General features: G+C 66.9%; 54 protein-coding genes (2 of these 54 only partly in view). 39 read left to right on the plus strand and 15 right to left on the minus strand.

Annotation, left to right across the window (positions count from 1 at the left end):
- The 11 genes from folP to U7114_RS15250 form a co-directional block, all read left to right on the plus strand.
- A protein-coding gene (gene folP, locus U7114_RS15200) for a dihydropteroate synthase (protein ID WP_323057832.1) crosses the window boundary here: on the plus strand, positions 1-576 show its 3' portion. It extends 345 nt beyond the left edge of the window; the window shows 576 of its 921 coding nt (coding positions 346-921); its start codon lies beyond the left edge, outside the window; it ends in the stop codon at positions 574-576.
- Between the two features lie 8 nt (positions 577-584).
- Positions 585-977, plus strand: coding sequence for a dihydroneopterin aldolase (folB, locus tag U7114_RS15205; protein WP_321215059.1), 393 nt, complete (start codon positions 585-587; stop codon positions 975-977).
- Complete coding sequence (folK, locus tag U7114_RS15210) at positions 974-1519, plus strand: 2-amino-4-hydroxy-6-hydroxymethyldihydropteridine diphosphokinase (protein ID WP_157239752.1); 546 nt, start codon at positions 974-976, stop codon at positions 1517-1519. Before folB ends, folK begins: the two co-directional genes overlap by 4 nt.
- On the plus strand, positions 1516-2088 hold the full coding sequence (locus U7114_RS15215) for a DUF3180 domain-containing protein (protein ID WP_157239750.1): 573 nt from the start codon (positions 1516-1518) through the stop codon (positions 2086-2088). The genes folK and U7114_RS15215 overlap by 4 nt, the downstream gene beginning before the upstream one ends.
- Entirely contained in the window at positions 2069-2581 is a 513-nt protein-coding gene (locus U7114_RS15220) for a PH domain-containing protein (RefSeq protein ID WP_157239748.1), read from the plus strand. The genes U7114_RS15215 and U7114_RS15220 overlap by 20 nt, the downstream gene beginning before the upstream one ends.
- Positions 2578-4158: a PH domain-containing protein gene (locus tag U7114_RS15225; RefSeq protein ID WP_416235563.1), complete on the plus strand. Its 1581-nt coding sequence runs from the start codon at positions 2578-2580 to the stop codon at positions 4156-4158. The genes U7114_RS15220 and U7114_RS15225 overlap by 4 nt, the downstream gene beginning before the upstream one ends.
- On the plus strand, positions 4151-5044 hold the full coding sequence (locus U7114_RS15230) for a Rossmann-like and DUF2520 domain-containing protein (protein ID WP_321215062.1): 894 nt from the start codon (positions 4151-4153) through the stop codon (positions 5042-5044). The genes U7114_RS15225 and U7114_RS15230 overlap by 8 nt, the downstream gene beginning before the upstream one ends.
- A gap of 2 nt (positions 5045-5046) precedes the next feature.
- Positions 5047-5964 (plus strand): pantoate--beta-alanine ligase, encoded by a 918-nt coding sequence (gene panC, locus U7114_RS15235; protein ID WP_323057833.1) that lies wholly within the window; start codon positions 5047-5049, stop codon positions 5962-5964.
- A 172-nt stretch (positions 5965-6136) separates the two neighbouring features.
- Positions 6137-6403 (plus strand): hypothetical protein, encoded by a 267-nt coding sequence (locus tag U7114_RS15240; protein WP_321215064.1) that lies wholly within the window; start codon positions 6137-6139, stop codon positions 6401-6403.
- A gap of 117 nt (positions 6404-6520) precedes the next feature.
- Positions 6521-7216, plus strand: coding sequence for a GAF and ANTAR domain-containing protein (locus U7114_RS15245; protein ID WP_323057834.1), 696 nt, complete (start codon positions 6521-6523; stop codon positions 7214-7216).
- A gap of 9 nt (positions 7217-7225) precedes the next feature.
- The gene (locus tag U7114_RS15250) at positions 7226-7936 is read left to right on the plus strand and encodes a GAF and ANTAR domain-containing protein (protein ID WP_323057835.1); all 711 of its coding nucleotides are present in this window, start codon (positions 7226-7228) and stop codon (positions 7934-7936) included.
- Between the two features lie 50 nt (positions 7937-7986).
- On the opposite strand, the gene U7114_RS15255 is transcribed toward U7114_RS15250, so the two are convergent.
- Positions 7987-8250 (minus strand): hypothetical protein, encoded by a 264-nt coding sequence (locus U7114_RS15255; protein WP_157239737.1) that lies wholly within the window; start codon positions 8248-8250, stop codon positions 7987-7989.
- Positions 8251-8374: 124 nt separating this feature from the next.
- On the opposite strand from U7114_RS15255, the gene U7114_RS15260 reads away from it, so the two are divergent.
- On the plus strand, positions 8375-8995 hold the full coding sequence (locus U7114_RS15260) for a helix-turn-helix domain-containing protein (protein WP_323057836.1): 621 nt from the start codon (positions 8375-8377) through the stop codon (positions 8993-8995).
- Here the strand turns inward: U7114_RS15260 and U7114_RS15265 are convergent.
- Entirely contained in the window at positions 8992-10020 is a 1029-nt protein-coding gene (locus U7114_RS15265; RefSeq protein ID WP_321215065.1) for a LacI family DNA-binding transcriptional regulator, read from the minus strand. The two genes, U7114_RS15260 and U7114_RS15265, sit on opposite strands and share 4 nt — an antisense overlap.
- On the minus strand, positions 9999-11759 hold the full coding sequence (locus tag U7114_RS15270; RefSeq protein ID WP_323057837.1) for a glycoside hydrolase family 13 protein: 1761 nt from the start codon (positions 11757-11759) through the stop codon (positions 9999-10001). The genes U7114_RS15265 and U7114_RS15270 overlap by 22 nt, the downstream gene beginning before the upstream one ends.
- 233 nt (positions 11760-11992) lie before the next feature.
- On the opposite strand from U7114_RS15270, the gene U7114_RS15275 reads away from it, so the two are divergent.
- From U7114_RS15275 to U7114_RS15300, 6 genes are all read left to right on the plus strand, one after another.
- Entirely contained in the window at positions 11993-13273 is a 1281-nt protein-coding gene (locus tag U7114_RS15275) for a sugar ABC transporter substrate-binding protein (protein ID WP_323057838.1), read from the plus strand.
- Positions 13274-13354: 81 nt separating this feature from the next.
- Complete coding sequence (locus U7114_RS15280; protein WP_321215068.1) at positions 13355-14971, plus strand: ABC transporter permease subunit; 1617 nt, start codon at positions 13355-13357, stop codon at positions 14969-14971.
- Between the two features lie 119 nt (positions 14972-15090).
- Positions 15091-15900: a sugar ABC transporter permease gene (locus tag U7114_RS15285; protein WP_323057839.1), complete on the plus strand. Its 810-nt coding sequence runs from the start codon at positions 15091-15093 to the stop codon at positions 15898-15900.
- The gene (locus U7114_RS15290; protein WP_323057840.1) at positions 15897-17726 is read left to right on the plus strand and encodes a glycoside hydrolase family 13 protein; all 1830 of its coding nucleotides are present in this window, start codon (positions 15897-15899) and stop codon (positions 17724-17726) included. The genes U7114_RS15285 and U7114_RS15290 overlap by 4 nt, the downstream gene beginning before the upstream one ends.
- Positions 17727-17867: 141 nt before the next feature.
- Positions 17868-18434, plus strand: coding sequence for a type 1 glutamine amidotransferase domain-containing protein (locus U7114_RS15295; protein ID WP_157239724.1), 567 nt, complete (start codon positions 17868-17870; stop codon positions 18432-18434).
- A 137-nt stretch (positions 18435-18571) separates the two neighbouring features.
- On the plus strand, positions 18572-20047 hold the full coding sequence (locus tag U7114_RS15300) for a DHA2 family efflux MFS transporter permease subunit (protein ID WP_323057841.1): 1476 nt from the start codon (positions 18572-18574) through the stop codon (positions 20045-20047).
- Positions 20048-20128: 81 nt separating this feature from the next.
- On the opposite strand, the gene U7114_RS15305 is transcribed toward U7114_RS15300, so the two are convergent.
- Both U7114_RS15305 and U7114_RS15310 read right to left on the minus strand, forming a co-directional pair.
- Positions 20129-20965, minus strand: coding sequence for an alpha/beta hydrolase (locus tag U7114_RS15305; RefSeq protein ID WP_321215072.1), 837 nt, complete (start codon positions 20963-20965; stop codon positions 20129-20131).
- A gap of 88 nt (positions 20966-21053) precedes the next feature.
- Positions 21054-21722 (minus strand): TetR/AcrR family transcriptional regulator, encoded by a 669-nt coding sequence (locus U7114_RS15310; protein WP_323057842.1) that lies wholly within the window; start codon positions 21720-21722, stop codon positions 21054-21056.
- Positions 21723-21941: 219 nt separating this feature from the next.
- Here U7114_RS15310 and U7114_RS15315 point away from each other — a divergent pair, with 219 nt between their 5' ends.
- The 5 genes from U7114_RS15315 (at position 21942) to atzF (ending at position 30701) form a co-directional block, all read left to right on the plus strand.
- Positions 21942-23444: an amino acid permease gene (locus tag U7114_RS15315; RefSeq protein ID WP_323057843.1), complete on the plus strand. Its 1503-nt coding sequence runs from the start codon at positions 21942-21944 to the stop codon at positions 23442-23444.
- Between the two features lie 90 nt (positions 23445-23534).
- Positions 23535-24416 carry an urea amidolyase associated protein UAAP1 gene (locus U7114_RS15320; protein ID WP_323057844.1) on the plus strand — a complete coding sequence of 294 codons (882 nt, stop codon included), beginning with the start codon at positions 23535-23537 and terminating at the stop codon, positions 24414-24416.
- A complete protein-coding gene (locus tag U7114_RS15325) occupies positions 24416-25093 on the plus strand; it encodes an urea amidolyase associated protein UAAP2 (RefSeq protein ID WP_321215076.1) in 678 nt (225 codons plus the stop codon). The genes U7114_RS15320 and U7114_RS15325 overlap by 1 nt, the downstream gene beginning before the upstream one ends.
- Positions 25090-28845 carry an urea carboxylase gene (gene uca / locus U7114_RS15330; RefSeq protein ID WP_323057845.1) on the plus strand — a complete coding sequence of 1252 codons (3756 nt, stop codon included), beginning with the start codon at positions 25090-25092 and terminating at the stop codon, positions 28843-28845. The genes U7114_RS15325 and uca overlap by 4 nt, the downstream gene beginning before the upstream one ends.
- On the plus strand, positions 28842-30701 hold the full coding sequence (atzF, locus tag U7114_RS15335) for an allophanate hydrolase (protein ID WP_323057846.1): 1860 nt from the start codon (positions 28842-28844) through the stop codon (positions 30699-30701). The genes uca and atzF overlap by 4 nt, the downstream gene beginning before the upstream one ends.
- Here atzF and U7114_RS15340 read toward each other — a convergent pair.
- Positions 30698-31552: an alpha/beta hydrolase gene (locus U7114_RS15340; RefSeq protein ID WP_323057847.1), complete on the minus strand. Its 855-nt coding sequence runs from the start codon at positions 31550-31552 to the stop codon at positions 30698-30700. The two genes, atzF and U7114_RS15340, sit on opposite strands and share 4 nt — an antisense overlap.
- A gap of 74 nt (positions 31553-31626) precedes the next feature.
- Here U7114_RS15340 and lysS point away from each other — a divergent pair, with 74 nt between their 5' ends.
- The 3 genes from lysS to U7114_RS15355 all read left to right on the plus strand — a co-directional run bounded on the left by lysS (position 31627) and on the right by U7114_RS15355 (position 33804).
- Positions 31627-33159 (plus strand): lysine--tRNA ligase, encoded by a 1533-nt coding sequence (gene lysS / locus U7114_RS15345; protein ID WP_323057848.1) that lies wholly within the window; start codon positions 31627-31629, stop codon positions 33157-33159.
- Between the two features lie 2 nt (positions 33160-33161).
- Positions 33162-33338, plus strand: a complete 177-nt coding sequence (locus U7114_RS15350) for a hypothetical protein (RefSeq protein WP_321215081.1) — start codon at positions 33162-33164, stop codon at positions 33336-33338.
- Between the two features lie 136 nt (positions 33339-33474).
- On the plus strand, positions 33475-33804 hold the full coding sequence (locus U7114_RS15355; protein WP_157239706.1) for a histone-like nucleoid-structuring protein Lsr2: 330 nt from the start codon (positions 33475-33477) through the stop codon (positions 33802-33804).
- 100 nt (positions 33805-33904) lie between these two features.
- Here the strand turns inward: U7114_RS15355 and U7114_RS15360 are convergent, their stop codons facing one another.
- Positions 33905-34522 (minus strand): hypothetical protein, encoded by a 618-nt coding sequence (locus U7114_RS15360; RefSeq protein WP_323057849.1) that lies wholly within the window; start codon positions 34520-34522, stop codon positions 33905-33907.
- Between the two features lie 130 nt (positions 34523-34652).
- On the opposite strand from U7114_RS15360, the gene U7114_RS15365 reads away from it, so the two are divergent.
- The 7 genes from U7114_RS15365 to U7114_RS15395 all read left to right on the plus strand — a co-directional run bounded on the left by U7114_RS15365 (position 34653) and on the right by U7114_RS15395 (position 43465).
- Complete coding sequence (locus U7114_RS15365; protein WP_157239703.1) at positions 34653-37145, plus strand: ATP-dependent Clp protease ATP-binding subunit; 2493 nt, start codon at positions 34653-34655, stop codon at positions 37143-37145.
- 401 nt (positions 37146-37546) lie between these two features.
- Positions 37547-39670, plus strand: a complete 2124-nt coding sequence (locus tag U7114_RS15370; RefSeq protein WP_323057850.1) for a prolyl oligopeptidase family serine peptidase — start codon at positions 37547-37549, stop codon at positions 39668-39670.
- 467 nt (positions 39671-40137) lie between these two features.
- Positions 40138-40647: an amino-acid N-acetyltransferase gene (locus U7114_RS15375; protein WP_104996474.1), complete on the plus strand. Its 510-nt coding sequence runs from the start codon at positions 40138-40140 to the stop codon at positions 40645-40647.
- A gap of 221 nt (positions 40648-40868) precedes the next feature.
- Positions 40869-41870: a dihydroxyacetone kinase subunit DhaK gene (gene dhaK, locus U7114_RS15380; RefSeq protein WP_323057851.1), complete on the plus strand. Its 1002-nt coding sequence runs from the start codon at positions 40869-40871 to the stop codon at positions 41868-41870.
- A 2-nt stretch (positions 41871-41872) separates the two neighbouring features.
- Positions 41873-42505 (plus strand): dihydroxyacetone kinase subunit DhaL, encoded by a 633-nt coding sequence (gene dhaL / locus U7114_RS15385; RefSeq protein WP_323057852.1) that lies wholly within the window; start codon positions 41873-41875, stop codon positions 42503-42505.
- Positions 42502-43194: a dihydroxyacetone kinase phosphoryl donor subunit DhaM gene (gene dhaM, locus U7114_RS15390; protein WP_157239698.1), complete on the plus strand. Its 693-nt coding sequence runs from the start codon at positions 42502-42504 to the stop codon at positions 43192-43194. Before dhaL ends, dhaM begins: the two co-directional genes overlap by 4 nt.
- A 94-nt stretch (positions 43195-43288) precedes the next feature.
- The gene (locus U7114_RS15395) at positions 43289-43465 is read left to right on the plus strand and encodes a hypothetical protein (protein WP_321215087.1); all 177 of its coding nucleotides are present in this window, start codon (positions 43289-43291) and stop codon (positions 43463-43465) included.
- Between the two features lie 44 nt (positions 43466-43509).
- Here U7114_RS15395 and U7114_RS15400 read toward each other — a convergent pair whose 3' ends face one another.
- Positions 43510-43998: a hypothetical protein gene (locus tag U7114_RS15400; RefSeq protein WP_157239696.1), complete on the minus strand. Its 489-nt coding sequence runs from the start codon at positions 43996-43998 to the stop codon at positions 43510-43512.
- Between the two features lie 159 nt (positions 43999-44157).
- Complete coding sequence (locus tag U7114_RS15405) at positions 44158-45075, minus strand: A/G-specific adenine glycosylase (protein WP_323057889.1); 918 nt, start codon at positions 45073-45075, stop codon at positions 44158-44160.
- Positions 45076-45267: 192 nt separating this feature from the next.
- Here U7114_RS15405 and U7114_RS15410 point away from each other — a divergent pair, with 192 nt between their 5' ends.
- A complete protein-coding gene (locus U7114_RS15410; RefSeq protein ID WP_157239694.1) occupies positions 45268-45948 on the plus strand; it encodes a hypothetical protein in 681 nt (226 codons plus the stop codon).
- A 69-nt stretch (positions 45949-46017) separates the two neighbouring features.
- Here U7114_RS15410 and disA read toward each other — a convergent pair whose 3' ends face one another.
- The 3 genes from disA to U7114_RS15425 all read right to left on the minus strand — a co-directional run bounded on the left by disA (position 46018) and on the right by U7114_RS15425 (position 48055).
- Positions 46018-47094: a DNA integrity scanning diadenylate cyclase DisA gene (gene disA, locus U7114_RS15415; RefSeq protein WP_321215090.1), complete on the minus strand. Its 1077-nt coding sequence runs from the start codon at positions 47092-47094 to the stop codon at positions 46018-46020.
- A gap of 251 nt (positions 47095-47345) precedes the next feature.
- The gene (locus U7114_RS15420) at positions 47346-47537 is read right to left on the minus strand and encodes a hypothetical protein (protein WP_157239691.1); all 192 of its coding nucleotides are present in this window, start codon (positions 47535-47537) and stop codon (positions 47346-47348) included.
- 305 nt (positions 47538-47842) lie between these two features.
- Entirely contained in the window at positions 47843-48055 is a 213-nt protein-coding gene (locus tag U7114_RS15425) for a hypothetical protein (RefSeq protein WP_231755145.1), read from the minus strand.
- Positions 48056-48317: 262 nt separating this feature from the next.
- On the opposite strand from U7114_RS15425, the gene U7114_RS15430 reads away from it, so the two are divergent.
- Together U7114_RS15430 and U7114_RS15435 are read left to right on the plus strand one after the other, a co-directional pair.
- Positions 48318-49931: a peptide chain release factor 3 gene (locus U7114_RS15430; RefSeq protein ID WP_323057853.1), complete on the plus strand. Its 1614-nt coding sequence runs from the start codon at positions 48318-48320 to the stop codon at positions 49929-49931.
- A gap of 6 nt (positions 49932-49937) precedes the next feature.
- Positions 49938-51182, plus strand: a complete 1245-nt coding sequence (locus U7114_RS15435; protein ID WP_323057854.1) for a beta-ketoacyl-[acyl-carrier-protein] synthase family protein — start codon at positions 49938-49940, stop codon at positions 51180-51182.
- Between the two features lie 135 nt (positions 51183-51317).
- Here U7114_RS15435 and U7114_RS15440 read toward each other — a convergent pair whose 3' ends face one another.
- Positions 51318-51791: an NUDIX domain-containing protein gene (locus U7114_RS15440; RefSeq protein ID WP_323057855.1), complete on the minus strand. Its 474-nt coding sequence runs from the start codon at positions 51789-51791 to the stop codon at positions 51318-51320.
- A 118-nt stretch (positions 51792-51909) separates the two neighbouring features.
- Between U7114_RS15440 and U7114_RS15445 the strand changes: the two genes are divergently transcribed.
- Positions 51910-52179 carry a hypothetical protein gene (locus U7114_RS15445; protein ID WP_104996487.1) on the plus strand — a complete coding sequence of 90 codons (270 nt, stop codon included), beginning with the start codon at positions 51910-51912 and terminating at the stop codon, positions 52177-52179.
- Here U7114_RS15445 and radA read toward each other — a convergent pair whose 3' ends face one another.
- Entirely contained in the window at positions 52180-53553 is a 1374-nt protein-coding gene (radA, locus tag U7114_RS15450; RefSeq protein ID WP_157239683.1) for a DNA repair protein RadA, read from the minus strand.
- Between the two features lie 107 nt (positions 53554-53660).
- Complete coding sequence (locus U7114_RS15455) at positions 53661-54788, minus strand: FUSC family protein (RefSeq protein ID WP_157239678.1); 1128 nt, start codon at positions 54786-54788, stop codon at positions 53661-53663.
- A gap of 257 nt (positions 54789-55045) precedes the next feature.
- Between U7114_RS15455 and pstS the strand changes: the two genes are divergently transcribed.
- Both pstS and pstC read left to right on the plus strand, forming a co-directional pair.
- Positions 55046-56167: a phosphate ABC transporter substrate-binding protein PstS gene (pstS, locus tag U7114_RS15460; protein ID WP_323057856.1), complete on the plus strand. Its 1122-nt coding sequence runs from the start codon at positions 55046-55048 to the stop codon at positions 56165-56167.
- 106 nt (positions 56168-56273) lie between these two features.
- Positions 56274-56852, plus strand: the 5' portion of a protein-coding gene (pstC, locus tag U7114_RS15465; protein WP_157239674.1) for a phosphate ABC transporter permease subunit PstC. Its footprint extends 354 nt past the window's final position; only the first 579 of its 933 coding nucleotides appear in the window; the start codon lies at positions 56274-56276; its stop codon lies off the right edge, out of view.

Here is a 56852-nt window from a genome sequence, read left to right on the forward strand (position 1 = left end):
ATCGACACCACCCATGCCTCCACGGCCGCCGCCGCCCTGAAGGCCGGCGCCGCCATCATCAACGACGTCTCCGGGCTCACCATCGAACCGGAAATGGCCGAGCTCGCGGCCTCCTCCAAAGCGCCTTACATCCTTACGCACCGCCGCGGCGACGCCCGCACCATGAACTCGCTGGCCGAATACAAGGACGTGGCGGCGGAAGTGGCAGCCGAGCTCGCCGGGGTGCGGGACAAGCTCTACGCCGCAGGCGTCAGCCAGGAACAGATCATCATCGATCCGGGCCTGGGGTTTGCCAAGAACGACGCCCAGAACTGGGAGCTCCTGCAGCACCTGGACCAGCTGGAAGGCCTGGGCCACCGGATCCTCGTTGGTGCGTCCCGCAAGCGGTTCCTCGGCACCCTGCTCACCGTGGCCGGCAAGTCCGCCGCCCCCGAGGAACGTGACGGGGCCACCGCCGCCATCACAGCCATCAGCGCCTACCGCGGCGCCTGGGCCGTCCGCGTGCACGACGTCGGCCCCAGCCTTGACGCCGTCAAGGTGGCCGCGCGCATGGCCGCACCCCGCGCCGGCAGTTAAGCGCACCCATGGACAGGATTACGCTGAGCGGCGTGACCGCCGTCGGCCATCACGGCGTGTTTGATTTTGAGCGCCGCGAGGGCCAGCCTTTTGTTGTGGACGCCGTCTTGTACCTGGACTTCGCCAAGGCGGCCGAGTCGGACGACGTCCGGGACACCGCGCACTACGGCGAGGTGGCGCAGCGTATCACCGAGTGGATCGCGGGCGAGCCGCTGAACCTGATCGAGGCGCTGGCGGTGCGGATCGCGGAGGGCCTGCTGGCCGAATTCCGGCTCCAGGCCGTGGACATCACCGTGCACAAACCGCAGGCTCCCATCGAGGTTCCCTTCGGCGATGTGTCAGTCAGCGTCCACCGCACCCGGAATGCCGCGGAAAGGCAAGCCCAGGGGGAGGGGCCATGAACAGCGGTTATACCAAGGCGGTCCTTGCGCTCGGCAGCAACCTGGGCGAGCGCAACGATACCCTTAGCGCGGCCGTCGCGGACCTCGTAGACCCGCCGGAGGTGCGGCTGCTGGCGGTCTCGCCGGTGGTGCAGACGAAGGCCGTAGGCGGGCCGGCCGGGCAGCCCGACTTCCTGAACATGGTCATCACGGTTGAAACCAGCCTCACCCCGCGGCAGTTGCTGGAGCACTGCCAGGCGGTGGAAAACAAGCACCACCGCGTCCGGGAGGTGCGCTGGGGGCCGCGGACGCTCGACGTCGACATCATCACCTACGGCGACGTCCGCAGCGAGGACCCTGCCCTGACCCTGCCGCATCCCCTCGCGGCCAGCCGGGCGTTCGTCCTCTATCCGTGGTCCCTTATTGAACCCGCCGCCGTCCTGGACGGTGAACGGATCAGCACCCTTGCCGCCAAGGCAGGCGACTTCAACGACCTCGTCCCCTTTGACGGCTTTGGCGACTTCGACGGAATGCCCACGGCCGGGGCGGTGGAGGAACTATGAAGCCCATCAACCCGCTGCGCCTGCTGCTCATCGGCTTCATCCTGGCCGTGGCGGGCTGGTCCGCGACCGTGGTGACCAGCCGCTACGGCATGTCCACCCCCGTCCTCCCGCCCACGGCACTGGCAACCATGGGCGTGATCGTAGCCATCACCCTGATCCTCGGGATCAGGGTCCTCAGGTGGCGCAACAGCATCAGCGCCAACGGCGCCAAGAACGGCGCCAAGGGCGGCGCCGCCCGTAAGCGGCCGGTGCTGGATCCGCTCCTCGCCGCCCGCACCCTGGTACTCGCGCAGGCCTGCGCCTACGCCGGGACGGTGCTGCTGGGCTGGCACGTGGGCATCTTCCTGGACCAGCTGCGCATCTGGAGCCTGCGCAGCGACCAGGCCATCACCTGGCTCGCGCTTGCCATGGCCGGCGGGGGACTGGTGATGATCGTGGTGGGCCTGCTGGTGGAACGGTTCTGCAGGATCCCGCCGGAGGACGGCGAAACCAAAGGCCTCGACGGGAAGCCCGGCCGTGCCGTTGGCGAGGCGTCCGGGGAAGGCGAATATGCATACCGGGGCGATTGATCCTCCCGGCATCACCTGGCAGCGGGTGTCCCCCAAATATGTCACCGTGAGGGTGGTGCAGTGGGCCCTTGGAAACCTGGCCGCCGTGCTGGTCCTCTCCCTGCCGCTGGTCCTCGTCCTCGCGGAGGCGTGGGCCTGGCCGCCGCTGTGGCTTGCCGCCACCGTGCCGGCCGCCATGCTGGTGGTGGCCCTCTGGCGGCTCGCGCTCATCCCGCGGCAGGTCCGCGCCATCGGTTACGCCGAACGGGACGACGACCTCCTGATCCGGACCGGCATCTTCTTCCAGCGGACCATGGCCGTCCCCTACGGCCGGATGCAGTACGTGGACATCGGAGTGGGCCCGGTGGAGCGCTCTCTTGGACTGTGCACGCTCAAGCTCCACACCGCAGCGCCGGGTACCAACGCCCAGATCCCCGGCCTGCCCGCCGCCGAAGGCGCACGGCTCCGCGAGCAGCTGGCGGCGCGCGGGGAAGCCAGGCTGGCAGGACTGTGACGGCAGAGGGACCTCCGCAGTGGCCCGGCGCCCCGGCCACTGCGTCCGGCAACAACGCCCCTGAACCGCTGCCGGGCACCGCGCCCGACGGCGAATGGCTGCGCGTGCACCCGGCGTCGCCGTTTGTCCGCGGCTGGGTTGCCCTGGCCGCCATTGGCTTCTTCCTTGGCCGTGACGTGTTTGAACGCGCGCTGCAGGGCCGGCCCGTTGTTGAGGAAGACCTCGCCGGCCGGGCCCCCTTGCTGCTGGTGGGCGGCGGCGCAGTGCTGCTGGCCTCGGTGCTGGGGTTCATCCTCACCTGGTACTTCACCAAGTACCAGGTGTCCGGCGGCTACGTCCGCGTCAATACCGGGTTCCTGTTCCGGCAGCAGCGCCAGGCACGGCTGGACCGGGTCCAGGCCATCGACATCGTGCAGCCCCTGCTGGCCCGGATCTTCGGCCTGGCAGAACTCAAGTTCGAGGTGGCGGACGCCGGAGAGTCGGCGGTGCGGCTCGCCTACCTGAAGATCGACGACGCCCGGCAGCTGCGTGCCACCATCCTCGCCCGGGCGGCCGGTGTCATCACGGGCCCGGACCGCCCCGGCGAGCCCGCCCCCGAGGCGCCGGAATATCCGGTGCTTTCCGTGCCGCCGTCGCGCCTTGTAGGTTCCCTGCTGCTCAGCGAGCAGAGCTTCTTCGTGGTGCTTGGCGGCATTGTTTCCGTGGTGCTCTCGGCCATCACCGAACACCAGGGGTTCTACTTTTACCTCATTCCGGCCGCCGTGGGCCTCGCCGCGAGCTACTGGGGACTGTTCAACAAGGGCTACAACTTCAGCGCCGCGATCTCACCGGACGGCATCCGCCTGCGCTACGGCCTGCTGGACACCCAGGCGCAGACGCTGCCGCCGGGACGCATCCAGGCGTTGAAAATCACCCAGCCGCCGTTATGGCGGCCGCTCGGCTGGTACCGGATGCAGGTCAACGTGGCCGGTTACGGCATCGTGGAGAACGCCGGCGAGGGCTCGGCCCGGACCACGCTGCTGCCCGTGGGCAGGCTTGGCGACGTGATGGCCATGCTGGCGCTGGTGCTGCCGGACCCCGGCACCGCGCACCCCGCTGCAGTCTTCGGCGCCGGCCTCACCGGCCTGGATTCCGACGGCGGCTTCGTCACCACTCCGCGCAGCGCACGCTGGCTTGCCCCCTTGGGCTGGCGGCGGAACGGGTTCACGGCCACGGACACGGCCCTGCTTCTCCGCTCCGGCCGCTGGTGGCGCCAGCTGGTGGTGGTTCCGCACCAGCGCACCCAGTCCATGGCCCTGCACCAGGGCCCGCTGGCGCGCCGGTTCGGCGTGGCAGACCTGGTGCTGCACACCACGCCCGGTCCCGTTGCGCCCCGGCTCACGCAGGCCGGCTCTGCCCAGGCGCTGGCACTGTTCGATGCACAGTCCGCACGCGCCCGGCTGGCCAGGAAGCGGCAGACTACGGAACAGTGGCTCCGGCAAGTAGTCCCGGATGCTCCGGCGGGGGAGCCCGGCCCGGCGGTGGAACCGGCCGAAACCCGGACGCCCCAACAACAGGAAGGCGGGCAGCATGGCTAAGCCCGGACGCCTCGGCGTCGGAATCATTGGTGCCGGCAAAGTGGGGGCGGTGCTCGGTGCCGCCCTGCGCGCTGCCGAACATGCCGTCGTCGGGGTCTCAGCTGTCTCCGAGGCGAGCCGTGAACGGGCGGAGGCGCTGCTTCCCGGCGTGCCTGTCCTGGAGGTCCAGGACATTGTGGAGCGCGCGGAACTGGTCCTCCTGGCCGTGCCCGACGACGCCCTGCCGGGCCTGGTGGACGGGCTGGCAAAGCTCGGCGCCTGGCAGCCGGGCCAGCTGGTTGCCCACACCTCCGGCCGGTTCGGAGTGGGGGTCCTGCACCCGGTGCGCGCTGCCGGCGCTGTCCCGCTCGCCCTGCATCCGGCCATGACGTTCACGGGGATGAGCCTGGACCTGACCCGGCTGCTGGACTGCACGTTCGGAGTGACCGCAGATGCCGCCATGCTCCCCATCGCCCAGGCGCTGGTGGTGGAGATGGGTGCGGAACCGGTGGCCATCGCCGAGGCGGACCGGACGCTGTACCACGCGGCCCTGGCCCACAGTTCGAACCACCTGGTGACCCTCGTGGCCCAGGCATCCGAGCTGCTGCGCTCGGTGGGAGTGGAGCTGCCGGAACGCATGCTCGGCCCGCTCCTGCGGGCCACGCTGGAGAATGCACTGGCGTCAGGGGAGTCCGCCCTGACCGGGCCGGTAGCCCGCGGCGACGTGGGAACCGTCTCCGCGCACGCGGCCGCGCTGCGGGAGTTCGACGGCGGCGGCCACGGCGACGTGCTCGAGGCCTACCTTGCGATGGCCCGGGCCACAGCCCTGCGCGCCGAAGGGCGCGGGCTGCTGAAAGCCGAACAGCTGGAGGGACTCCGCCAAGCCCTCGAACCGAAGGAGGACTGAAGATGCCCATCAAGCTCGTCACCACGGTGGCAGGCCTCCACGCTGAGGGGGCCCGGCTCCTTGCCTCCAAGCACGGCACCTCGCAGGGTCTGGTGCCCACGATGGGTGCGCTGCACCAGGGCCATGCCGCCCTGGCGCGTACCGCCGTCGAACAGAATGACGTGGTGGTGGCCACGGTCTTCGTCAACCCGCTGCAGTTCGGTGACGCCGTGGACCTGGATCGCTACCCCCGCACCCTGGACGCCGACCTTGCGCTGCTGGAAGCCGAAGGCGTGGACCTGGTGTTTTCGCCATCAGTCGATGAGGTCTACCCCGGCGGCGAACCGCTGGTGCGCGTGACGTCCGGCCGGCTCGGGGAAAAGTGGGAGGGGGCGTCCCGGCCGGGGCATTTCGACGGTGCCCTGACCGTGGTGGCCAAACTGCTCCACTACGGGATGCCGGCCGCAGGGCTGCCGGACGGCGGCGCAGCACGTGCCGGCCTGCCCGCCTACCGTGCCTACTTCGGCCAGAAGGACGCCCAACAGCTGGCGCTGGTCAGGCGCATGGTGGCTGACCTCAATTTTCCGGTGGAGATTGTGGGGGTGCCCACGGTGCGCGCCGTGGACGGGCTGGCGCTGTCCAGCCGCAACCGCTTCCTGTCGGACGAGGAGCGGGAGGCGGCGCTGGTGCTTTCCAGGGCCCTCCGCCTGCTTGAGGAACGGGCGCATGCCCGGCAACCGCTGGACCTGGAGTCCGCGCAGGCGATGGTGGAGTCGCAGCCCCTGGTGGCCTTGGACTACTTCGACGTTGTGGACCCGGGCACCCTGGAGCCGCTGGCCGAGAACTGCCGGGAGACCCCGTTCCGGGGGGAGGCCCTGGCGCTCATTGCGGCCAAGGTCGGGCCGGTCCGGCTGATCGACAACGCGCCGCTACATTCCTGACCCGGCGCCCTGGCCGGTACCCCTGCCGTCGCCGGTGCCAGGCCGGCGTTGATAGGGGGTGTTGATAGGGGAGCGGAGGCCTGTTGGGCCGGCAACTGATCCGATATGCTCAAATTATTGCCCCGGACCCTGGCATCGGCCCATCACGGCTATCCAGGAGGACCAAGTAAAAATGGGCAAAAGTCTCGCTACCCCCATCCGCGGGCTCGTGGACCGGACCCGGTATCCCGCAGCACCTGACGCAAGCCCCCTTGCAGAGCAGTCGCTGGACATCATCTCGTCCATCCTCGAAGACACTTCGCCCGGGCTGGCGGAAATAAAGCTCCGGCTCCGTCGCTGCCTGGCCGCTTATCCGCGGCGCCCGGAGCTGGCGTTGCTCGCCCACCTGATGGAGACATCCAGCCTGGTGAACCCGATGGGCGGCGAAACGCTGCCGTGATCTTGCGGCTGAACTGACCGGCGACGGTGGGTATCCTTAGGTGACCACACCACCGTTCCGGTTCAGCCAGCAGCCAACCCGGCGACAGCGGAATGAATCAGGAAACAGGGGCTCACCATGGACATTGCACCCGGGCTGGCGGGTGAAGAGGACCTGTGTGGCCCCTATCTGGAGAAACTGCCCGTTACCGGCGCCGCCGTATCCCTTTTCGGCGGCGCGACAGCTGAATCCCTGATCTGTGCCAGTGACGCTTTGGCTGCAAGGCTTGATGAACTGCAGTTCAGCCTGGGCGAGGGGCCCCGCTGGCGCGCGGTCCGGACCCGGCTGCCTGTGCTGGTTCCTGACGCACAAGGTGTTCCGCACCCGGAATGGCCGATGTTCCACAGGGCGATTAACGGGACGGACGCGGCTGCCCTGTTTGTCTTCCCGCTGACTATCGGCGCTGCGGACCTGGGCGTTGTTGAGCTTTATCACTCCGCCGCGGGAACGCTGAACAGGTCCCACCAGGCAACGGCGGCCACACTTGCCGGCCAGACGTCCTGGTACCTTTTGCGGAAGATCCTGACGATCGGCTCGCCGGACACGGACCCTGCACTCGATCCACCCCTGATGTCGCGCCGTGAAATCCACCAGGCAACGGGCATGGTCCTTGCCCAGTCCGGCGCAACCGCGGCGGACTCATTGCTGTTGCTGCGCGCCTACGCGTTCGCCCATGACCTCACGCTGAGGGAGACGGCCCAGGCAGTGCTCGAAGGCCGCCTGAAGTTCGAGCCCGGCCATGGCGGCGGTCAGGGTGCCCGGCCCCTGCAGTAAAATAGCGACATGGCAACGACAACCCGCGCTGAGCGCGTCAGTGGGGCGTTCGTGAAGATCGCGGACACGCTGGTTGCGGACTATGACGTCCTTGACCTGCTCCACACCCTGGTCGAGGAATCCGTGGGGCTCCTCGACGTCGCGGCGGCGGGCCTGGTCCTGGCCGACCCCAGCGGGGAACTCCAGGTTTTGGCCTCAACCAGCGAGGAGAGCCAGTTGGTGGAAGTGCTCCAGTTGCGGGCCGGGGAAGGACCGTGCGTAGAGTGCTACGCAACCGGTAACCCGGTGACCGTTGAGGACATTCAGGTCCTTGACCGGTGGCCCCAATTCAAGGCGGCGGCGCTGTCCCAGGGGTTTCGTTCCGTACACGCCGTTCCCATGCGGATACACGGCCGGACTATCGGTGCCATGGGCCTCTTCGGTTCTGCGCCCGGTTCCCTGACTGTGGAGGATTCCGCCATTGGCCAGGCGCTGGCCGACGTCGCCACCATCAGCCTCATGCACGAACGCACCATCAGGGAAGCCGTCCTGGTGAACGAGCAGCTGCAGCGTGCGCTCAACAGCCGAATCTTGATTGAGCAGGCCAAGGGAGTCATCGCCCACACGGCCGGTGTGGACATGAACGAGGCCTTCTCGCTGCTCCGGAACCACGCCCGTGCACATAATGAAGGACTCCACGAGACCGCCAGCCGGATCGTGGACCGCAGCCTCACGCTTTAGACGGGCCTGCTAATCCGAATCGTGCCTGCGCCCGGAACGGTGCCTGGCAGTCAGAGTGGCAGGTGCCCGCGGTACATGAGCTGCTCCAGCAGTGCCTGCTCCGGCTCGCCTGGATGCCGTGCGACGCAGCGGCGGAGCCGGGCCCGTGCCAGCTCTTCGCCGGGTGACTTGCCGCAGAGCACTTCGTCGATGACTTCCTGGGCCTGCCACCGGAGGGACTCGATGGCAAACTGCCGGATCTCATCCGGCGTGTCAACGGCCATCCAGGAGTCCGGATCCGAGGGCACGGCTGGGAACATCCGCTCTGCTGACATTGGGGCCTCCTTGCACCAACCCGAGGGGGCCGGTCAGGGCCTCCGCGGCGTCAAAAAGCATGTTGGAAAAACACTACAACGGGAAAGACCGGTCTGTCTCCCTCCGCAGTAGACTGAAGATCCTATGAGTCCAGAGGCAGAAGTCCCTCCGACCCCCGTGCCGGCACCGGTGGCGTCAACTGAGGGCAATGCAAGTTCCGTGGACCGGATCATGGCGGTGGCCTATGAGCTTTTTTCCCAGCGGGGCGTGCGGGATGTTGGCGTCAATGAGCTTATTGAACGGTCCGGGGTAGCCAAGGCGACCTTCTACCGGCACTTCCCCTCCAAGGATTCGCTGGTCCTGGCCTTCCTGGAGCAGCGGGACAGGCAATGGACAGTGGGCGCCATCGTCTCGGAGGCCCGCCGCCGGGGAAGCACGCCCGCCGATCAGCTGCTGGCCATCTTCGACGTGTTTGGCGACTGGTTCCTCCGGGAGGACTTTGAAGCCTGCTCCTTCATCAACATCCTGCTCGAGATGGGCCCGGCCCATCCACTGGGGCAGGCAAGCATCGACTACCTGGCAAAGATCCGCGGGCACGTGCAGGCCTTGGCCGAAGAAGCGGGGCTGCAGCGGCCGGAGGAGTTTGCCCGGTCCTGGCACATCCTCATGAAGGGCTCGATCATCTCAGCCACCGAAGGGGACATGCAGGCCGCCAAGCGCGCGCAGCAGATGGCCGGCTGGCTGATCCAGCACCACAGGGGCTAGAAGCTGAGCTCCGGCGTCCGGGGAGCGGAAGTGCTGGACCGCACCACTAACCGGGTCTCCATCAGCTCATCGGCCGGCCCGGCAGTCTCCGCATCATCCTGCACCAGCGCCAGCAGGCGCTCCACCGCCCGCATTCCCTGGTCACGGGGAAACTGGTCGATGGTGGTCAGGCCGAGGATTTCGCCCATCTCGTGGCCGTCCACGCCAATGACGGACAGCTCGTCGGGGATCCGCAGCCCGAGGTCGCGGGCCGCCAGCATTGCGCCGAAGGCCATTTCATCGGAGGCGCAGAAGATCGCGGTCGGCCGTTCCTCGGCGTCCGCCAGCAGGTGCTTTGTCTCCTTGTACGCGCCGTTCGCCGAGTAGTCGGAGATCAGGGACCACGCCTCGTGGACCGGCAGTCCTGCCGCGGCCATGGCTTCCTCGTATCCGGCGCGGCGGCCGCTGGAGATCTCGAAATTCCTTCCATACTCCTGCTCGCCGCCGAGGTGGGCCACCCGGGAGTGTCCAAGGCTGATCAGGTGGTTTGTTGCGCGGCGGCCCACCTCGACATCGTCGATCCGAAGGGTGGGAATCCCCGGAAGCGGGCCGCCCACGCCCACCACCGGGATTCCGGCAGCGAGGATCTGTTCGGTCTCGTGGGCGTTGAGCTGCAGCGAGACTGCCAGGACGCCGTCGAGCCGTTTGCGCAGCAGGAAATCCCCCAGCACCGATTCCCGGTACCGGTCGCCCTGGAAGTCGTAAAGGGTGAGATCGTAACCGGCATCCATCAGGGCGGAATTGGCGCCCTCCAACAGCGTGGCGAAGTACCACCGGTTGACGAAGGGCAGCACCACGCCAATGTTGTGGCTGCGGCCGCTCGCCAGGCTTGAGGCGTGGTAGGACATGACGAAGCCAAGCTCGCTGGCTGCCTCGGTCACGGCCTGCCTGGCCCGGCTTGAAACACTGCCCTTGCCGCTCAACGCACGCGACGCCGTCGCCTGTGAAACCCCCGCCAGACGCGCTACGTCCCTAATTCCTGCCACTGACCCTCTGCTGTTCCGCTTGGCGCCATGCGCAGCCAAATGCACTGCGCAGGACCCAGCTTACGCTGGTCAGCAGCGTCCCCATCCGTGCTAAGCAGGATGTCCAAGCGAGGCAGGTCAACCGGCTCTGCGCCCATATTCATCATCACCAGCACGCCGTTGTTGGCAAACATGATGCAGTCTGGCGACGTGAAACCGTCAACCCAGGCCAGGGAGCCGGCGCCGAGCTTCAGGCCACGGCGAAGCCCCAGTGCACGGGTGTACAGGGACAGGGCGGAGGACCCGTCCTGCCGCTGCGCGTCCCGGGACAATGCTGCCCAGCCCTCAGGCTGCGGCAGCCAGGACTCACCTGTGCTGTTGAAGCCGAATGCCGGTGCGGCCTCCTGCCACGGCAGGGGTACCCGGCAGCCGTCGCGGCCGATGCGTTCTCCGGCGGTCCGCCGGAAGGAGGGGTCCTGGCGGAACGTGTGGTCCATGGTGGTGTGGTCCGGCAGGCCCAGTTCCTCACCCTGGTACAGGTAGACGCCGCCGGGCAGCGCGAGCATAAGCATCGACGCCGCCACCGCACGGCGCAGGCCAAGCTCAGCGTCCGGCTGGACGTCTTCCGCGCCCAGGCCGTCACCTGGCCGGGCAGGGGGCTCGACGATGCCGAAGCGCGTGGCGTGGCGGACGACGTCGTGGTTCGAAAGCACCCACGTGGTGGGCGCGCCCACGGAGTCGAACATCCGCAGTGAGCTTTCAATGACCGCACGCAGCCTGGCGGGATCCCACGGTGTGCCAAGGTACGCGAAGTTGAAGGCCTGGTGCATCTGGTCCGGCAGGACCCAGTTGGTCAGCCGGGACAGGGGGTCGATGCTTGCTTCGGCACAGAGGATGCGCTCGCCGTCGAACTCGGCAAGGACCTCGCGCCACCGCCGGTAGATGTCGTGGATTTCCGGCTGGCCGAACATCGGCGCCAGGTGGCCCGGGAAGTCTTCGGTGCTGACGCCGTCTGGCCGTCCATGCCAGTCCGGCAGTCCGTCCGCCTTGACCAGGGCGTGGGCCACGTCCACCCGGAAGCCGGCAACGCCGCGGCTGAGCCAGAAACGCAGGATGCGCTCAAATTCGGCATGCACGGCGGGGTTGTCCCAGTTGAAGTCGGGCTGGGAGGAATCGAAGAGGTGCACGTACCACTGGCCCGGCTCGCCGGACGGCTCCGTAATGCGGGTCCAGGCCGGTCCGCCGAAGTGGGACTGCCAGTTGTTGGGCGGCAGTTCCCCGGTGTCACCGCGGCCGTCCCGGAAGACGAACATGTCCCGTTCGGGGCTTCCCGGACCTGCCGCCAATGCAGCCTGGAACAGCGCGTGGTCCGAGGAGCAATGGTTTGGCACCAGGTCGATGATGACCCGGATGCCCAGGGAATCCGCCCGGGCAACCAGGGCGTCGAAGTCGCCAAGGGTGCCGAACACGGGATCGACGTCGCAGTAATCGGCGACGTCGTAGCCTCCGTCCCGCTGCGGCGAGACATAGAAGGGCGACAGCCAGACGGCGTCGATATCGAGCTCGGCCAACTGGTGAAGCTCGGCTGTGATGCCCGGAAGATCACCTTGTCCATCGCCGTTCAGGTCCCGGAACGAGCGCGGGTAGATCTGGTAAATCACCGAGGACCGCCACCACTCAGAGCCTTCGTCTGCCGGGTGGACGGGTACCAGGCGGGCGGCGGAGAGGTCAGGCTCTACGGGGAGAAGTGTGTTCGTCATCGGGCCATCGTAGCCGCAATGGCCCCAAGAATGGAAAGGCTTCCAAGAAGTTGATACCGATGCTTCCCGTGACAGGGGCACGTCTTAGCCGCCTACCGTGTAGGCAATGGTGCATGTGACGCCATTTTCGTGAAGGGCTGGACAATAAAAAATGGAAGCGCTTACAGTTGGGTGACGCAAATCACCAGCCGGCTCCCTTTCGCGGAGAAACGGCACGCTTTCAAAGGAGAAAAATGAGTAGGATTCAGGGTGCTCTCGCGGTTACCGCTACCGCGGTGCTGCTGCTTACGGGGTGCGGAAACGGTGCCGAACCAAAGCAGGCAGCCTCATCAGCACCGGCCGCGGCGGGGTCCACCGCCGCCCCCGAGCGGGCTGATGCCGACCTGGTGATCTGGACGGACAACCTGAAGGCCGATTCGATCCGCGCATTCGCCGAGGATTTTGCGGCTGACAACGGCATCAGCGTGGCCGTCCAGGTCATCTCGGGCGAGTTCCAGACCGCCCTTGTGACGGCAAATGCTGCAGGCAATGGCCCCGATGTTTTCACCGGAGCACACGACATGATCGGCAATCTCGTCCAGAACGGCTCCATTGATCCGCTGCAGATTGCCCCGGACCAGCTCAAGGGCTACGCCGAGACGGCAGTGAAGGCTGTGACCTATAACGAGTCGGTGTACGCACTGCCGTATGGAATCGAAACCCTCGGCCTGTTCCGCAACACAGACATCGTCCCTGAGGCGCCCCTGACCTTGGAGGATGCCTTCGCCAAGGGACAGGAGGCTGTGGCCGCCAAGAAGGCGGAAGTTCCTTTCAGCTTGCCGCAAGGGAACAGCGGCGACGCCTACCACATGCAGCCGTTGTACACGTCAATGGGCGGTTACCTCTTCGGTTCGACACCACAGGGTGACCCTGATCCGTCTGACCTGGGTGTGGGTGGTGAAGGCTCTGTCGCTGCTGCCAAGAAGATTCACGCCCTTGGGGAAGCGGGCAGCGGCATCCTGAAGCGCTCCATCAGCGTTGACAATTCGATCTCTTTGTTCGCTGACGGCAAGGCGCCGTACCTTGTTGCCGGTCCTTGGGCCCTGAACCAGGTTGAAAAAGCGGGAATCCCCTTCGAGGTGACACCCATTCCCGGTTTCGAGGGACAGGCCGCTGCCCAGCCCTTCGCCGGCGTTCAGGGCTTCTACGTCGCTTCGAAAGGAAAGAACGAAGCCTTCGCCCACGAGTTCGTGGAGAACGCGATGAACACCGAAGCGGGCATGACGCAGATGTTCGAAGGCGCAAAGCTGCCGCCGACCATGACCACGGTCAGGGAAAAAATCGCAGGCCAAAACCCAGCCATTGAGACGTTTGCCTCCGCAGCGGAGTCCGCCCAGCCCATGCCGGCCATTCCTGAAATGGCTGCTGTCTTCGCCCCCCTCGGCCAGGCTTTTGCGGCCCTCGTGGGGGGCGCTGACCCGGAAAGCACGATGCGCTCCGTGCGGGAAACCATCGCTGCTGCAATCGGCAAGTAGCAAACAGGCCCAGGTGGCCGTTGCACAAGTCTTCGGCCCCCTGGGCCCTGCTGCCCAGATTGACCTCCAGGAGAACCCCCCATGATCAAAACACTCACGCGCCTGCAGCGTCCCTCGTCGGCTGCAGCAAACGATCCCGGCACCCGTCGCGACATCACGACCAAACCGGTGTCCCTCTTTGCCAAAATCCTTGCACTGGGTACCGTTGCGGGCTCAGCCGCAGCACTTACCCCGGCCCTTATCGCTACAGGAAAGTGGGGTTTCCTCGCGGCGGTCTGGGGCATCGCCGGCATCCTGCTGCTGACGTATATCACCGGCCGCGGTGTGCCTGCCAAGTACCTTGTGCCCGGCGCGCTCCTCCTGGTGGTCTTCCTGGTGTACCCCATCGTGATGACGTTCCAGATGTCCACAACCAACTTCGGTGACGGAACCAGGACGTCAAAGGAAGAAACCGTCTCGCAAATCATCGGCGCTTCAGTCGTTCAAAGCCCTGATTCGCCGCGCTACAACCTCTCCGTGGCGACTGAAGGAAATCCCGCGACCGGACCGTACGCTTTTCTGCTTGTGGAGCCCAAAAGCGGATCAGTGTTCCTTGGCACCCCCGGAGACGGGCTGCGGGAGCTTGAACCGGCCGACGTCACCGTCAGCGGCGGGTTCGTCACTGCGGCCGAGGGCTACCAGCTCCTGACGCCCCAAGAGGTCAACAGCGCCAGCGACGCGCTGAAAAATCTTGCGGTGCCCACTGACCGTGGCGCCATCCGGCAGCTGGGCATCCGCCAGGCCTTCGAGGGCGCCTCGCCGCTCACATACGACGAAGCCCGCGATGTCATCTCAAACACGGTGACCGGCGTGGACTACGCACCCGTCCTGCAGGGCGACAAGGAGTACTTCGTCGACGGAGAGGGAAAGCGGCTGTCCGACCAGTCCTGGCTGGCAGATGTGGGGTTCGCCAACTATCAGCGCATCTTCACAGACACAAGAATCAGCTCCGATTTCCTGCAGATCTTCGCATGGACCTTCATCTTCGCAACGGTCTCGGTCGCGGGAACTTTCCTGCTTGGGCTCGGCCTCGCTGCCGCGCTCAACGATCCGCGGATCAAAGGCCAGCGCTTCTACCGGGCCATCCTCATCCTGCCCTACGCCATCCCGGGGTTTATCGCCCTGCTGGTCTGGTCCAGCTTCTGGAACAAAGACTTCGGCCTGATCAACAACGCCTTGGGCCTGGACCTGAACTGGCTCGGCGACCCCTTCCTGGCCAAGGCAGCCATCCTCCTGACCAACTTCTGGATGGGATTCCCCTACATGTTCCTGGTGTGCACCGGAGCCCTCCAGGCGATCCCCGCAGACCTGAAGGAAGCATCACGTATTGACGGCGCCAGCGGATTCCTGGGCTTCCGGAAAATCACGTTCCCACTGCTCCTGGTCACTGTCGCCCCCTTGCTGGTATCGACCTTCGCCTTCAATTTCAACAACTTCAACGCCATCTACCTGTTGACCGAAGGCGGGCCCTTCGATCCCGCCAACCCGACGGCGGGAGCAACTGACATCCTGATCAGCTACACCTACCGCCTGGCCTTCGGAGGGCAGGGCGCACAGCTTGGCTTTGCGGCAACCGTGTCAGTGCTGCTGTTCGTCATCACCGGCATCATCGCCGCAATTCAGTTCCGTTTCACGCGCACCCTGGAAGAGGTGAACTGATGTCGTCTGCCCAGACACGTCTCGCTCCGGTACCCCAGCAGGAACCGCAAAAGACTCCGGAGTCCCGCCGCAGGCACCCGGGAAACCGATGGTTCACAGAAGTTGGATGGCGTCACCTTGTGGCAATCGCGGCGGTGTCCGTAGCCCTGTTCCCCGTGCTGTTCATTGTCTCGGCCGCGCTGAACCCGCTGGGCACGGTGGCGTCCACCAGCCTGATTCCCCGTGAAGTGAGCTTCGTGCATTTCGAAGCCCTCTTCACGGACCCCAACCGTCCTTACCTCCGCTGGTTTGCCAACACGCTGATCATCAGTACTGTCGTCACACTTGGCCAGATTCTGTGCAGCGCCCTGGCAGCATACGCCTTTTCGCGCTTCCGCTTCAGCGGCCGGCGAATTGGCTTGCTCAGCCTTCTCCTCATCCAGATGTTCCCCCAGTTCCTCGCCGTAGTGGCGCTGTACCTCATGTTCACTTCCATCGGTGACGTCATTCCCCAGCTGGGCCTCAACACGCTCCTGGGCTACGGACTCCTGCTCATGGGTGGCGCGCTCTCGCAGGTGTGGCTCATCAAGGGATTCTTCGACTCGGTGCCGAAGGAGCTGGACGAGGCAGCAATCATGGACGGAGCGGGCCACGCCACCGTGTTCTTCCGCGTCATCTTCCCCCTGATAACCCCGATCCTGGCAGTCACCGGCCTGCTGTCCTTCATCGGCGTGCTGGGCGAATTTGTCCTGGCATCAATCTTCCTCACCGATAACGACGTCAAGACCCTGGCTGTCGGACTGTACGCCACCATCGACGCTGACCGGTCCGGGAACCTCGGCGTGTTCGCCGCAGGAGCCCTCCTCACCAGCCTGCCCGTGGTCCTGCTCTTCCAGTTCCTGCAAAAGTTCATCACCGGAGGACTCACCGCCGGGGCGGTCAAGGGATGAGCGCCACGCAGCTGTGGGACCATCCACACCATGACGGTTCCGCAATGTACGTTTCCAACCCCACTCCTGAACTGGGGGACGCAGTCACGGTGTTCCTTCGGGTTCCCCGCGCCAGCGGCGTAACGAAGGCACTGCTGCGCGTATGCATAGACGGCGAACAGGCGCTGCTTGAGACGAGCATCGATCGTCAAAACGCGGACGAGTTCTGGCTGAAGGCTGATTTCCCGCTGGAGAACCCGGTGGTGAACTACCGCTGGCTGCTCGACGGATCCCCGAGCGGGTACCAGTGGTTCAACGGGACTGGCCTGCACACCCGCGACGTAACGGACGCCTGCGACTTCCGCATCACCGCCTACTCCCCGCCGCCCGCCTGGGCAAACAGTGCCGTCCTCTACCAGATTTTCCCGGACCGGTTTGCAAAATCAGTGGACCGGCCGGCACCGGACTGGGCCATCCCCGAGGACTGGGGAAACAAAGTGATCGGGCGGGGACCCGAAACTCCGTACCAATACTTCGGCGGAGACCTCGACGGAATCACCACCCGCCTGGAACACATTGCCTCCTTGGGGGCCGACACCGTGTATCTGACACCGATATTTCCCGCCCGTTCAAACCACCGGTACGACGCATCCAGTTTCGACCAGGTGGATCCGTTGCTTGGCGGGGATGCAGCTCTGCGCCGCCTCTCCGGGGCCCTGCATGACCGCGGCATGCGCCTGCTTGGTGACCTGACGACCAACCACTGCGGGGACGCCCACGAATGGTTCAGGACAGCGGTTGAAGATCCGCAAAGCGTCGAAGCGGGATTCTTCCTCTTCACCAACCACCCTGATGAGTACGTGTGCTGGTTCGGGCATAAATCGCTGCCGAAGTTCAACCACAGCGATCCGGAATTGCGTCGGCGCCTGTACGAGGGCGAGGATTCCGTCGTGGCCCGCTGGCTGGGACCGCACGGATTCGACGGCTGGCGCATCGACGTCGCCAACATGACGGGGCGGCACGGCACGACCGACCTCAACCACATGGTGTCCACCACGCTGCGCCGGACCATGGCTGAAGCCGATCCGGAGGCGCTGCTGCTGGCCGAACACAGTCACGACGCATCACAGGACCTGCAGGTGGATGGCTGGCATGGCGTGATGAATTACGCCGGTTTCACGCGCCCGGTATGGCAATGGCTGAAGCCGCCAACCGCCGTACCGCTGGAGCCAGGGCCGTTCGTGTCCATCCCCCGGCTCTCCGGGAAAGACGTGGTCGGCTCAATGCGGGACTTCGCCGCGGCCGTACCCTGGCGCGCGGCCGCGCACGCCCTCAACCTTGTTGGGTCCCACGACACGTTCCGGGTGAGCACCCTGCTCGGGGACCCGCGGCTGGTCACGGTGGCCTTTGGACTGTTGGCCACGATGCCAGGGATCCCCATGCTGTGGGCGGGAGATGAGATCGGACAGGAGGGCGTGAACGGTGAAGATGGCCGCCGCCCCTTCCCCTGGGACAAACCGGATGAATGGGATCATGGCAGGCTGGCCACCACCCGTGCTCTTTTCCAAACGCGGAAACAGTCGGAAGCCCTTCGACAGGGCGGACTGCGGTGGCTGGCAATCGGAGATGATGCTTTTGCCTTCCTTCGTGAATCAGCCAACGAAACGGTGCTGATCCACGCCTCCCGGGCCGACCATGCCGCCATCAGGGTTCCCGCCCAGGTCGTCGGAACCAGCCTGCGCGGCCTGGCAGGAACCCCGGACCTTCACGCTGCGGCAGATGGAATGGTCACCCTGCCCGGCGCAGGGCCGGGTTTTGCCATGTGGAGCTGTGACCCGTCCGCTTAAGGGCACTGCGCCGGGGCAGAGAAAATGCTCAGCTTGCTTATCACTTTCGGTGTTCCTAGGCTGGAAACTGTCAGGCAATAGCTTCCGGGGCGTGGTCCGGTGCCCTCAAGGCGCCGGACCGGCCTCAGTCGAGGAGGAACAATGTCAGAACAGAGCATCGCAGGCAAGAAGGTCGCATTCCTGTTGACGGACGGCGTCGAGCAGGTTGAACTCACCAGCCCGTGGCAGGCAGTCAAGGACGCCGGCGGCCAGCCCACCCTGGTGGCCCCGAAGAGCGGCAAGCTGCAGGGTTTCAAGGGCACGGAGAAGGGCGACACGTTCGACGTCGACCTGACCGTCGCCGAGGCCAACGCCGGTGACTTTGACGCCCTGGTGCTTCCCGGCGGCGTCGTCAACGCCGACCACCTCCGCGTGGACAAGGATGCCCAGAGCTTCACCCGCAGCTTCTTTGAACAGCACAAGCCGGTGGCCTCCATCTGCCACGGGCCCTGGCTCCTCATTGAAGCCGGCGTGCTGCGCGGACGAAACGTCACCTCGTACCACACGCTCCAGACCGACCTGAAGAACGCGGGCGCCAACTGGACCGACGAGGAAGTGGTGGTGGACCAGGGCCTGGTGACCAGCCGCAAGCCGGACGACCTGCCCGCCTTCAACGCCAAACTGGTTGAGGAAATCGCGGAAGGCCGGCACGCCGGCCAGACCGCCTAGTTCCGGATCCAACCCCGGCAGTTCCCTCAGGCTTCAGAAAAAGTTCCGGTGCGGAGGAATTACTCCACCCGGTAGAGTGTTGGCATCTGCAGCGGCCATGTTCGCGCATCATCCATACACTCCCTGAGGGAACACCCATGTCTACCGAAGTTTCTCCAAACGCCAAGGGGCAGTCAGTCCAGACCGATGGAACCAGGCCTGCCGCGCCGGAGAAGATGTCCCGTGAATCGGTGACCATCATCAGCACGCTGCTGGTGGCCACCTTCGTGGTGATCCTCAACGAGACCATCATGAACGTGGCCCTGCAACGGCTCATGGTGGACCTCCGGGTGGATGCGCCCACAGTCCAGTGGCTCTCCACCGGCTTCATGCTCACCATGGCCGTTGTCATCCCCACCACGGGGTTCATCCTGCAGAGCCTCTCCACGCGCGCCGTCTTCCTGCTCGCCATGGGGCTCTTTGCCGGCGGTACCGCGCTCGCCGCGGCAGCTCCCGGATTTGAGGTCCTGCTGCTGGCGCGCATCGTCCAGGCGGGCGGCACGGCCATCATGCTGCCTCTGCTGATGACCACCATCCTCACCCTGGTCCCGCTGGCCAGGCGCGGGGCCGTAATGGGCAACGTCAGCATCGCCATTTCCGTGGCTCCGGCCATGGGCCCCACGGTGTCCGGGCTGATCCTTGAGCATTTCACCTGGCGTTTTATGTTCGTGTTCGTCCTCCCGGTGGCCCTCGTGGCGCTCGCCATCGGCGCGAAGTACCTGACCAACGTGGGGGAGACGGAGAAGACCAGGCTCGACTTCCTCTCGGTCCTCCTGACCGTCCCCGCGTTCGGCGGGCTGGTCTACGGGCTCAGCCAGATCGGCGGCGGCCACGGCGGCCAGGCCGCTCCGGGAGCGCCCGCCATCGCCGCGCTGGTGATCGGCGTCGCCAGCCTCGCCGTGTTCGTGCTTCGCCAGGTGCGGCTGCAGAAGGCCGAAGCCCCGCTGCTGGACCTGCGCGCCTTCAACTTCCGCATGTTCACTGTCTCGGTCCTGCTGATGGTGGTGGCCATGATGGCGCTGTTCGGCGGCGTGATCCTGCTGCCGCTCTACCTGCAGGAAATCCGCGGCCTCGGCTCCCTTGAGACAGGACTGGCCCTGCTGCCCGGTGGCCTTGCCATGGGCCTGCTCGGCCCGGTCATCGGCCGGCTGTTCGACAAAGTGGGGCCGCTGCCGCTGACCGTCACGGGTTCCATCCTGATGGTTTTGTCCCTGTGGCAGTTTTCCATGCTCGACGCCGGCACGTCCGTTGCGTGGATCGTCACCTTGCACGTGGGGCTGAGTTTTGGCCTGGCACTGCTGTTCACGCCGGCGTTCACCACCGGCCTGAACCCGCTGCCGCCGCACCTCTACTCGCACGGGTCCGCGATCATGAGCACCACGCAGCAGGTGGCGGGCGCAGCCGGCACAGCCCTGCTGGTGTCGATCTTCGCGGTGGTCTCGGCAGCGTCCGGCCTCGTGGCGGGGATGAGCGCCGCGTTCCTGACGGCAACCGTCATAGCCTTTGCCGCCGTCGTACTTTCCGCGATGATGCGCAAGACCGAAGGTGCCGGGCCGGGTCACGCCGCCCACTAACCCGCCCCCGGCCTGCCCAACTGAGTAGCGCCAAGTGTCGTTTTGACCGCTCAAAACGACACTTGGCGCTACCTACTTGGGCTAGCCGGCGAAGAAGTCCGCGAGCACCTTGATGAGCCTGTCCGGGGCCTTGATGACGCCGTCGTGGCCCAGGCCCGGGAGGATCGTGTAGCTGGAGCCGGAGAGGACGTCGTGGATCTGGCCGCAGGCCACGCCGAAGTACGCCGGGCTCTTTTCGCCCACCACGATCAGGGTTTCCAGCGGCAGTGCCAGGAACGGCTCGGCCGGCATGTCCGCCGCGATGATGGCCTTGATTTCCCGGACGCCGGTGCGCATCAGCTCGCGCTGCTGCCTGCCCTCGGTGGTGCCGGCCGTGAGCTTGTTGGCGAGCGTCAGCATCGAGAGCGGCATGCGGGACGAAAACGAGCCCCCGGCTTCAAGCCCGCGCTGCAGGACGGCGAGGGCGCGGTCATCGTCGCCGGCGGCAGCTGCCCGCTCGTACTCGGCCGTCCAGTCAGCCTTGACGCTGTGGTTCACGGAGACCGCGGGGTCGTACACGGCCAGCCGCTCCACCGGCAGGGTCCGCGCCGCGTGCAGGGCAACGGCCCCGCCGAAGCTGTGGCCGAAGACGTCCGTGCTCGCGGTGTGTTTCATGACCGTGTCCAGGTCGCGGATGTCCACGTCCAGCGTGTAGTCCTCCGGCTGGGGCGATGACGAACCGCGGCCGCGCCGGTTGAACGTGTGCACCGGACGGCCCAGGGCCGCGCTGAGCTTCTGCGCAAACTTCGTGTAGTCCGCTGCGGTCACCATGGAAGGCGGGACAATAACAACGCCCGAACCGGCGGAAGCGAGTTCCGTGCCCGTGGAGAAGAGCTCCAGCGTGCCGCCGTCGGGGGTCCTGATGTTCTCACGCGTCATGTTCCGAGCCTAGCTGAGCAACCTGAAGGCAAGCATCACGCGCGCTGCACCCCTGGAGACATTTTCGCCTCGGCCTGCGCCGGGATGGTCAGCCCAGTTGTCCTATGAGCACTGCGCTCTGCTCCCGGATGGCAGGGAGTTCTTCGGCCAGCCCGCAGAGGATGAGCCCCGCGTCGGCCGCCTGGAGCGGAGATTCCGATGTTGCCAGTCCGTCTGCCCGCAGGTTGACCAGGGATTCGACGAGGCGGAACGCCAGGTCTCCCGGGTTCCCCGAAGCTGCGGCAGGACCCGCCGGGGACACGGCCGCGCCCAGTTCCCCGTACAGGTTCCGCAGTTCCTGCCGGTCCGCCAGGAACCGCGCGAACCGGCCGCCGCGGGTTTCGGGCAGGTGGTACAGGATTCCGAGGTTCCAGCGGGAGCTGCACAGTTGCGTGCCGTCATAAAGGGCGACGGCGTGAAGCCGGCTTCCCGGTGTCCCCTCACCGGGGGGCAGGTCGGCCACCGCGCGGGCAAACTTCAGCCCGCCCAGCACGGTCCCCTCCAGCAGGTCCTCGAGGATGTCGTCCTTGGTTTTGAAGTGGTGGTACAGGGACGACTGCCTGATCCCCACAGCGTCGGCAATGGACCGGGTGGAGGTGTTGGCGAAGCCGTGCGTCGTGAAAAGCTCGGCCGCCGCATCCAGGATTTCGTCCCGTGCAGTCGCCCCTGGCCTGGAGGGCTGTTGGCTGCGGGGGCGTCCCGGTCCGGCTGAAGTCACGGCATCATTCTTGCACCCGGGCGGGTACGCCTTCGCCACCCCGGGCGGAGGTGAGGAGGCGGAAATACCGTGGAAACAAGATGTCCATGCGCCTTTTACAGAGGCGAAACTCGTTGGGGACATCGCGCTGGAAAACTATCAAGTGACCGGTATTCCGCAGCTTTCGGCCGAGTGCTGCAGAACCGGCGGCCCCCGCCATTCCAGCCCCCGGAGAATCCGATGACCTCAACCATTGCTCCCGCCGTCCACGCGGACGACGCGGATCTGACGTCCCTTGGCTACGAACCCACCCTCCACCGGAAACTCGGCCGCTACGCTTCCTTTGCCGCCGGCTTTTCCTTCGTCTCGATCCTCACCACCATCTTCCAGCTGTTCGCCTTCGGCTACTCGTTCGCGGGGCCGGCCTTCTTCTGGACCTGGCCGGTGGTACTGGTGGGCCAGCTCCTCGTTGCCCTCAACTTCGCGGAACTCGCCGCCCGCTACCCGCTGTCCGGAGCCGTGTACCAGTGGGCCCGCCGCGTCGGGGGAGAGGGAGTGGGCTGGTTCGCCGGCTGGTTCATGGCCATTGCCCAGGTGGTGACAGCCGCCGCCGCCGCGATCGCCCTGCAGGTGGTGCTGCCCCAGCTCTGGGACGGCTTCCAGATAGTTGGCGGTGACCCCGCGCTCAACACCGTCAGCGGAGCGGCCAACGCCGTCATCCTCGGTGCCGTCCTCCTGGTGGCCACCACCATCATCAACTCGCTCGGCGTCAAGCTGATGGCCCACGTCAACTCGGTGGGCGTCACCTGCGAGATCGTCGGCGTCGTGGCCGTCATCCTCGCCCTCATCAGCGCAGCCCAGCGCGGACCTGAGGTTGTTGCGGACACCACCGTGCTCCAGACGTCCGAGCTCGGCGCCGTGGGAGCCTTCCTGGTGTCCGGCCTGATGGCCGCCTACGTGATGGTGGGCTTCAACTCCGCCGGCGAACTCTCGGAAGAAACCAAGGACCCGCGCCGGACAGCGCCGCGCACCATTCTTTCCGCCCTGCTCATCTCGGGCATCGGCGGCGCCCTGATGATCATCACGGCCCTGATGGCCGCCCCAAGCCTCGACGACGGCCGCCTTGCCACCGAGGGCCTGCCCTACGTCCTCACCGCCGTCCTGGGCACATTCTGGGGCAAGGTCCTGCTGGTGGACGTGGCCATCGCCATCTTCGTCTGCACCCTGGCCATCCAGACCGCCGGTTCCCGGCTGGTGTTCTCCATGGCACGCGACGGCAAGCTGCCCGCGTCCGCCCTGCTGTCGACAGTCCACCCCACCCGGGGTACGCCCATGTGGCCGTCGATCGCCATCGGCGCCCTGGCCGTCGGCGTCCTTGCCATCAACGTTGGCAACGCCGCCCTGTTCACCACCCTCTGCAGCGTCTGCATCGTCATGGTCTACATCGCCTACCTCCTGGTCACCGTGCCGCAGCTCGTCAACAGGCTCCGCGGCGACTGGAACCGGGTGGGGCAGGCGCTGCCTGAAGGACTGTTCTCGCTGGGCCGCTGGGGACTCCCGGTGAACATCCTCGCCGTCCTCTACGGCGCCGTCATGGTGGTCAACCTTGCCTGGCCGCGTCCGGAGGTCTACGACCCCTCCGGCGAAAACGGACTCCTCCTTTACTCAGCGCCGCTGATGGTCGCCGTCGTCCTGCTCCTGGGGATGTGGGTCCGACGCCGGAACCTGGCTTCGAAGGCCTGACGCACCGGAGCTCCACCCCGGCTTGCGGAACAACAGCTCCGGGAACAACCACGCGCAACGAACCGCGCTCCAGAACAACACGGGATAGACATGACTCAAGTAACCGAAAACCCGGCATCGGCCGGCACCGCCACCACGGAAGGCGCCCGCGCCCATGCCAGGGAGCAGCACGGCAGGACCGTTGACACGATGCGGTTTGTGCCCGCCGCCTCCGCGCCCGACCGCCTGACCGCCGGCCTCACCGGGGACGCCGCCGCCCAGCCCACCTGGGCCGAATCCCTCGCCTTCGGGCGCTACACCACCATGACCCTGGCCCGGGGCACCAGGATCAGGCTCACGGACACCTCCGGCGACGCCTGCGTGCACGCCCTCCTCTACCGCGCCGGAGCCCTGCACGAGCGGCTCAACATCGCGGACACCGTCAAGGTGCCCTGGCAGGCCTACCCCTCAACAGGCCACCCGCTGCTTTCCGACGCCGGCCGCCTGATGGCCACGATCGTCGCCGATGCCTCCTCCCGCCACGACGCCCTGACGGGCGCCACCACACTGGCGGGGAACACGGCACGGTACGGTGCGGGCACCGCCCACAGTGCGTCCCCTGCCGCCCGCGAGCTGCTTACCCTCGGAGCGCTCAAGAACGGGCTTGGCCCGCGTGACGTGGCGCCGTCGCTGACCCTCTTCAAGGGCATCACCGTGGACCCCGCCGGCAGCATCACCTTCACCGGGAGCGCCGGGCCGGGTGCCGCCGTCGAACTCCTGCTCCAGCTGGACACCGTGCTGGTACTGGCCAACACCGCCCACCCCCTGGACCCGCGCCCTGACTTCACCGGGACTGCCGTCGACATCGTGGCCTGGCATGCGCCGCTGGACCTGGCGGCACTGGAATCCGGAGCACTCACCGGGCCCCTGGCTCCCGAACACCTGCAGGCACTGCACAACACCGAACACGATCTGACCGCGAGGAACGCCTGATGAACACCGCCACCTCCGCCGCTCCCGCAGCAGGCGCCCGCGACATTGCCCTGGCTCCCGGCGACGTGGTCCTCGACGAGCTCGTAGAGGCGCGCGGCCCCTGGTCCGCCGTCGTCTCCGCCGGCGACGTGCTGACCATTGTGGACCTGGAAGGCAACCAGGCCGTGGACTGCCTGCTGTACGCGGCGGACGACACCTCCGTGCGGTACTCCGCCGCCGTCACCATTGCGCAGCAGCAGTCGATTGTCCTGACCACGGGTTCCGTCCTGCGGGCGGAAACCGGCGCGCCCCTGATGACAGTCGTCGCGGACGAAGTGGGCGTTCATGACACCATCGGCGGCGCCTGCTCACAGGAATCGAACACCCTCCGCTATGGCCAGCACACCCGCGAACAGCACGCCTGCGTGGAGAACTTCCTGATCGAGGGCTCGCGCTGGGGCCTGGGCAAACGGGACCTGGTGTCCAACATCAACTGGTTCATGAACGTCCCGGTGGACCCGGACGGCGCCCTGGGCATCGTGGACGGGCTGTCCGCGCCCGGGAAGCGCGTGGCGCTGAGGGCCGAGGTGGACACCCTGGTGCTGGTGTCCAACTGCCCGCAGGTCAACAACCCCTGCAACGGCTTCAACCCCACCCCTGTCCGCATGATCGTCACCCGGCCGGAGGCTGCACTGTGAACTCCTTTGATACGTCGAACACCTTCGACACCCTCCTGATCGCCAACCGCGGCGAAATCGCCTGCCGCATCATCGAATCCGCGAAGAAGCTGGGACTGCGCACCGTTGCCGTCTTCTCCGAGGCAGACCGCGGCGCCAAGCACGTCCGGCTCGCCGACGAGGCTGTACTGCTGGGGCCCGCGCCGGCCAAGGAGTCCTACCTCCGGGTGGACGCCATCCTGGCGGCGGCAAAGGAAACCGGCGCCGGCGCCATCCACCCCGGCTACGGCTTCCTCTCCGAGGACGCCGACTTCGCCGAGGCCGTGGAAGCGGCGGGACTGGTCTTCGTGGGTCCCACCGCCGAGCAGCTGCGCATCTTCGGCACCAAGCACACAGCGCGCGACGCCGCCCGGGCAGCCGGGGTGCCGATGATCGCCGGTTCAGGGCTGCTTGGGGACGTGGACGAGGCCGTTGCGGCCAGTACCGCGATTGGATTCCCGCTGATGCTCAAGGCCACCGGAGGTGGCGGCGGGATCGGCATGACGGTCTGCCGCAACGAGGCCGAGCTCGTGGACAGCTTCCCCCGCGTGGCCCGCCTCGCCGGGGCCAGCTTCGGCACGGCAGGGGTCTTTGCTGAACGCTACGTGGAGAACGCCCGGCACGTCGAGGTGCAGATCTTTGGCGACGGCGAGGGCCGTGTGGTCAGCCTGGGCGACCGCGACTGCTCCCTGCAGCGCCGTCACCAGAAGGTCCTCGAGGAGGCACCCGCGCCGGACCTGCCGGAGGAGCTGCGCGAAGAACTCCACCGCAGCTCCCGGGCCCTCTGCGCCTCCCTTAACTACCGCTCGGCCGGCACGGTCGAGTTCGTCTACGACTCCGCCCGCAAGGAAGCGTCCTTCCTGGAAGTGAACGCCCGGCTCCAAGTGGAGCACCCCGTCACCGAAGCCGTCACCGGGGTGGACCTGGTGGAATGGATGCTCCGCCTTGCCCAGGGCGGCGGCCAGGCCGCCACCGTCCTTGAAGGAGTGCCGGACAGCCTGCCCGTGACCGGCCACGCCGTGGAAGCCCGCGTGTATGCCGAGGATCCGGCCCGCGGCTTCCAGCCCAGCGCCGGCACCGTGACCAACGCCGCCTACCCCGCAACGGCGGACGTCCGGGTGGACGCCTGGGCCGAAACGGGCACCGAAGTGTCCACCAACTACGATCCGCTCCTGGGCAAGATCATCACTTCCGGCACTGACGGCACCGAAGCTTTCGACCGGCTGGCCGCCGCGCTCGCCGGCACCAGGATCGACGGCATCGAGACCAACTTAGGGCTGCTCCGCGCCGCCACCGCCCTGGACGTGGTCCGCAGCGTCGAGCACTCCACGAGCACCCTGGACAACGTGGGCGACCCCGAACCGCGCATCACCGTGGGCCGCCCCGGGCTGCAGACCAGCGTGCAGGACTGGCCCGGCCGGACCGGACTGTGGCAGATCGGCGTCCCGCCGAGCGGGCCCATGGACGACCTGTCCTTCCGGCTCGGCAACACCGCCCTGGGCAACCCGGAAGGTGCGCCCGGCCTGGAATTCACCATGACCGGCCCCAGCCTGGCCTTCACGCACGCCACCACTGTCTGCGTCACCGGCGCGGAGGTGGCAGTGACGGTTGACGGGCAGGAGGTGCCCGCCTGGACGCCGGTGACGGTCCCCGCGGGAGGAACGCTCGACGTCGGCACGGCCGGCGGCAAAGGCCTGCGCGGCTACATCCTGTTCCAGGGCGGCCTGGACATTCCGCAGTACCTGGGCAGCGCCTCCACCTTCACGCTCGGCCAGTTCGGCGGGCACGCCGGACGGGTCCTGCGCGCCGGCGACGTGCTTCGCGCCGTTGCCCCGTCCGCCGGCGCACCTGAAGAAGCCCCCGCAGCAGCAGTGCCCCTCGACAGCCGTCCCGCCCTTAGCTCCACTTGGGAACTCGCCGTGACGGAAGGCCCGCACGGTGCCCCGGAGTTCTTCCAGCGCGAAGACATCGAAGAGCTGTATGCATCCGAGTACGAGGTCCACTTCAACTCCGCCCGCACCGGCGTCCGGCTGACCGGCCCCAAGCCGCGCTGGGCCAGGACCGACGGCGGCGAGGCCGGACTGCACCCGTCCAACATCCATGACACCGCGTACTCGGTGGGTGCCCTGGACTTCACCGGCGACACCCCCATCCTGCTCGGCCCGGACGGCCCCAGCCTGGGCGGGTTCGTCTGCCCGGTCACCGTGGTGACCGCCGATCGCTGGAAGCTCGGCCAGCTCCGGCCGGGGGACAAGGTCCGGTTCGTTCCCGTCCGCGTCAGCCAGGCGCCGTCGGCCAGGGACCTCGGCCCCGGCCGGCAGCTGGTGCTGCCCGGCGACGCCGGCTGGTCCGGGGACCTGTCGAAGGCCACTGCCGCGGCCTCCAGCCTGCCTGCACCGCACGGGGATGGCGACGACGGCGTGCTGGGCCGGGTGCCGGAAGGTCCCGGCCGTCCCGCGGTCACCTACCGCCGCTCCGGCGACGACAACCTGCTTGTGGAGTACGGCGAAATGGTCCTGGACCTCGGCCTCCGCGCCCGGGTGCACGCCCTGCACCAGCACCTCGAACAGCTCCGCGTTCCGGGCATCGTGGACCTCACGCCGGGCATCCGCTCCCTGCAGGTCAAGGTGGATCCCGCGGTCCTGTCCACGAAGCGCCTGCTGGGACTGGTCCGGGAGATCGAGGCGGCACTGCCGGCGAGTTCCGAGCTGGTGGTTCCCAGCCGCACCGTCCGGCTGCCGCTGTCCTGGGACGACCCGGCCACCCGCGAGGCCATCGAACGCTACATGGCGGGCGTCCGCGACGACGCCCCCTGGTGCCCCTGGAACATCGAATTCATCCGGCGGATCAACGGCCTGGACTCGGTCAGTGACGTCTTCGACACCGTGTTCAACGCCGAGTACCTGGTCCTCGGGCTGGGCGACGTCTACCTTGGCGCCCCGGTGGCCACGCCGCTGGATCCCCGGCACCGCCTGGTCACCACCAAGTACAACCCCGCCCGCACCTGGACCCCGGAAAACGCGGTGGGCATCGGGGGCGCGTACATGTGCATCTACGGCATGGAAGGACCTGGCGGCTACCAGTTCGTAGGCCGCACCACCCAGGTCTGGTCGCGCTACGCGGAGTCCGCCCCGTTCGAGCCCGGTTCGCCGTGGCTGCTGCGCTTCTTCGACCGGATCTCCTGGTACCCGGTCAGCCCCGAGGAACTCCTGGATCTCCGTGCGGACATGGCCGCCGGCCGCGGCCGCGGAGTGGAGATCGAGGACGGAACCTTTTCGCTGGCCGAGCACGAGGTGTTCCTCGAGGAAAACCGAGAGTCCATCGCGGCGTTCCGGGAAAAGCAGGGCGAGGCATTCGCCGTGGAACGGCAGGCATGGGCCGACGCCGGCGAGTTCGACCGTGCCGACGCCCTGGCCGCTGTCATCTCACCGGTGGCAGATGAGGTGACTGTTCCCGACGGCGGGTCCCTCGTGGCCGCGCCGTTCGCCGCGAGCGTCTGGAAGGTTGACGTGGCGGAAGGCGACCGGGTGGTGCAGGGCCAGGCGCTGGTCTCGCTGGAGGCGATGAAGATGGAAACCGTCCTGGAAGCTCCCTGTGACGGCGTTGTGCTCCGCGTCCTGCCGGCCGCCGGTTCGCAGGTGGTGGCGGGAGAGGCAGTGGTGGTCCTCGGCAGCGCGGATGGGGAGTCCGTGTCCGTTGCCGAAGCGCAGGAACTGGAAGAGGCAACAGTATGAGCACCGTAACCACCGGCCCGGCCGGCACGCGGGTCAAGGCGGCGCTGGCCGCGCTGGATGCAGTGGACCGTCCGGAAATCTGGATCACCCTGCGCAGTGCGGATGACCTCCTGGCGGAGGCCGCCGCCATCGACACGGCGGTGTCGGGTGGAGCCCGACTGCCGCTGGCCGGGCTCCTGCTCGCCGTCAAGAACAACGTTGACGTCGCGGGAATCCCCACGACGGCCGCATGCCCCGGCTTCGCCTACCTGCCGGAGGAGGACGCCGAAGCGGTTGCCCGCCTCCGTGCCGGGGGCGCCCTGGTGCTGGGCGCCACCAACCTGGACCAGTTCGCCACCGGCCTGGTGGGCACCCGCAGCCCGCACGGGGCGGTCCGGGATTCCCGCCGACCGGACTACATTTCCGGCGGCTCCAGCTCCGGCTCGGCAGCCGCTGTGGCCCTTGGCCTGGTGGATATCGCCATCGGAACGGACACCGCCGGCTCGGGCCGCGTGCCCGCCGGGCTGCAGGGGATCGTGGGCATCAAGCCGACGCTGGATGTTGTGTCCACCGCCGGCGTCGTGCCCGCATGCCGGTCCTGGGACGCCGTCACCATCTTCGCCCGCCACCTCTCGACGGCGGAGCTCGCCATGGGCGTGATGGCGGGAGGAGCCCGGTCCTGGCCGGCGGACATCCGGCTGGCGGCACCGGAAAAGCCGCGGGTCGCCTATCCCGCAACCCTGCCGGCGCTGCCGGACGCCTGGGCAGCCGAATTCCACCGCAATGTGGACCGGCTCAAGGGACTGGGCGTGGAGGCGGAGGCGATCGAATTCGATGCCTTCCTCGAGGCCGCCCGGCTGCTGTACGACGGCGGGCTGGTGGCGGAGCGCCACGCCGCTGTCGGCAGTTTCCTGGCAAAGCACGACGGCGGCGCGCGCAGCCAGGCGGGCATCGACCCCACCGTGGAACGCATCATCCGGGCGGCCGGCAGCGTGCCCGCCCACCGGTACGTGGCTGACACGGCCAAGCTGGAAGCGTTGAAACAGCAGGCAATGGCGCGGCTGGAAGGGTTTGACGCCCTGCTGATCCCCACCGCCCCGTTCCACCCCACCCTTGCCGATGTGGCCGCGGACCCGGTGGGGGTGAACTCGCTGATGGGGACGTACACGAACTTCTGCAACCTGTTTGACCTCAGCGCTGTTGCGGTGCCGGCCGGCACGGTGGACGGCGCGCAGTTCGGGCTGACCGTGGTGGCACGGACGTTCGAGGACGCCGTTGCCGCGGACATCGCCCGGCTCCTTGAGGTGACCCCCGAAGCGCCTGCCCTCTTCGCTCGTGCCCTTCACGAGCCTGGCGCGGCGCCGGCGGCTGCCGGCGAAGCTGCCCACCCGTCGTCGTCCGTTCCCTGGCCGGTGGCTGCAGGCGCAACCGCCGTGCCGCTGGTGGTGGTCGGCGCGCACCGGAAGGGGCAGCCCCTGGCCCGCCAGCTGGAGGAGCTCGGCGCCGCCTGGGACGGCCCCGTCCGCACCGCGGCCCGCTACCGGATGGTTTCCCTGGACACCGAACCGCCGAAGCCCGGGGTGTACCGTGCGGAGGACGGCGGAGCCGAACTTGTGGGAGAACGGTGGCTCGTGTCCCCGGCCGGGCTGGGGGCGTTCCTGGCTGCCCTGCCCGAACCCATGCTGCTCGGATCAATCCAACTGGCCGACGGTTCCCGGGCTGTGGGGTTCGCCTGCGATGCGGTGGCCGCCGCACAGGGGGAGGACATCACGGTCTACGGCGACTGGCTGGCCGCCAAGGACCATCTGTCCCGTCCCGCGGGCGTGGGGCAGGACCTCGGGGAAGCCGCGCTGGCAGGGTCCAGCCGCGGCGCCTAGCCCTTGAAGTACGTGGAAATGTCGGTGACCAGTTCGCCCACGGCAGCCGGGATGGAACCGTGGAAGCACTTGGGGGAGAGCTCGTAGGTGCTGCCGGGGACCGCAGCGTGCAGCCGCTCGGCCGTTGCCTTGTAATAGCCGGGACTCTTGCCGCCCGCCATGAAGTGGGTGTTGGCAGGAAGCACGCTGAAGTCCCTGGCATGGTCCGCCTCCTTGTAGGCGGCCCGGAGCTCGCCCACACCGCTGGGCATGACTTCCTGGAACATCCGGTTCACCTTGGTCCGGGACAGCACGGCCATCAGCCCGGCAAGGGCGGGCTCGGGGATCCTCGCCAAAGCCGAACCCGGTTTGGTGGCCTTCTTCATATGGGCCAGGGCATGGCCAACCTTGCCGTTGTTCACGGCGTCCTCGAACCCGTCCAGCCAGCCGGTGTCGATGCTGCCGTCGATGTTCACGGCGGCGTCGTACACCGCAAGCTTGTCCGGCACGTACGCGGTGCCGGTGAACTCCTGCACCGCGTTGAGGGCCACGGATCCGCCCAGGCTGTGGCCCAGGATGTTCCTAGCGCCCGTGGCATCCAGGACCGTGCGCACATCCGCGATCTCGGTGGCCATGGAGTAGTCCGCTGGCTGCTCCGACGAGCTTCCCCGCCCGCGGCGGTCATACACGTCAACGGCCCACCCGTCGCCGAGGCCCTTCGCCAGGGCCACGGAAAAGGGCCGATAGATCAGGGCGGTGAGGAAGGCCCCGCCGATCAGCAGCACCCGGCGGTCTCCCGGCGCATCTTCGGTGCCGTAGCTGTACAAAGCCAGCCGGCCGCCGTCGTGCGTTGGAAGTACCTGTTCTTTCACCACCCCATCCTAGGCAGGCGCCTGCGGGGCAGCCGCGAAGCCGGGCTGTCCAACTCCCGGTAAACTTGGGGATTGTGACTTCCCAAAACACCCCCGCGCCCAAGAACGCCCCAGAGCCCCTCGACGCCAGCGAGCAGATGCGGATCCGCATGGAGAAGCGCGCCAAACTGATCGAGCGCGGCACCGAGGCGTACCCGGTGGGCGTGGAGCGGACGCACTCCCTCGCCGAGATCCGCGAGAAGTACGCCCACCTTGAGGCGGACGACACCACGGGGGACACCGTGGGAGTCACCGGCCGCGTGGTGTTTATCCGCAACACCGGCAAGCTGTGCTTCGCCACCCTCCAGGAGGGCGGCACCGACGGCAAGGGAACCCGGCTCCAGGCCATGCTGAGCCTCGCCAACGTGGGCGAAGAGGCGCTCGCGGACTGGAAGGCCCTGGTTGACCTCGGCGACCACGTGTTTATCAAGGGCGAGGTCATCTCCTCCCGCCGCGGCGAACTGTCCGTCATGGCAGAGTCCTGGTCCATGGCCTCCAAGGCGCTCCGCCCGCTGCCGGTGCTGCACGCGGAACTGAACGAAGAGACCCGTGTCCGCCAGCGCTACGTGGACCTGATGGTCCGCGACGAAGCCCGCGAAATGGTCTACACCCGCGCCGCCATCACCCGCTCCATCCGCGAAACACTCTTCCGCCACAGCTACGTGGAGGTGGAGACCCCCATCCTCAACCTGGTCCACGGCGGCGCGCTGGCGCGTCCGTTCGAGACCCACATGAACGCCTTCGACCAGAAGATGACCCTGCGCATCGCCACCGAGCTCTACCTCAAGCGCGCTGTGGTGGGCGGGATCGACCGCGTCTACGACATGGGCCGCGTGTTCCGCAACGAGGGCGTGGACTCCACCCACAGCCCGGAGTTCACCACCCTTGAGTGCTACGAGGCGTGGGCTGACCAGTTCGTGATGGCCGAGCGCATCAAGGAGATCATCCTCGACGCCGCCGACGCCGTGGGTGCCGGACGTGTCCTCCAGACGGACGCCGGGGAGATTGACCTCGACGGCGAGTGGGCCTGGCTTGCCGTGTACCCGGGGCTTTCCGACGCCGTTGGCCAGGAAGTCACGCCGGATACTCCGCTGGAGGTGCTCCGCGACATCGCCGCAAAGCACGAGGTCAAGGTGGACCCGAAGTGGGATGCCGAGAAGCTCGCTGTTGAGTTGTTCGGCGAGATCGTGGAGCCCACGCTGCTGAACCCCACCTTCGTCTACGATTACCCGCCGTCCGCCCAGCCGCTGGCCCGTCCGCACCGCGAGGACGGCCGCCTGATCGAAGCCTGGGACCTCATCATCGGCGGAATGGAGCGTGGCACCGCCTTCTCCGAGCTGATCGACCCCGTTATCCAGCGCGAACGCCTGACCGAGCAGTCACGCCATGCGGCCGCCGGGGACGAAGAGGCAATGCAGCTGGACGAGGACTTCCTGCGTGCCCTGGAGTACGGTGCTCCGCCGATGGGCGGAATCGGACTGGGGATCGACCGGCTGGTCATGCTGTTCACGGGAGCCGGAATCCGCGAAACGATTCTCTTCCCGTTGCTCAAGCCGGAAGGGCACTGACCGTGGAATATGTAGCTGTCCTTCTTCCGTCCGTGGTGGTGGGCCTGCTTTTTTGGTTTGCCATGAAGTCGATTTTCAATGCGGACAAAGCAGAACGCCAGGCGGAAGCCCAGGCCCAGGCAGAAGCCGAAGCTAAGGCGGCATCCCCCGCGGACCGGACGGACCCGGAATCGAATTGATAAACCCCTGGCTTTTCCCTCCAATATCCCCCGGAACCATTTGCCGCTTTGACGCGTTGCCATAAAGGGAGTCATACTTTTAAGGAAACATCCTGCTTTTCTGCACACCGAACCCTTTCCAAAAGGAAGTCTTTAAATGGCACAGAAAGTAAACATCATCCTCGTTGATGATCTGGATGGGGGATCCGCAGACGAGAATGTGAAGTTTGGCCTTGACGGGACGAACTACGAGATCGATCTTTCGGCGGCAAACGCCGCTGAACTTCGTTCTTCGCTGGAACGTTTTGTTGCAGCCGCACGGAAAACTTCCGGCGGCCGCCCGGCCCGGGCCAAGGCGGCATCGGGGGGACGCAGCCACGACTCTGCACAGATTAGGCAATGGGCCCGCGAAAACGGCTACACGGTTAACAGCCGCGGCCGAATTCAGGCTGAAATCCAGGAAGCCTACCAAAAGGCCCATTCCTAGTTCGTGCCTCGGATAAAAAGGCCCTGCTTCCCGAACGGGAAGCAGGGCCTTTTCCTGTTCCGGGCCTTTGCGTTCCGGGCCGGGAATGGGCGGCTGCCCATTACTCGGGCAGCGACGGTTCATGCGGGTGCCGCGGAGGATTGCCGCGCAGGAAACCTGCGGCGGCAATTTGTTCGGCGACATAGAACACGAACGGCGGGATGTCACCGGTCTTCGCCAGGACCGCCCCGGATCCCAGTGTGGCGAGAGCGACGGCGGCCGCTTCCTTTTCCCTGTCCGGAAGGCTTGCCAGCGCTCCGGACAGGGAACCGAGGGCAAGTACGTGCAGCCACGCGTAGCTGAGGAACGGCCAGCCCGGAAGCCGGCGTGCAGCGAAGCGCTCCAGGTCGGAGGCGCGCAGGGCGAGCTGGGAAACAAACAGGGGCGCCCCCGCGGCAAGGGCGGCGGTGGCTGCGGCCACCAGCGTCCTGGCCCGGCCGGCAGGGAGGGCAAGGGCCAGGCGTGCGAAGGCGGCGGGCATCGCCGCGGTTCCGGCCGCGGCGACGTGCTGTCCCACGATCCATGAGCGCTGCCCTTTGCGGAGCATCGTGAGCCGCCGGGCGGGATCGGGTTCGAGGTAGACGCCGGGCACCGGACTGATGCCCGCAAGCCAGACAATGCCGGCCACCACGGCAACTTCCGCCGGACGACGGACGCGTTTCAGATCCACCTGCGACATCTCATTACCTCCCTGGACCCCTTCTCAGGATATTCCCGAACCACCACGGTTTCCCCTGTGGCGAACACGCTCCACAACCAGGGGCCAGCCACGTAGCATCAAAGTACGTCGTAGCTAGGAGTGTGGCGAAATGTTTGAGCGATTTACGGACCGTGCCCGTCGCGTAGTTGTGCTTGCCCAAGAAGAGGCACGCATGCTGAACCACAATTACATCGGTACCGAACACATCCTCTTGGGTCTTATCCATGAGGGTGAGGGTGTTGCCGCCAAAGCTCTTGAGTCCTTGAGCATTTCGCTCGACGGCGTTCGCGAGCAGGTGCAGGAGATCATCGGACAGGGCCAGCAGGCGCCGTCCGGCCACATCCCCTTCACGCCCCGTGCCAAGAAGGTGCTGGAGCTCTCGCTGCGCGAAGCCCTCCAGCTGGGCCACAACTACATCGGCACGGAGCACATCCTGCTGGGCCTCATCCGCGAAGGTGAGGGTGTTGCTGCCCAGGTGCTGGTCAAGCTCGGCGCCGACCTGAACCGGGTCCGCCAGCAGGTCATCCAGCTCCTGTCGGGCTACCAGGGCAAGGAGACCACCGGCGCAGGCGTCGGCTCCGGGCAGCCCGAGGGCACGCCTGCAGGGTCTGTGGTCCTGGACCAGTTCGGCCGCAACCTCACCCAGGCTGCGCGCGAGAACAAGCTCGACCCCGTCATCGGGCGCGAGCAGGAGATGGAACGCGTCATGCAGGTCCTCTCCCGCCGCACCAAGAACAACCCGGTCCTGATTGGTGAGCCGGGCGTCGGCAAGACGGCCGTCGTCGAGGGCCTGGCCCAGGCGATTGTCCGCGGCGACGTCCCCGAAACCATCAAGGACAAGCAGCTCTACACCCTGGACCTGGGGTCCCTGGTGGCAGGCTCGCGTTACCGCGGTGACTTCGAAGAGCGCCTGAAGAAGGTCCTCAAGGAGATCCGCACCCGCGGCGACATCATCCTTTTCATCGACGAAATCCACACCCTTGTGGGCGCGGGTGCCGCTGAAGGAGCCATCGACGCCGCTTCCATCCTGAAGCCCATGCTGGCCCGCGGCGAGCTGCAGACCATCGGTGCCACCACGCTGGATGAGTACCGCAAACACATCGAAAAGGATGCCGCGCTGGAGCGCCGCTTCCAGCCGATCCAGGTCAAGGAACCCTCCGTGGCGCACGCCATCGAGATCCTCAAGGGGCTGCGTGACCGCTACGAGGCGCACCACCGCGTCACCATCACCGACGGCGCCCTGGCCTCTGCTGCGAGCCTCGCCGAGCGCTACATCTCGGACCGCTTCCTGCCGGACAAGGCGATCGACCTGATCGACGAAGCCGGTGCCCGGCTGCGCATCCGCCGCATGACCGCTCCGCCGGAGCTCAAGGCCATGGACGAGCGCATCGCCAAGCTGAAGATGGAAAAGGAGTCCGCGATTGACGCGCAGGACTTCGAAGGTGCCGCCGCGCTCCGCGACAAGGAGCAGAAGATGATTTCCGAGCGCGCGGAGAAGGAGCGCCACTGGAAGTCCGGCGGCATGGATGACATCTCCGAGGTGGATGAGGATCTCATCGCCGAGGTGCTGGCGAACTCCACCGGCATCCCCGTGTTCAAGCTGACCGAGGAGGAGTCCTCGCGCCTGCTGAAGATGGAAGACGAACTGCACAAGCGCGTGGTGGGCCAGAACGAGGCCATCAAGGCCCTCTCCCAGGCCATCCGCCGTACCCGTGCAGGGCTCAAGGACCCCAAGCGTCCCGGCGGCTCGTTCATCTTCGCCGGCCCCACCGGCGTCGGCAAGACCGAGCTGGCCAAGGCACTCGCGGAGTTCCTGTTCGGTGAAGAGGACGCCCTCATCACCCTGGACATGTCCGAGTACTCCGAGAAGCACACCGTCTCGCGGCTCTTTGGTGCCCCTCCGGGCTACGTGGGCTACGAGGAAGGCGGCCAGCTGACCGAGAAGGTCCGCCGCCGTCCGTTCTCCGTGGTGCTGTTCGACGAAGTTGAAAAGGCCCACGCGGACCTCTTCAACTCGCTGCTGCAGATCCTGGAAGACGGCCGCCTGACCGACTCCCAGGGCCGCGTGGTGGACTTCAAGAACACCGTGATCATCATGACTACCAACCTGGGTACCCGGGACATCTCCAAGAGTGTGGCCACCGGTTTCCAGTCCGGCACCGACACGCAGACCGGCTACAACCGCATGCGTGCCCGTGTGACCGAGGAGCTCAAGCAGCACTTCCGCCCCGAGTTCCTGAACCGTGTGGACGACGTCGTGGTGTTCCCGCAGCTCACCCAGGACGAGATCATCGAGATCGTGGACCTGTTCGTAACCCGGCTGGAGAAGCGCCTCAAGGACAAGGACATGGGCATCGAGCTCACCAAGGCCGCCAAGGTGCTCCTCGCAACCCGCGGCTACGATCCCGCCATGGGTGCCCGGCCGCTGCGCCGGACCATCCAGCGCGAGATCGAGGACCAGCTCTCCGAGAAGATCCTGTTCGGCGAGATCCACCCCGGCGACATCGTCGTTGTGGACGTGGAAGGCGAAGGCGACGACGCGAAGTTCACCTTCGCCGGCAACGCCAAGCCGCGCATCCCGGAAATCGCCCCGAGCGTCTAAGCACCAAAAACCGAAGGCCCCGCCAGCTCCCGAGCAGGCGGGGCCTTCGCTTTGCCCCCGGTCCCGTCAAAGTGTTGGCATCCGGCGGTCACCCGTGGCTAAGTCGCTGCGGCACCGGAGTCATTTGCCGCTTGCTGCTCCTCCGTCGCTTTGACGCAAGCTACACAAATGACCCCGGCCCCTCCGCTTCGCGTGAGGCGCGCCTATGCACGAGGCGACGGACATCAGGCATTTATGTAGGCGCCGTCAAAGCGAGGAACGAGCAGGCGCCGGGAAATGTCTGATGGTCGTCGCCGGAGCGGACCCGGGCGCCCTGCCCCCCCTTTGAACTTGAGCGCCGGCGTCGTTCAGTGGGTAGGTAGCGGTTTGTGATGTGGGACACGGTCGGGTTGAATCGGGGCATGGCTAACTTGGAACCGGCGATCCCGGATGAGCGACCTTTGACCCCTTTTCATGATTTGGACCATTATTTGTCAATCCCGCGGGTAAGTGGCCTTGCGCTGAGCCCGGACGGCACCCGGCTGGTCACTACCGTGGCCACCCTGAACGGGAAAGGCACCGAATTCGGTACCGCGCTGTGGGAGCTGGATCCCGCGGGGCAAAAGCACGCCCGGCGGATCACCCGCAGCGCCAAGGGTGAGGCGGGGGCGGCGTTCGCTGCCAATGGGGACGTCTATTTCACCTCCGCGCGGCCGGACCCGGACAGCCCCGAGGAGGAGCCCGTCAAGGCGCTCTGGCTGCTTCCCGCGGACGGCGGCGAAGCCCGCGTGGTGTTGAACCGGGCCGGCGGAGTGGGCGCCGTGCTGACGGCCCGGAACGCCGACGCCGCCTTCGTGACCGCGGAGGTCCTGGCCGGTTCCGCCGACGAAGAGGAGGACGCCGAACGCCGAAAATCGCGGAAGGACCGCAAGGTCTCCGCCATCCTGCACAGTGAATATCCGGTCCGGTACTGGGACGCGGACCTGGGACCGGGCCAGCCCCGGATCTTCGCGGTTGAGCCCGGCGAAGCACAGGACGGCGGCAAACCGGCAACCGTCGATGCCACCGCGCCGCTGGTCCTGCGGAACCTCACGCCGGATGCCGGACCCAGGCTGCGGGAGGCGGAAACCGTGGTCAGCCCCGATGGCAAAACCATCTACACGAGCTACACCAAGCCGCTGGCCAAGGCCGACAGCAGGTCCATCCTCGTGGCCGTGGACGTGGCCTCCGGCAGCACCAAGGTGCTTCTGGACGAGGAGGGCATGAGCTTTTTCCCGGGTCCCGTCAGCCCCGACGGCAGCACCCTGGCAGTTGTCAGCGAAAGCGACACCACGCCGCAGGAGGCCCCGCAGGTCAAGCTCCACCTGCTGGACGTAGCGGGGGAAGGCGGAGACGCCCCGGGCGGCCTGGTGCCGCTGGCTCACGACTGGGACCGGTGGCCCAAGCCCGCTGCCTGGCTTCCGGACGGGTCCGCCCTCCTGGTCACCGCGGACGACGACGGCGCGTCGCCGGTCTTCCGGATCAGCGTCCCCGCCGGCGCGGCTGAAGTAAGTGTCGCCCGGGTGACGCAGGACGCTGCGGCCTACTCCGACGTCGTGGTTTCGCCGGACGGACGCAGCGCCTACGCCCTGCGGAGCTCCTACGAGTTCCCGCCTGAAGCGGTACGGCTGGACCTGCGGACGGGCGAGGCCACGCGGCTGCCCGCCCCCGCGGAGCGGCCGGTGCGCCCCGGCAGGCTGGAACGCATCGCTGCGACGGCGGCGGACGGGTCCCGTGTCCCGGCCTACCTGGCGCTGCCGGAGGGCGCGTCAGCGGAGTCTCCGGCGCCCATGCTCCTGTGGATCCACGGTGGACCGCTGGGGTCCTGGAACGCCTGGACCTGGCGGTGGAACCCGTGGCTGATGACTGCCAAGGGCTATGCGGTCCTCCTGCCCGACCCTGCGCTCTCCACCGGCTACGGCCAGGCCCACATCCAGCGCGGGTGGGGAGCCTGGGGCAAAGCACCGTACGCGGACCTGATGGCGGTCACGGACGCCGCGGTCCAGCGGCCCGACATCGACGCCGGCCGCACCGCCGCCATGGGAGGGTCCTTCGGCGGCTACATGGCCAACTGGGTGGCAGGGCAGACGGACCGGTTCAGGGCAATCGTGACGCACGCGAGCCTGTGGGCGCTGGACCAGTTCGGCCCCACCACGGACGCCTCGCAGTACTGGCTGAAGGAAATGACAGAAGAGATGGCGCTGGACAATTCACCGCACCTTCACGTCGAAAACATCGGCACGCCCATGCTGGTGATCCATGGAGACAAGGACTACCGGGTGCCCATCGGCGAGGGGCTGCGGCTTTGGTACGAGCTGCTGTCCAAGTCAAAGCTCGCCGCGGACCAGGACGGGCAGACGCCGCATCGGTTCCTGTATTTTCCGGACGAGAACCACTGGGTGCTCCAGCCGCAGCATTCAAAGGTCTGGTATCAGGTTGTGGAGTCATTCCTGGCCAGGAATGTCCTAGACCAGGACGTGCCACTGCCCGCCGAACTCGGGCTGTAGCCTTTCCGGCAGGGTTTAGGGAACGCCCTTTTCGGGCAAACTATTCAGGCAATGCCCCTATTCAGGCAAAGCACCGCCCGCTCCCAAAAAGGGCGCGGGCGGGGCTTTGCAAAGGCCTTTTGCTGGCTGTGCCCTCATCGTCGAAAAGAAATGGCGGCCCGGATAAGGAAAGCCGGCGGCAGTTTCCGGCCGGATGGAAAGCCGTACAGCCAAAAGATTGCTGGTGCCCGCACAGGGAAAGGAAGTACAAAAGGGCGGCAAGCTGACAGATGCGGAGTCCCGCAATTCCATCGGGAAGCAGTCCAGGTGGCATTCCCGGCCGCGTGACTAACCCACCAGGCGCCCGGCTGCGCGGCATTTGTGCGGGCCCCGATAACACCCGGCGGCACTGTCAAACGGACAGGGCCGAAATACCCGGAAAGAAGGGCGCGGTGGGGCTGCCTTTGACCGCGAACTAGGATTGCCCTGTGACTGACTCCTTTCATATTCGCCCTGCCCGTACCGGTGACGTCCCCGCCATCAAGAAGCTGGTGGCGCCGCTGGCGGAGCAGCGGATCCTCATGGCCAAGGAGACGGTGGCCTACTACGAAAGCCTGCAGGAGTTTCGGATCGCTGAATCCAGCGACGGCGAGGTCATTGGCTGCGGCGCGCTGCACGTCATGTGGGAAGACCTTGCCGAGGTCCGCACGCTCGCTGCTTCCCAGGACTGGCGCGGCAAGGGAGTAGGGCACGTGCTGGTGGAAAGCCTCCTGGATGAAGCCCGGGCCCTTGGCGTCTCCCGTGTTTTCTGCCTGACGTTCGAGGTGGACTTCTTCAAGCGCCACGGGTTCGACGTCATGGCCGACCAGTCAGCAGTTGATCCCGTGGTTTATTCGGAACTCCTCCGCTCGCATGATGAGGGTGTTGCCGAGTTCCTGGACCTCGCGCGGGTCAAGCCCAACACCTTGGGCAACACACGCATGATCAAAGTGCTGTAGCAGCCGCCTGATCTGTGAGGACTTGTTTTATTCGATTTGATGGATAAACTGGCGGAGGCCGGGATGGGGGGCCCACAGAAAGGGACAGTCATTTGGGGGCTGTCCCTTTCCTGCGTCTGCCGCCGGGCCGGATTGCCGGGCGGGGATCCCTACCGCCATCCGGCCTGCCGGTAGTAGGGTCAAAGTGACATTCTCCAGGCAGTAGAACCAGGAGCGCCGCCATGAAAAAACTCATTAACGATCCCCGGGCCGTAGTAGATGAATCAGTGCAGGGCTTTGGCCTGGCCCACGCCGACTTGGTTACCGTCAGCTCAGATCCAACGTTCATCACGCGCAAAGACGCGCCTGTGAACGGCAAGGTGGGCCTGGTCTCCGGAGGCGGCAGCGGGCACGAGCCGTTGCACGCCGGCTTTGTGGGGCGGGGAATGCTCGACGCCGCCGTGCCGGGGGCGGTGTTCACCTCGCCGACGCCGGACCAGATCCTTCCGGCGACCCTCGCGGTCAACTCGGGGGCCGGCGTCGTCCATATCGTGAAGAACTACACCGGCGACCTCCTGAACTTTGAGACGGCAGCCGAACTGGCGGAAGCCGAGGGCGTCAGCATCCGCACGGTCCTGGTGAACGACGACGTCGCGGTCGAGGACTCCCTGTACACCGCAGGCCGCCGCGGCGTAGGCGGGACGGTGCTGGTGGAGAAGATTGCCGGTGCCGCCGCCGAAAGGGGCGATGACCTGGAGGCTGTGGCCGCCATCGGCGAACGGGTCAACGCCAACGTCCGCACCATGGGCGTGGCCCTGTCCGCCTGCACCGTCCCGCATGCAGGCTCGCCCAGCTTTGACCTGGCCGAGGACGAGATTGAAATCGGCATCGGCATCCACGGAGAGCCCGGGCGCCACCGCATCCCCATGGAGAATGCCGACGGCATTACGGACCGGCTGTTGGAACCCGTACTGGCCGATCTGGGTATCACGTCGGGGGATAAAGTCCTGCTGTTCGTCAACGGCATGGGCGGCACGCCACTGAGCGAGCTGTACATCGTCTACCGGCGGGCTGCGCAGGTCCTGGCCGAGCGGGGCGCCGCCGTGGAGCGTTCACTGGTGGGCAACTACATCACTTCCCTGGAGATGCAGGGCTGCTCCATCTCAGTACTGAGGCTGGATGACGAGCTAACGGACTTGTGGGACGCACCGGTGCACACGGCAGCACTGCGCTGGGGCGTGTAGCAGTGCCCCTGGACGTCACCTGGGCGGTGAAGTGGCTGACGCTCTCCGCGCAGGCAATGGCAGAAAACCGGGTCTACCTGATTGAACTCGACCGCGCCATCGGCGATTCGGACCACGGGGAAAACATGGACCGGGGTTTCCAGGCCGTCCTGTCGAAGCTGGCGGAGGCACCCCCGGAGACACCCGGGGCTGCCTTGAAACTTACCGCGATGACCCTGATGTCCAAGGTCGGCGGGGCTGCCGGCCCTCTGTACGGCACGGCCTTCCTCCGGGCGGCCACGTCCCTGGGGAACTCCGCGGAAATCGATCCGGCCGCGTGGGCAAACGCCCTGGCCGCAGCCCGGGACGGCATTGTGGCCCGCGGGAAGGCCGAATCCGGGGACAAGACAATGGTGGATGCCTGGACTCCGGCGGCGGAGGCAGCGCAAAAGGCTGCGCTGAACGGCGGTTCGGATGTCCTGGCGGTCCTGGTTGCAGCAGCCGAGGCCGCCGAAGCCGGTGCCGTCGCCACCGATCCCATGGTGGCGCGCAAAGGCCGCGCGAGTTACCTCGGGGAGCGCAGCGCCGGCCACCGGGACCCCGGCGCCGCCTCCTCAGCGCTGATTCTCCGCGCCGCGGTGGGGGCAGCTGCATGACCGTGAGCCTTGTGGTGGTCTCCCACAGCGGGAAGATTGCCGACGGCGCTGCCGAACTTGCCGCCCAGATGGCACCCGACGTCGTGGTCCTGACCGCCGGAGGCACCTCGGACGGCAGGATCGGCACCAGCCTCGAAAAGGTCCTGGCCGCGCTGGACAAAGCTGGCAGCGGGGGCACTGTGATCCTCACCGACCTGGGGTCCGCGGTGATGACTGCCGAGTCCGCGCTGGAGTTCGCGGAAAACGCCGAAGACATGGTGCTGGCCGACGCGCCGCTCGTGGAGGGACTCGTGGCAGCAGCCGTTGCGGCCCAGGGCGGTGCGGATATGCAGGCAGTCAAGCGGGCGGCGGAAGCTGCTGGTGGTCCGGTCCGCGACCAGGAACAACCGCCCCTTAGCAGCGTTGAGGAAGGACGCGTCACCGGAGGGGGCCCGGACTTCACCGGGGACTTTGAGCTGGTCAACCTGGCGGGGATGCACGCGCGCCCGGCCGCGAAGATCGCCGGCGGCCTGTCCGCAATGGATGCCGAGGTGACCGTGAACGGGGTGGACGGGGCATCCATGACGGGACTGATGACGCTCGCCGCGGGGAAGGGGTCCGTGCTGCATGTGGAAGCCTGGGGTGCCGACGCGGAGCGGGCCGTGAACTATGTCGGCGGGCTGGTGCAGGCCGGGTTCGGGGAACCCTGAAGCTGGCCGCACCCGGAATCCGGGCCGGCCCAAATCAGCGCATGGCGGTGTGTTCTTGAGGACCATGGCCGCTCCTGGCAATATGCTCGATGCCATGGAAATGCCCCAGCCCGAAGACAGCTCCGCGGATATCGAAGTACTGGACGGGCAGACGTCCGTCGAGGAGCTGCTGGCCGACCTGGGGTTTGAGTGGCGGCACGGCAGCCCCGCCCAGGAGCCGGCACCGGCCACCGCTGTCGGCAACGCCTTCGGCCAGCCGGCACTGTTCTAACGGCCGTTCTCCCGGGGCTTTTCGAAGGATCGGCCGTCCGGGAGTCAGCCGCTCTGGTGCAGCCCTTCGGCATCCAGCACCAGCGACGCCGTAATGAACCGGCCGCAATGCTCCCCGAACGGATACTCGCCCCGCGGGCGGAATTCCAGCGTATGCACCGGCAGGGCAGCCCCGTCCGGGCCCGTTCCTGCAGCGGTCACCGTCATCGGTGATTCGGTCAGGGTGTCCAGGAACAGCGTGGCAAGTTTCGTCCCGTCGGGGGAAGCCGTGGCCGAGCAGACCCCGTCGGTGCAGCCCTGGTCGATCGACGCGCTTCCGGGCCGGAGCTCCACGTTATCCTCCTTGCAGGTGCCGTCCTGGCAGGCCTTCAAGTGGAGGGCTGCAACCTGCGGGGCGTAGCTTGCCGGCACGGTTACCGAAACGGCAGTGGCCTGGGCGATGGCAGGGCACGGGGCGGCGCCGGGGCCCGGGCCGCAAGCCGTGGCGAGTCCCGCCGTCGTCATCAGTGCCAAAAGCAGCCCATGCTTGCGCATACTTCCAGCGTAGGCGCGGGGGGCCGCGGCGCCCCGCGCCGGGGCCAACTGATGCCCGCATTGTTATTCCCGGGCGGCGCTGGCTGCCAAAAGGAGACCAGGCGCGGCGAGTTCTGCACCTGCCGCCGCCGTTCCTGCCAGCCCCGGAATGCGGTGTGCTCAGGCAGGCAGCCGGTAGCCGCCGTCGTGCATCTCCGCCAGACCGTCCGCGAGCAACCCTGCCAGCGCCCGCTCCAGCTGCTCCGGAGCGGAATTAAGCCTGTGCAAGGCCGCGAGCGGGACGCCCATACCCGCCGGCGCGAAACCCAGGTCGGCGGGTTCCCGATAGAACACCTCGGCCGGCACCGGAGCCTCCGCCAGCCGCAGCACAGCCACCACGGCGCCTCGGACCTGGCGGTCCGTCCCGTGCCAGGCCTGGCCCTTGGGGACGTACGACGGCGGCGGCTCACCTGCCGCCCGCCAAGCGCAGAGGTCGTTGACCGGGCAGGCGGCGCACTTGGGCGTCCGCGCCGTACACACGAGCGCCCCCAGTTCCATGACGGCCGCGTTCCACCGGACTGAAGAATGGTCAGCGGCCGGCAGGAGCGAAGCGGCAAGACGCATTTCCGCAGCCGTGAGGGCCGGGGCCGGGAGGGCTGTGCCGGAGACCAGCCGGGCATGCACCCGCCGGATGTTGGTGTCCACCACGGTTTCCCTCCGCCCGTACGCGAAGGCAGCCACAGCGGCAGCGGTGTAGCTGCCCACCCCGGGAAGGGCCAGGAGTTCCGTGTAGCTGTCCGGGACCTTGCCGTTATGGTCCCGGGTTATGGCCGCCGCCGCCGCATGCAGCCGAAGCGCGCGGCGCGGATAACCGAGCCGGCCCCAGGAGCGCACGGCTTCACCGGCAGGTTCTCCGGCGAGGCCTGACGGGGTGGGCCAGCGCGTCAACCACTCCTGCCAGACAGGGAGCACCCGCACCACCGGCGTCTGCTGCAGCATGATCTCGCTGACCAGGATGCCCCAGGGGGAGCAGCCGGGCTCACGCCAGGGCAGGTCGCGGGCGGTTTCGGCGAACCAGCCGTTGATGCGTTCGTGCAGCGTGTTGAGTCCTGCCGTGCCGCCGGCGGGGTGGCCAGAGCCGGCGGAAAAGGCGGCAGTGGGGGATGCAGTGTCGATGCCAACACTGTAATGGATGCGTCCGGGCAGGCCGAAAACGGGATGTGACCAGAACGTTGGCGGCGCGGCGGCGTGGTGGGTAGCAGAAGCGGGGCAGTTCCCTAGCCTAGAAGTATGGGCAGGCAAGGCAATTCATCAACACGTGGCGGGGCGCCGGCATCCGGTTCCACTGCCGTCCGCAAGCCAAGCGCGGCGGTTTACCGCCGCCGTCGGCTGTTTGTGGGCGGGGCGCTCCTGTTGGTCATCGCGCTGGTGACCGGATTCGCGGTTGCCGGTGCGTTCAGCGGCAAGTCGGAGCAGGTTTCCTCCACCGACCCCGCAGCCGCAGCGTCCGCCGGTCCAGCGGCGTCACCTTCCGCGTCCGCCACCGAACCTGCCGCGACGCCCACGCCGTCGGCCACTCCAACATGCAACCAGAACCTGGTGACGGTGTCAGCCTCGACGGACAAGGCAGCCTACGGGCCGGAGGAGAACCCGATGCTCACGCTCAAGGTGACCAACGGCGGCACCATGCCTTGTGAGGTCAACATCGGCACGTCGCAGATGGAGTTCCTGGTGACCAGCGGCGCGGACCGGATTTTTTCCTCCCGTGACTGCCAGGCAAAGAGCGAGGACCTGCTGAAGGTGATCGCGCCCGGTGCCAGCGAGACGGCCAACTTCCCGTGGTCCCGCAACCGGAGCGTGGAGGGCTGCCAGCCTGTCGAAGCAAAGCCGGGCGGCGGCGGGGCGTACTACATCTTCACGGCGCGGCTCGGCTCCAAGGCGAGCCCCAAGGCCGTTTTCCAACTGCTTTAGCATCGAGTGCTCCGCAGTTGTCCTTTTGAGCCTCCAAAACGACAACTGCGGAGCACTCGATGGCGGTTGTCAGAGGAAGCGGTCCAGCAGGCTAGCTTCCGCCATCCGGCTGAGGCCTTCACGGACGGTGCGGGCGCGCTGGTCGCCGATGCCGTCCACCGTCATCAGGTCATCAATCGTGGCCGCCATCAGGAACTGCAGCCCGCCGAAGTGGTCAACAAGGCGGTCCGCAACAGCCTTGGGAACTGCCTTCAGCCCTGACAGCAGCCGGTAGCCGCGGGGCTGCACGACGGCATCGAGGTTGGCTTCGCCGCCCGCAAACCCCACGATTCCGGAAATCTTTCCGAGGTCGATCAGTTCCGTGGGACCGAGGTTGACCAGGGCGCTCACGGCTTTTTCGATGTCTTCGGCAGTGGCGTCCGGGGAACCGTAGTCGCGGATAATCACGTCGCTGCCGGGGCCGCGGCCCACCGTGAGTTCATCGAGCTGCAGGGACAGGAGTCTGCCGTCCTCGCCGAGCTCCAGGACGTACTGGGCGATTTCCTCGGAGATGCGGCGGACCATTTCCTGCCGCTGGAGGGTGACGGCCACGTCCCGCACGGTGACCATGGCTTCGATTTCCAGGGCCGAGAGCGAGCTGGTGACCTGGTCCAGGCGCGAGCGGTAGCGCTCCAGGGTGGCCAGTGCCTGGTTGGCGCGTGCCAGGACTTTCTCCGAGCCTTCCAGGACGTGGCGCAGGCCGTTGACGTAGAGGGCGATGATCTGCATGGACTGGCTGACGGAGATGACGGGCACGCCGGTCTGGATGGCAACGCGTTCGGCTGTGCGGTGCCGGGTGCCGGACTCCTGGGTCTCGATGCTGGAATCCGGGACCAGCTGGACGGCGGCGCGCAGGATGTTGCCGGCGTCCTTGTCGCAAATGATGGCGCCGTCCATTTTGGCGAGTTCGCGGAGCCGCGTGGGGGAAAAATCAATGCCGATATCGAAGCCGCCGGAGCAGATGGACTCGATGGTCCGGTCCGAGCCCAGGACGATCAGCGCGCCTGTCCGTCCCCGCAGGATCCGCTCAAGGCCATCACGAAGGGGAGTGCCGGGTGCCACCCTGCCCAGGGTTGCCCTGAGTGATTCTTCGGGGCTCCGCGCCATAGGTGTTCCCTTCAAAGGTGCAGGCCGCCGCCCGCAAGAATGCCGGCTTCAGCAGGTTGCCGGCAGGACCAGAAAGTGCTCTGTTTCCCGCAAGCTCAATGATAGGGGTAAGGAACACCCTCTTCCGCACAGCCAAGCCCCAAAGTGCCCCATTAGGGGGTGCCGCGCAACGGCTCAGGAAAGCGTTCGACGGCGGGTGCTTGAGTGGGTACTTTGGCGGCTGGCCAGCGCCCGAGCGAACGGGTCCGGGCTTACTTCCGGTGCTCCTGGATCCACGGATTGATTGTTTCCGCCAGCCACCCCGGTGACTGTCCCAACTGGAAATCGGGGTTGGGAAGTTTTCCGCGGTTCTTCCAGACCCTGATCAGGCCGACGTCCTGGCCGGTTGCTTCAGCTATCTCCACGTAGCCAAGGAGCGGGATTGCTGGTTCTTCTGCCTGCATAAGTCATTTCCATCCCGCCCTTGGGCGCCGGGAGCCTGAAGTCCCTAACGAATGTCTGCGGACCTGGCGTAGGACAAGGCGGGCGAAGAATCATCGTCTGCCTCAACCCATGCCCTGAAATCCGTGTACGACATAAACGAGTAATAGTCGCAAAACTTCAACACGAGCTTCTCGCTCTTGCTCATGCTCTTGGTGCTCCTCCTTTCTCACATGACACTAAAAGTGTAATGCGGCATTACATCGTCTGCAATGCCGCATTACAGGCAGGCACGTCCTGTGTTCCGGATATTCAGCTGGTGGCGCGGTCAGCGCATCCGTTCCCGCAGCATCCGCTCCAGGTCCTTGCTGACCTTCGAAAGGGACGCCGCCCGGAGGGCTTTCTGTTCGGCCGGGGTCTGGGTTCCCCGGCGCGGGCGCTCCGCATTTCCGAGCGAATCGGGATCCCGCATCAAGGCGGGTGCCAGGCCGGTGGCCAGGGGATCGAAGAACAGGTTGCCGGAATAGGAGAGACCCTGCACAGCCGCTCAGATCCTTACCATGCGGCGCCGGGGGCATCCGTGCGCCGGGGTGTCGTTGGTGTTCATGCGGTCACGCTAGCCCGGCGTCATTTCGCGGCTTTGAACGTGCCGTTTCGCGGGCGTTAAGCGCCGCCGCCGCCGGTTTGCCGCCCTGCGATAAACTGGAACTTGGCTGTTTGCCAGCCCCGTTTCCCCGGCCCCACCGCCTCAGTGCCCTGCGAGGCAGCGCCCGGGCAGTCCCAACCGCAGCGAAAGTAGCACCGTGTCCCAAGATGTCCTGACCCCCGCCCGGATCTCCGGTATCCACAAAGAGGCGGGCCGTCGCCGGACCTTTGCTGTCATTTCGCACCCCGACGCCGGCAAGTCCACGCTCACCGAAGCGCTGGCCCTGCACGCGAAGGTGATCGGCACCGCCGGTGCCTCCAGCGGCAAGGCCAACCGCAAGGAAACCGTCTCTGACTGGATGCAGATGGAGAAGGACCGCGGCATTTCCATCAGCTCCGCGGCGCTGCAGTTCTCCTACCGGGACACCGTCATCAACCTCCTGGACACCCCGGGCCACGCGGACTTCTCCGAGGACACCTACCGCGTGCTGGCCGCCGTCGACTGCGCCGTCATGCTCGTGGACGCCGCCAAGGGCCTGGAAACCCAGACCATGAAGCTGTTCGAAGTCTGCAAGCAGCGGAACCTGCCCATCATCACCGTCATCAACAAGTGGGACCGGCCCGGCCTGGACGCCCTTGCCCTGATGGATGAAATCACCGAGCGCACGGGCTTGCAGCCAATGCCGCTCACGTGGGCAGTCGGCATCTCCGGCGACTTCCGTGGCGTCTGGGACCTCCGCAATGACCGGTTCGCCCGGTTCCAGCGCAACAACGCCGGCGCCCAGATCGCCATCACCGAGTACTTCACTCCTGAGGAAGCTGCGGAGAGCCAGGGCAGCAACTGGTCCGACGCCGTGGACGAGGCCGGCCTGGTCATCGAATCGAACCTGGAGTTCGACGTCGAAAGCTTCCACGCCGGCAAGGCAACCCCCATCCTGTTCAGCTCCGCCGCGCTGAACTTCGGCGTCAAGGAACTGCTGGACGCGCTGGTGGACTTCGCCCCGCCGGCAGCTCCCCGCCCGGACATCGAGGGCAACCCCAGGCCGGTCGAGTCCCCGTTCTCCGGCTTCGTCTTCAAGGTCCAGGCCGGCATGAACAAGGCCCACCGGGACCACGTGGCCTTCATCCGCGTCTGCTCCGGCGTGTTCGAGCGCGGCATGGTGGTCACCCAGACCCGCACCGGCAAGTCCTTCGCCACCAAGTACGCCCAGCAGGTGTTCGGCCGCGAACGCGAAGTGATCGACGAGGCATACCCCGGGGACGTCGTCGGCCTGGTCAACGCTTCCTCCCTTCGCGTGGGGGACAGTCTGTTCCTCGAGGGCCCGGTGGAGTACCCCGCCATCCCGCTGTTCGCCCCGGAGCACTTCCAGGTGGCGCGCTCCAAGGACCCCAGCAAGTTCAAGCAGTTCCGCCGCGGCATCGAGCAGCTCGAACACGAGGGCGTCATCCAGGTGCTCCGCTCCGACGTCCGCGGCGACCAGGCTCCGGTGCTTGCCGCCGTCGGCCCCATGCAGTTCGAAGTGGTGGAGGACCGCATGGCGCACGACTTCAACGCGCCCATGCGCCTGGAACGCCTGCCGTACTCACTGGCTCGAATTTCGACGGCGGATGCCATGCCTGCGCTCGCCAACGTACCGGGCGCGGAGGTGCTTTTGCGGTCCGACGGCGAATACCTCGCCCTGTTCAACGACGTCTGGGCGCTGCGGCGGATCGAGAAGAACCACCCCGACCTCACCCTCGTGCCCATCGGCACCCACAACCCAGCAAAGTAGCGAACCATGAACGCAGTCAAAGCCGGTGCAACACAACCCCGCGCGCTGGTCACCGGCGTCGGCACCATCAACCCGGTCGGCTCCTCCGTGCCCGAAACGTGGGCCGGCCTTGTGGCCGGAAAATCCGGGATCGCGCCGCTTGAGGAGGCGTGGGCCGAGCAGCTGCCGGTGAAGATGGCAGGACAGGTCACCGCTGATCTTTCCGGACACCTCAGCACCCGCGAAATGAAGCGCATGGACCGCTGCGGGCAGCTGGCGCTGATTGCGGCCCGCGAGGCCTGGAAACAGGCAGGCGCCCCGGAGGTCGATCCCGAGCGTTTCGCCGTGGTGATCGGCTCGGCGTACGGCGGGCTTGGCTCCACCCTGGAGCAGGACCGGACCCTCGCGGCGTCGGGCCCGCGCAAGGTTTCGCCGCACACCCTCACCCGGCTTATGGTCAACGGCCCGGCCGCTTGGGTGTCCATCGACCTCGGCGCCCGCGGCGGTGCCCGGACGCCTGTCAGCGCATGTGCCTCCGGGGCTGAGGCGATTGTCCAGGCAGCCGAGATGATCCGCTCCGGCGCTGCCGACGTCGTAATTGCCGGCGGCGTTGACGCCTCGGTCAACGACCTGGTGGTCACGGGCTTCTCCCAGATCCGCGCCCTGTCCACCCGCAATGAAGATCCGCAGCGGGCATCGCGCCCGTTCGACGGCGGCCGGGACGGCTTTGTGCTCGCGGAGGGCGCCGGCGTGGTGGTGCTGGAGAGCGAAGAGCACGCGCGCGCCCGCGGAGCAGCTGTTCTGGGGGCAGTGGCCGGGGGAGCGGTGACGTCCGACGCGAACGACATCGTGGCCGCCGATCCCGCCATGCAGCGGCGGGTGATGCAGAAGGCGCTTGAGTCCGCCGGCATGACCGCCGGGGACATCGGTTTCGTGCACGCGCATGCCACGTCCACCCCTGTTGGAGACAGGCTCGAGGGCCAGGCCATCAACGCCATCTTCGGCGCCAGGATTCCGGTGACGTCCACCAAGGGGCACACCGGCCACCTGCTCGGCGGCGCGGGGGCGCTGGCCGCCGTCGTGGTGGTGGAAGCCCTGCGCACCGGGATGCTTCCCGGGACGCTGAACGTTGAGGCGCAGGACCCCGAGGTTGACCTAAACGTGGTCACCGAAGAAGTCCGCCGGCTCCAGCCGGGTACTCCGCCGGCCGGCCTGGTGAACGCCTTCGGTTTCGGCGGGCACAGCGTGGCCCTGGTGATTACTGGCGCTTAGGCCACTGCAACTCGGCCCATCACCCGTCGCGAAGTACATCGCACCCGCATGTGGACAACGCACCCCGGCGTGCGGGGGTGCAGGGACCATTGACGGGTGCCCGCAGCGCGGCTAGCGGGAGAGGCAGGGCAAGCCCTAGGATTCCGCGCGGACGAGTTGCACCAGGGCATCAAGGACCGGCAGCTGGCCCTTCACCAGCTTGGACCGGGCTTCCGGTTCCGGGAACCAGCGGGCATCGTCGACTTCCGGGTACTGCTGGATGCGGCCTGAACCTTTGGGCCACTCCAGCGGAAAGGTGTTGCTGACGATCCGTTCCGGCTGGAAGTCATGCTCGGCTGCAAATACTGTGATGAGTTTGCCCGAGGGCTGTTTGAACTCCCCGAGAAGCCGGTAGTCCGCATCGGGTGCGGGGGTTCCCATCTCCTCGGCAAACTCGCGCAGGGCCGCGGCCAGCGGGTCCTCGCCCACGGAGTATTCACCCTTGGGGACGGACCAGGCGTGCGCGTCCTTGCGGGCCCAGAACGGGCCGCCCATGTGGGCAATCCACACCTCCAGCAGGCCCGGGGCCGCCTGCCTGTACAGCAGGATTCCTGCACTCGTAACGGGCATTTGTCCTCCGGGAGATGGATATTCAACAACGAACAGAAGATGCCGTCCAACGTTAACCTGCAGTTCACGGCCCTGGTTTAGGTTATTCCTTCAGGCACTCTGCTCGAAGGGACCCGTCATGGCCAGTATCGCTGAGGTTTTGGGTCGGCTTACGCCGGAAGAACTTGAAGAGCTTCGCAGCCTTGGTCCGCAGGGCCACCTGCCGCGGCACCTGGTGGATGCCCTGGACCGGGCAGCCGGCGGGCCGGGCTCCGGCCGCGGCTACTACGTACCCACCGGAAACGTCACCGCCACGGGCGGGCCGCTGCTGGTGCTGCGCAGTGACGTGTCCGGCTGGCTTTTCAACGTTCACCGGGACGACCCCGATTCCTTGCCGCAGCACGGCTAGCTACCCGATCAGCAGGCTCAGGGCCTCGGTCAGGTGTTCCACCTCCCGCACTGAGAAGCCGGCCGGTATCGGGCCAGGCCCTGCATGGCTCGCGGGAACCACCGCATGCGTAAACCCGAGGCGGTGGGCCTCCTGGATGCGCTGGTTGATGCCCGGCACCGGACGTACCTCGCCGGCCAGGCCCACTTCTCCAAAGGCAATGAGCCGGATGGGCAGCGGTTTGCGGGCCTTGGCCGAGGCCACAGCCAGGGCAATGGCAAGGTCCGTGGCGGGTTCGCTGAGCTTCACCCCGCCCACTGTGGCCACGTACGAGTCGTCCTTGTGCAGGAGTGTTCCCGCGCGCTGCTGCAGCACGGCGAGCAGCATGGAGACCCGTGAACTGTCCAGCCCGCTGGTGGCCCGCCGCGGCTGCGAGTTGGGGCTTTCCGCGAGCAGCGACTGAACCTCGGCCAGCAGCGGCCGCCGGCCCTCCATGGTCACGGTGATGCAGGTTCCGGAAACCGGGTCCTTGGTGCGGCTGACAAAAAGCCCGCTGGGATCGGCGAGGCCTTCAATGCCGTTCTCGTTCAGGTCGAAGCAGCCGACGTCGTCGGTAGGCCCGTAACGGTTCTTGACCGCGCGCAGCATCCGCAGCCGCGAATGGCGCTCGCCCTCGAACTGGCACACCACGTCCACCAGGTGCTCCAGCAGCCGCGGCCCGGCGATGGAACCGTCCTTGGTCACGTGGCCCACCAGCAGAGTTGTCATGTTCCGGCGCTTGGCCGCGGCAATGATGGACGCGGCAACCTCCCGGACCTGGGACACGCCCCCGGCGCTGCCGTCAACATCGGCGCTGCTGAGGGTCTGCACCGAGTCCACGATCAGCAGCCGCGGCTCGATCTTCTCCACCTGCCCCAGCGCCTGGCCGAGGTCCGTTTCCGCGGAGAGATAGAGCGATTCAGCCACGGCATCGATCCGCTCCGCGCGGAGCTTCACCTGCGCCGCGGACTCCTCCCCGGTTACGTACAGCACGTCCTGGGCCGTCCGGGCGAATTTGGCGGCCACGTCCAGCAGCAGCGTGGACTTGCCGACGCCGGGTTCGCCGGCCAGCAGGATGACGGCGCCCGGTACCAGTCCGCCGCCCAGCACCCGGTCCAGTTCATCAACGCCCGTGGGCAGGAATGCGGCGGTGGTGGCGTCCACCTCGGCAATGCGGCGGGCGGGCTCAAGGACCGTTGTGGCCGCCGTCGTACGCGCCACGGCGGTGCCGGTTTCCTCGACGGTGCCCCACGCCTGGCACTCGCCGCAGCGGCCCACCCATTTGACTGTGGTCCAGCCGCACTCGGCGCACTTGTAGGCGGGCGCCTTGGATGCCCGGGAAGTCTTCGTAGCCATGCGTCCAACCCTAGCGGCGGGCTCCGACAATTCAGGCCGTCGCCCTGTGGCACCGCCCTCAAGCTGCCCTCCAGGCCCACCCCCCGGTTAATTAGGGCCACCGGCCACTACAGCGCCGGCAGCACGTCCCGGGCCTCGCTCGCGTCCATGCCCGTGGCCTCCAGCAGGTCCACCATCAGCGGCCGGTACAGCATCACCACCGTTTCGCCCTCCAGCCGCTGCACTTCCAGGAGCTTGGGGTGCAGGCGCAGGGCGATCTCGCTGAGGTCCCGGCGGGCCGTGCGCATGTGGGCGCGGCGGACGCCGTCGTGCGTTTCCGCCAAGCCGAGCGAAAGCTCGTCGATGGCGGCAGCGGTCTCCTGCAGCACCTCCGCGATGTTCTCCGTGGCTTCATCCGAAAGCGCCGCATGGTTGATGGCGCTGGTAAGCCGGCGCGCGAAGACGCGGCTGTTCCGCAGCGCCAGGTCGATGAAGTCCAGCGACTGTTTCAGCTGGTCCAGTTCCTCCCGGTGCCTCCGGTAGGCGGGGGCCAGCCTGGCCACCTCGCCGGAGGTGCGCAGCGACTGGCGCATGGCGTCCACCAGCGGCTGGCAGTTCCTTCCCCGGATCAGGGCGTGCCAGGCCTGGGTGGAATCGCTGTTGTCCAGGGCGTTGGCGCATTCGCGCAGCACCTCGGCAAGCTCGTGGAGGAGATTCTTCACGTCCTTGCGGGGTTCGCGGCGCGGATCCTTGGGGACGAGGATGGTTACCAGCAGGGCAAACAGTCCGCCCACCACGGCGTCGATGCTCCGCGTGAAAGGCCCGCCGGCCGGCGCGGGGAGCAGGACGACCAGCAGCGATTGCAGGCCCAGCTGGGTGGTGAAGATATTGCCGCTGTCCAGGAAGCGGGCCAGCAGGATGGAGAAAAGAAGGACGACGGCGGCCTGCCAGATCCCGGGGCCCAGCCAGTGCAGGAGCAGGTCGCCCACCGCAATGCCGATGGTGCAGCCCAGGCCAACCTCCACCACCCGCCGCAGCCTGGGCTCCCGGGAGAAACCAAGGGCAATCAGGGATGACGTGGCCGCGAACAGGGGGCCGGAATGTCCCAGCACGTACTCCGCGAAAGCGTACGCTCCCACGGCGCACACGGTCATCTGGACCGCAGGGAGCAGGGAGTTCCGGCTGCGGATCAGGCCTGTGCGGAAGCGGCCGCGCAGGAACCGCCTGCCTGCTGAGAGTCCTGCTGCGGGAGCCATGCCGTCCAGTGTATTTGCTGTCCGCCCCGTTTTATTTTCCGGTGCGCGGCGCCTTACGGCCGAACATGTGATCTGCGCAATGGTGACCGGGCATATGTCAACCAATATCCCGCCGCCGTTAATCCTCCGTTAACCTTGGGCAGCCCATCCCGTTACCTGCGGACCCTAACTTCGATGAAGGTACAAAACGTACGCATCGCGCAGCAGGGTTCTCCGTCCCTGACCGCAACTGAAAAACCCTGGAAGGGGTACATCTAGTGAAGGCACTCCGCTTCGGCCGCCACGCGGCTATCGCTGTCATCGCAGCCGGCGCTCTCGCGCTTACCTCCTGCGGTTCAGACAACGCCACGAACACCTCGCCCACCGGCAACCAGGCCTCTTCTGGCCCCAAGGTCACAGGCACCCTGACCGGCATCGGCGCATCCTCCACCGGTGCAGCCATGGACGCGTGGAAGGCAGGCTTCGCCTCCGCAAACCAGGGCGCCACCGTGCAGTACTCCCCGGACGGCTCCGGCGCCGGCCGCAAGGCCATCATCGACGGCTCAGCCCAGTTCGCCGGTTCGGACGCCTACCTCAAGGACGAAGAGCTCGAGGCCTCCAAGGCCGTGTGCGGTCCGGACGGCGCCATCAACATCCCGGTCTACATCTCCCCGATCGCCGTGGCCTTCAACCTGCCCGGCATCACGGACCTGAAGCTGGATGCAACCACGGTTGCCAAGATCTTCCGCGGCGAAATCGCCAAGTGGAACGATCCCGCCATCGCCGCCCTGAACGAGGGCGTCAGCCTGCCGGACCTCAAGGTCACCCCGGTGAACCGCTCGGATGACTCCGGTACCACCACCAACTTCACCGACTACCTGGCCTCTGCAGCACCCGAGGTCTGGACGGACAAGTCCTCCGGCGTATGGCCTGCCACCCTGCAGGGCGAAAACGCCAAGGGCACCTCCGGTGTGGTCAAGACCGTCACCGACACCCCCGGCGCCGTGACCTACGCTGATGACTCAGCTGTAGGCGGCAAGCTCGGCACCGCCTCCATCAAGGTGGGCAGCGAGTTCGTCAAGATCTCCGCCGACGCCGCAGCCAAGGCCGTCGAGGCAGGCAAGGCCGTTGAAGGCCGTTCAGCCAACGACGTCGCCATCAAGCTGGACCGCAAGACCACCGCATCGGGTGCCTACCCGGTGGTGCTGGTTTCCTACCACGTGGTCTGCAGCGCCTACGACAAGCAGGAAACCGTTGACCTGGTCAAGGCCTTCGAAAACTACGTAGTTTCCGAGGAAGGCCAGCAGGCCGCCGCGGACTCCGCCAAGTCGGCCCCGCTTTCCTCTACCCTTGCAGAGAAGGCAACTGCGGCTATCGACTCCATCAAGGTCAAGTCCTAATAACCGCTCTGAACCCGGGTTCCCCGCCTGCCGAAAGGCAGTGCGGGGAACTTGGCATTGGACAACACATCTTTCCTGAATCAGCTACCAACCGAAGGGCCGTCGAATGACCGCCACCCCCCTGACAAGTACCCAAGGCGCCGGGCGCGCCGGGGACAAAATCTTCTCGGGCGCCGCGCTGGCCGCCGGCTGCCTCATTCTTGCCGTCCTCTTCGGCGTCGCACTCTTCCTGGTAGTGCAGGCAATCCCCGCGCTGACCGCGCCGGCCGACAAAATCCAGGGCGGCGCCGGCTTCTTCGCCTACATCTGGCCCATCGTGATCGGCACGCTCATCGCTGCGGTCATCGCCCTGGTCATTGCCACGCCCATCGCCATCGGCGTCGCCCTGTTCATCTCGCACTTCGCCCCCCGCGGACTCGCTTCCGGCCTCGGGTACGTGGTGGACCTGCTGGCCGCCATCCCGTCCGTCATCTACGGCGCCTGGGGTGCGGCCTTCCTGGCGAGGGAAATCTCGCCCGCCTACAACTGGCTGGCCGCCAACATGGGCTGGCTGCCGATCTTCCAGGGTCCGGCTTCCGCAACCGGCAAGACCATCCTGACCGCCGGCATCGTCCTGTCCGTGATGGTCCTGCCCATCATCACCTCCCTGTCCCGCGAAATCTTCCTGCAGACCCCCAAGCTGCAC

It is taken from the genome of Pseudarthrobacter sp. C1 (assembly GCF_034720455.1).
Classification (GTDB): Bacteria; Actinomycetota; Actinomycetes; order Actinomycetales; family Micrococcaceae; genus Arthrobacter.

Bases quoted from the DNA above. Each gene is read 5' to 3' on its own strand.
- U7114_RS15440 (WP_323057855.1), bottom strand. From the start codon at position 51,791: ATGCCCGTTACGAGTGCAGGAATCCTGCTGTACAGGCAGGCGGCCCCG.
- U7114_RS15295 (WP_157239724.1), top strand. From the start codon at position 17,868: ATGTCAGAACAGAGCATCGCAGGCAAGAAGGTCGCATTCCTGTTGACG.
- U7114_RS15355 (WP_157239706.1), top strand. From the start codon at position 33,475: ATGGCACAGAAAGTAAACATCATCCTCGTTGATGATCTGGATGGGGGA.
- U7114_RS15435 (WP_323057854.1), top strand. From the start codon at position 49,938: ATGAACGCAGTCAAAGCCGGTGCAACACAACCCCGCGCGCTGGTCACC.
- U7114_RS15320 (WP_323057844.1), top strand. From the start codon at position 23,535: ATGACTCAAGTAACCGAAAACCCGGCATCGGCCGGCACCGCCACCACG.
- atzF (WP_323057846.1), top strand. From the start codon at position 28,842: ATGAGCACCGTAACCACCGGCCCGGCCGGCACGCGGGTCAAGGCGGCG.
- U7114_RS15220 (WP_157239748.1), top strand. From the start codon at position 2,069: ATGCATACCGGGGCGATTGATCCTCCCGGCATCACCTGGCAGCGGGTG.
- dhaK (WP_323057851.1), top strand. From the start codon at position 40,869: ATGAAAAAACTCATTAACGATCCCCGGGCCGTAGTAGATGAATCAGTG.
- U7114_RS15410 (WP_157239694.1), top strand. From the start codon at position 45,268: ATGGGCAGGCAAGGCAATTCATCAACACGTGGCGGGGCGCCGGCATCC.
- folB (WP_321215059.1), top strand. From the start codon at position 585: ATGGACAGGATTACGCTGAGCGGCGTGACCGCCGTCGGCCATCACGGC.
- U7114_RS15230 (WP_321215062.1), top strand. From the start codon at position 4,151: ATGGCTAAGCCCGGACGCCTCGGCGTCGGAATCATTGGTGCCGGCAAA.
- U7114_RS15255 (WP_157239737.1), bottom strand. From the start codon at position 8,250: ATGTCAGCAGAGCGGATGTTCCCAGCCGTGCCCTCGGATCCGGACTCC.
- U7114_RS15400 (WP_157239696.1), bottom strand. From the start codon at position 43,998: ATGCGCAAGCATGGGCTGCTTTTGGCACTGATGACGACGGCGGGACTC.
- dhaM (WP_157239698.1), top strand. From the start codon at position 42,502: ATGACCGTGAGCCTTGTGGTGGTCTCCCACAGCGGGAAGATTGCCGAC.
- radA (WP_157239683.1), bottom strand. From the start codon at position 53,553: ATGGCTACGAAGACTTCCCGGGCATCCAAGGCGCCCGCCTACAAGTGC.
- U7114_RS15325 (WP_321215076.1), top strand. From the start codon at position 24,416: ATGAACACCGCCACCTCCGCCGCTCCCGCAGCAGGCGCCCGCGACATT.
- U7114_RS15275 (WP_323057838.1), top strand. From the start codon at position 11,993: ATGAGTAGGATTCAGGGTGCTCTCGCGGTTACCGCTACCGCGGTGCTG.
- U7114_RS15365 (WP_157239703.1), top strand. From the start codon at position 34,653: ATGTTTGAGCGATTTACGGACCGTGCCCGTCGCGTAGTTGTGCTTGCC.
- U7114_RS15395 (WP_321215087.1), top strand. From the start codon at position 43,289: ATGGAAATGCCCCAGCCCGAAGACAGCTCCGCGGATATCGAAGTACTG.
- U7114_RS15305 (WP_321215072.1), bottom strand. From the start codon at position 20,965: ATGACGCGTGAGAACATCAGGACCCCCGACGGCGGCACGCTGGAGCTC.
- disA (WP_321215090.1), bottom strand. From the start codon at position 47,094: ATGGCGCGGAGCCCCGAAGAATCACTCAGGGCAACCCTGGGCAGGGTG.
- U7114_RS15360 (WP_323057849.1), bottom strand. From the start codon at position 34,522: ATGTCGCAGGTGGATCTGAAACGCGTCCGTCGTCCGGCGGAAGTTGCC.
- U7114_RS15260 (WP_323057836.1), top strand. From the start codon at position 8,375: ATGAGTCCAGAGGCAGAAGTCCCTCCGACCCCCGTGCCGGCACCGGTG.
- U7114_RS15240 (WP_321215064.1), top strand. From the start codon at position 6,137: ATGGGCAAAAGTCTCGCTACCCCCATCCGCGGGCTCGTGGACCGGACC.
- U7114_RS15245 (WP_323057834.1), top strand. From the start codon at position 6,521: ATGGACATTGCACCCGGGCTGGCGGGTGAAGAGGACCTGTGTGGCCCC.
- U7114_RS15445 (WP_104996487.1), top strand. From the start codon at position 51,910: ATGGCCAGTATCGCTGAGGTTTTGGGTCGGCTTACGCCGGAAGAACTT.
- U7114_RS15290 (WP_323057840.1), top strand. From the start codon at position 15,897: ATGAGCGCCACGCAGCTGTGGGACCATCCACACCATGACGGTTCCGCA.
- U7114_RS15315 (WP_323057843.1), top strand. From the start codon at position 21,942: ATGACCTCAACCATTGCTCCCGCCGTCCACGCGGACGACGCGGATCTG.
- U7114_RS15455 (WP_157239678.1), bottom strand. From the start codon at position 54,788: ATGGCTCCCGCAGCAGGACTCTCAGCAGGCAGGCGGTTCCTGCGCGGC.
- U7114_RS15215 (WP_157239750.1), top strand. From the start codon at position 1,516: ATGAAGCCCATCAACCCGCTGCGCCTGCTGCTCATCGGCTTCATCCTG.
- U7114_RS15280 (WP_321215068.1), top strand. From the start codon at position 13,355: ATGATCAAAACACTCACGCGCCTGCAGCGTCCCTCGTCGGCTGCAGCA.
- U7114_RS15270 (WP_323057837.1), bottom strand. From the start codon at position 11,759: ATGACGAACACACTTCTCCCCGTAGAGCCTGACCTCTCCGCCGCCCGC.
- U7114_RS15420 (WP_157239691.1), bottom strand. From the start codon at position 47,537: ATGCAGGCAGAAGAACCAGCAATCCCGCTCCTTGGCTACGTGGAGATA.
- U7114_RS15300 (WP_323057841.1), top strand. From the start codon at position 18,572: ATGTCTACCGAAGTTTCTCCAAACGCCAAGGGGCAGTCAGTCCAGACC.
- U7114_RS15370 (WP_323057850.1), top strand. From the start codon at position 37,547: ATGGCTAACTTGGAACCGGCGATCCCGGATGAGCGACCTTTGACCCCT.
- U7114_RS15250 (WP_323057835.1), top strand. From the start codon at position 7,226: ATGGCAACGACAACCCGCGCTGAGCGCGTCAGTGGGGCGTTCGTGAAG.
- panC (WP_323057833.1), top strand. From the start codon at position 5,047: ATGCCCATCAAGCTCGTCACCACGGTGGCAGGCCTCCACGCTGAGGGG.
- folK (WP_157239752.1), top strand. From the start codon at position 974: ATGAACAGCGGTTATACCAAGGCGGTCCTTGCGCTCGGCAGCAACCTG.